This is a genomic window from Dactylosporangium sucinum (assembly GCF_014647515.1).
In the GTDB taxonomy this organism is placed as follows: Bacteria; Actinomycetota; Actinomycetes; order Mycobacteriales; family Micromonosporaceae; genus Dactylosporangium; species Dactylosporangium sucinum.
On the sequence record NZ_BMPI01000084.1, the window covers coordinates 1 to 45,157 of the forward strand.

General features: G+C 74.0%; 42 protein-coding genes and 1 pseudogene. 15 read left to right on the top strand and 28 right to left on the bottom strand.

The features are described from left to right. Positions 1–296 precede the first annotated feature (296 nt). The 3 genes from IEZ31_RS48425 to IEZ31_RS48435 are packed head-to-tail and all read left to right on the top strand — an operon-like array spanning position 297 to position 1,952. Complete coding sequence (locus IEZ31_RS48425; protein ID WP_190256904.1) at positions 297–659, top strand: hypothetical protein; 363 nt, start codon at positions 297–299, stop codon at positions 657–659. Then, a complete protein-coding gene (locus tag IEZ31_RS48430; protein WP_190256905.1) occupies positions 652–1,074 on the top strand; it encodes a hypothetical protein in 423 nt (140 codons plus the stop codon). Before IEZ31_RS48425 ends, IEZ31_RS48430 begins: the two co-directional genes overlap by 8 nt. Positions 1,075–1,109: 35 nt before the next feature. Next, positions 1,110–1,952 (top strand): hypothetical protein, encoded by an 843-nt coding sequence (locus IEZ31_RS48435; RefSeq protein WP_190256906.1) that lies wholly within the window; start codon positions 1,110–1,112, stop codon positions 1,950–1,952. A 257-nt stretch (positions 1,953–2,209) separates the two neighbouring features. On the opposite strand, the gene IEZ31_RS48440 is transcribed toward IEZ31_RS48435, so the two are convergent. From IEZ31_RS48440 to IEZ31_RS48460, 5 genes and pseudogenes are all read right to left on the bottom strand, one after another. Next, a complete protein-coding gene (locus IEZ31_RS48440; RefSeq protein WP_190256907.1) occupies positions 2,210–5,563 on the bottom strand; it encodes an error-prone DNA polymerase in 3,354 nt (1,117 codons plus the stop codon). Position 5,564: 1 nt separating this feature from the next. Further along, positions 5,565–7,082, bottom strand: coding sequence for a DNA polymerase Y family protein (locus tag IEZ31_RS48445; RefSeq protein ID WP_190256941.1), 1,518 nt, complete (start codon positions 7,080–7,082; stop codon positions 5,565–5,567). 11 nt (positions 7,083–7,093) lie between these two features. Beyond that, positions 7,094–7,905 (bottom strand): annotated as a pseudogene (imuA', locus tag IEZ31_RS57760) (DnaE2-dependent mutagenesis accessory factor ImuA'). A 622-nt stretch (positions 7,906–8,527) separates the two neighbouring features. Then, the gene (locus IEZ31_RS48455) at positions 8,528–9,040 is read right to left on the bottom strand and encodes an SAV_6107 family HEPN domain-containing protein (RefSeq protein ID WP_190256909.1); all 513 of its coding nucleotides are present in this window, start codon (positions 9,038–9,040) and stop codon (positions 8,528–8,530) included. A gap of 385 nt (positions 9,041–9,425) precedes the next feature. Continuing rightward, positions 9,426–10,424: a winged helix DNA-binding domain-containing protein gene (locus IEZ31_RS48460; protein WP_190256910.1), complete on the bottom strand. Its 999-nt coding sequence runs from the start codon at positions 10,422–10,424 to the stop codon at positions 9,426–9,428. A gap of 66 nt (positions 10,425–10,490) precedes the next feature. On the opposite strand from IEZ31_RS48460, the gene IEZ31_RS48465 reads away from it, so the two are divergent. The 6 genes from IEZ31_RS48465 to IEZ31_RS48485 are packed head-to-tail and all read left to right on the top strand — an operon-like array spanning position 10,491 to position 15,372. Beyond that, on the top strand, positions 10,491–10,979 hold the full coding sequence (locus IEZ31_RS48465; RefSeq protein WP_190256911.1) for a YbaK/EbsC family protein: 489 nt from the start codon (positions 10,491–10,493) through the stop codon (positions 10,977–10,979). Beyond that, positions 10,976–11,620, top strand: coding sequence for a monooxygenase (locus IEZ31_RS48470; protein WP_229837012.1), 645 nt, complete (start codon positions 10,976–10,978; stop codon positions 11,618–11,620). The genes IEZ31_RS48465 and IEZ31_RS48470 overlap by 4 nt, the downstream gene beginning before the upstream one ends. Then, entirely contained in the window at positions 11,617–12,153 is a 537-nt protein-coding gene (locus IEZ31_RS57765) for a GNAT family N-acetyltransferase (protein WP_229837013.1), read from the top strand. Before IEZ31_RS48470 ends, IEZ31_RS57765 begins: the two co-directional genes overlap by 4 nt. Beyond that, on the top strand, positions 12,150–12,893 hold the full coding sequence (locus IEZ31_RS57770; RefSeq protein WP_229837014.1) for a carotenoid biosynthesis protein: 744 nt from the start codon (positions 12,150–12,152) through the stop codon (positions 12,891–12,893). Before IEZ31_RS57765 ends, IEZ31_RS57770 begins: the two co-directional genes overlap by 4 nt. Beyond that, on the top strand, positions 12,881–13,960 hold the full coding sequence (locus IEZ31_RS48480; RefSeq protein ID WP_373294815.1) for a glycosyltransferase family 2 protein: 1,080 nt from the start codon (positions 12,881–12,883) through the stop codon (positions 13,958–13,960). Before IEZ31_RS57770 ends, IEZ31_RS48480 begins: the two co-directional genes overlap by 13 nt. Further along, positions 13,948–15,372, top strand: coding sequence for a phytoene desaturase family protein (locus IEZ31_RS48485; protein WP_190256912.1), 1,425 nt, complete (start codon positions 13,948–13,950; stop codon positions 15,370–15,372). The genes IEZ31_RS48480 and IEZ31_RS48485 overlap by 13 nt, the downstream gene beginning before the upstream one ends. On the opposite strand, the gene IEZ31_RS48490 is transcribed toward IEZ31_RS48485, so the two are convergent. After that, positions 15,356–16,030 carry a CDP-alcohol phosphatidyltransferase family protein gene (locus IEZ31_RS48490; protein ID WP_229837015.1) on the bottom strand — a complete coding sequence of 225 codons (675 nt, stop codon included), beginning with the start codon at positions 16,028–16,030 and terminating at the stop codon, positions 15,356–15,358. The genes IEZ31_RS48485 and IEZ31_RS48490 overlap by 17 nt on opposite strands. After that, positions 16,017–16,934: a methylenetetrahydrofolate reductase [NAD(P)H] gene (gene metF, locus IEZ31_RS48495; RefSeq protein ID WP_190256913.1), complete on the bottom strand. Its 918-nt coding sequence runs from the start codon at positions 16,932–16,934 to the stop codon at positions 16,017–16,019. The genes IEZ31_RS48490 and metF overlap by 14 nt, the downstream gene beginning before the upstream one ends. A gap of 177 nt (positions 16,935–17,111) precedes the next feature. On the opposite strand from metF, the gene IEZ31_RS48500 reads away from it, so the two are divergent. Further along, complete coding sequence (locus tag IEZ31_RS48500; RefSeq protein ID WP_190256914.1) at positions 17,112–18,602, top strand: NsdA family TPR-like regulatory protein; 1,491 nt, start codon at positions 17,112–17,114, stop codon at positions 18,600–18,602. 256 nt (positions 18,603–18,858) lie between these two features. Further along, a complete protein-coding gene (locus tag IEZ31_RS48505; RefSeq protein ID WP_190256915.1) occupies positions 18,859–19,923 on the top strand; it encodes a polyprenyl synthetase family protein in 1,065 nt (354 codons plus the stop codon). Here IEZ31_RS48505 and IEZ31_RS48510 read toward each other — a convergent pair. Genes IEZ31_RS48510 through IEZ31_RS48520 form a run of 3 tightly spaced genes read right to left on the bottom strand, consistent with a single transcriptional unit; the run spans position 19,883 to position 20,861 of the window. Then, positions 19,883–20,203, bottom strand: a complete 321-nt coding sequence (locus IEZ31_RS48510; RefSeq protein ID WP_190256916.1) for a lycopene cyclase domain-containing protein — start codon at positions 20,201–20,203, stop codon at positions 19,883–19,885. The two genes, IEZ31_RS48505 and IEZ31_RS48510, sit on opposite strands and share 41 nt — an antisense overlap. Then, entirely contained in the window at positions 20,200–20,514 is a 315-nt protein-coding gene (locus IEZ31_RS48515; RefSeq protein ID WP_190256917.1) for a lycopene cyclase domain-containing protein, read from the bottom strand. Before IEZ31_RS48515 ends, IEZ31_RS48510 begins: the two co-directional genes overlap by 4 nt. Then, positions 20,514–20,861 (bottom strand): Rv2175c family DNA-binding protein, encoded by a 348-nt coding sequence (locus tag IEZ31_RS48520; RefSeq protein WP_190256918.1) that lies wholly within the window; start codon positions 20,859–20,861, stop codon positions 20,514–20,516. Before IEZ31_RS48520 ends, IEZ31_RS48515 begins: the two co-directional genes overlap by 1 nt. 54 nt (positions 20,862–20,915) lie before the next feature. Between IEZ31_RS48520 and IEZ31_RS48525 the strand changes: the two genes are divergently transcribed. Genes IEZ31_RS48525 through IEZ31_RS48535 form a run of 3 tightly spaced genes read left to right on the top strand, consistent with a single transcriptional unit; the run spans position 20,916 to position 24,404 of the window. Further along, complete coding sequence (locus IEZ31_RS48525; RefSeq protein ID WP_190256919.1) at positions 20,916–21,539, top strand: hypothetical protein; 624 nt, start codon at positions 20,916–20,918, stop codon at positions 21,537–21,539. Between the two features lie 34 nt (positions 21,540–21,573). Further along, positions 21,574–23,538 carry a Stk1 family PASTA domain-containing Ser/Thr kinase gene (gene pknB, locus IEZ31_RS48530; protein WP_190256920.1) on the top strand — a complete coding sequence of 655 codons (1,965 nt, stop codon included), beginning with the start codon at positions 21,574–21,576 and terminating at the stop codon, positions 23,536–23,538. Further along, complete coding sequence (locus tag IEZ31_RS48535; RefSeq protein ID WP_190256921.1) at positions 23,538–24,404, top strand: deoxyribonuclease IV; 867 nt, start codon at positions 23,538–23,540, stop codon at positions 24,402–24,404. Before pknB ends, IEZ31_RS48535 begins: the two co-directional genes overlap by 1 nt. A gap of 94 nt (positions 24,405–24,498) precedes the next feature. Here IEZ31_RS48535 and IEZ31_RS48540 read toward each other — a convergent pair whose 3' ends face one another. The 4 genes from IEZ31_RS48540 to IEZ31_RS48555 all read right to left on the bottom strand — a co-directional run bounded on the left by IEZ31_RS48540 (position 24,499) and on the right by IEZ31_RS48555 (position 29,708). Beyond that, a complete protein-coding gene (locus IEZ31_RS48540) occupies positions 24,499–25,530 on the bottom strand; it encodes a threonine aldolase family protein (protein ID WP_190256922.1) in 1,032 nt (343 codons plus the stop codon). Further along, positions 25,523–26,917 carry a class II 3-deoxy-7-phosphoheptulonate synthase gene (locus IEZ31_RS48545; protein WP_190256923.1) on the bottom strand — a complete coding sequence of 465 codons (1,395 nt, stop codon included), beginning with the start codon at positions 26,915–26,917 and terminating at the stop codon, positions 25,523–25,525. Before IEZ31_RS48545 ends, IEZ31_RS48540 begins: the two co-directional genes overlap by 8 nt. A 443-nt stretch (positions 26,918–27,360) precedes the next feature. Continuing rightward, positions 27,361–28,740, bottom strand: a complete 1,380-nt coding sequence (gene lpdA, locus IEZ31_RS48550; RefSeq protein WP_190256924.1) for a dihydrolipoyl dehydrogenase — start codon at positions 28,738–28,740, stop codon at positions 27,361–27,363. Beyond that, positions 28,737–29,708: a magnesium transporter CorA family protein gene (locus tag IEZ31_RS48555; protein WP_190256925.1), complete on the bottom strand. Its 972-nt coding sequence runs from the start codon at positions 29,706–29,708 to the stop codon at positions 28,737–28,739. Before IEZ31_RS48555 ends, lpdA begins: the two co-directional genes overlap by 4 nt. Before the next feature lie 28 nt (positions 29,709–29,736). Here IEZ31_RS48555 and IEZ31_RS48560 point away from each other — a divergent pair, with 28 nt between their 5' ends. Further along, positions 29,737–30,513, top strand: coding sequence for a thioesterase family protein (locus tag IEZ31_RS48560; protein ID WP_190256926.1), 777 nt, complete (start codon positions 29,737–29,739; stop codon positions 30,511–30,513). A gap of 50 nt (positions 30,514–30,563) precedes the next feature. Here the strand turns inward: IEZ31_RS48560 and IEZ31_RS48565 are convergent, their stop codons facing one another. The 14 genes from IEZ31_RS48565 to proC all read right to left on the bottom strand — a co-directional run bounded on the left by IEZ31_RS48565 (position 30,564) and on the right by proC (position 44,943). Continuing rightward, complete coding sequence (locus tag IEZ31_RS48565) at positions 30,564–30,860, bottom strand: hypothetical protein (protein WP_190256927.1); 297 nt, start codon at positions 30,858–30,860, stop codon at positions 30,564–30,566. Positions 30,861–30,954: 94 nt separating this feature from the next. Beyond that, positions 30,955–32,814: an endonuclease/exonuclease/phosphatase family protein gene (locus tag IEZ31_RS48570; protein ID WP_190256928.1), complete on the bottom strand. Its 1,860-nt coding sequence runs from the start codon at positions 32,812–32,814 to the stop codon at positions 30,955–30,957. After that, complete coding sequence (locus IEZ31_RS48575; RefSeq protein ID WP_190256929.1) at positions 32,777–33,379, bottom strand: winged helix-turn-helix domain-containing protein; 603 nt, start codon at positions 33,377–33,379, stop codon at positions 32,777–32,779. The genes IEZ31_RS48570 and IEZ31_RS48575 overlap by 38 nt, the downstream gene beginning before the upstream one ends. 373 nt (positions 33,380–33,752) lie before the next feature. Further along, entirely contained in the window at positions 33,753–34,133 is a 381-nt protein-coding gene (locus tag IEZ31_RS48580) for an NYN domain-containing protein (protein ID WP_190256930.1), read from the bottom strand. Positions 34,134–34,239: 106 nt separating this feature from the next. Beyond that, positions 34,240–35,523, bottom strand: coding sequence for an AAA domain-containing protein (locus tag IEZ31_RS48585; protein WP_190256931.1), 1,284 nt, complete (start codon positions 35,521–35,523; stop codon positions 34,240–34,242). Between the two features lie 61 nt (positions 35,524–35,584). After that, a complete protein-coding gene (locus IEZ31_RS48590; RefSeq protein ID WP_190256932.1) occupies positions 35,585–37,060 on the bottom strand; it encodes a hypothetical protein in 1,476 nt (491 codons plus the stop codon). Further along, a complete protein-coding gene (locus IEZ31_RS48595; RefSeq protein WP_190256933.1) occupies positions 37,057–38,184 on the bottom strand; it encodes a hypothetical protein in 1,128 nt (375 codons plus the stop codon). Before IEZ31_RS48595 ends, IEZ31_RS48590 begins: the two co-directional genes overlap by 4 nt. Before the next feature lie 28 nt (positions 38,185–38,212). Beyond that, on the bottom strand, positions 38,213–39,013 hold the full coding sequence (locus IEZ31_RS48600; RefSeq protein WP_229837017.1) for a hypothetical protein: 801 nt from the start codon (positions 39,011–39,013) through the stop codon (positions 38,213–38,215). 78 nt (positions 39,014–39,091) lie between these two features. Beyond that, the gene (locus tag IEZ31_RS48605) at positions 39,092–40,129 is read right to left on the bottom strand and encodes an acyltransferase family protein (RefSeq protein ID WP_190256935.1); all 1,038 of its coding nucleotides are present in this window, start codon (positions 40,127–40,129) and stop codon (positions 39,092–39,094) included. A 119-nt stretch (positions 40,130–40,248) separates the two neighbouring features. Continuing rightward, entirely contained in the window at positions 40,249–40,752 is a 504-nt protein-coding gene (locus IEZ31_RS48610; RefSeq protein WP_190256936.1) for a DsbA family protein, read from the bottom strand. 40 nt (positions 40,753–40,792) lie between these two features. Beyond that, positions 40,793–41,980, bottom strand: a complete 1,188-nt coding sequence (gene tuf / locus IEZ31_RS48615; protein ID WP_190256937.1) for an elongation factor Tu — start codon at positions 41,978–41,980, stop codon at positions 40,793–40,795. Between the two features lie 328 nt (positions 41,981–42,308). Further along, positions 42,309–43,385, bottom strand: a complete 1,077-nt coding sequence (locus IEZ31_RS48620; RefSeq protein ID WP_190256938.1) for an FHA domain-containing protein — start codon at positions 43,383–43,385, stop codon at positions 42,309–42,311. A gap of 242 nt (positions 43,386–43,627) precedes the next feature. Continuing rightward, positions 43,628–44,128: a DUF2199 domain-containing protein gene (locus tag IEZ31_RS48625; protein ID WP_190256939.1), complete on the bottom strand. Its 501-nt coding sequence runs from the start codon at positions 44,126–44,128 to the stop codon at positions 43,628–43,630. Between the two features lie 11 nt (positions 44,129–44,139). Continuing rightward, positions 44,140–44,943, bottom strand: coding sequence for a pyrroline-5-carboxylate reductase (proC, locus tag IEZ31_RS48630; protein ID WP_190256940.1), 804 nt, complete (start codon positions 44,941–44,943; stop codon positions 44,140–44,142). Between the last annotated feature and the right edge of the window lie 214 nt (positions 44,944–45,157).

Genomic DNA, 45,157 nt, shown 5'->3' on the forward strand with positions numbered 1-45,157 from the left:
CGTAGACGTTGAAGTTGCTGTCGTAGTCCGACTCGCTGCCCGAAGCCGACTGCAGGTGCTCCAGCTCGCCGCTCTCGCCGCCGGCCTCGTAGTGGCCGTAGTCCAGGTCCGCGCCGGTGTCGAAGCCGTCACTCATTGGTGTTCCCCCAGGTCTCTGGTCGCTGTCTGCGGTACACAGAACGTTACGTGCTTAGTGGACCATGCGAATCCCCAGAACGTGCCACCGGGATATAGGCAAGTAGGCGACACTTTGCCCGCCCGCGGCCGGCCCGGACCCGCCGGATACGCTGTCCGCCGTGATCGGGCCACTGGCTGTCGCCATCCATGTGCTGTCGCTGGCGCTGGCGGCCTGGGCGTTCGTGGAGTTCTTCCGGCACCGCGCGCCCTCCCGTCCGCTCTTCCTCGGCCTCGCCGTCGTCGGCGTCCTGGTGCTCGTGCAGGTGGTGGCCCTGATCGTCGGGCTTGCCCGGGGCGGCGGGCCGGCCGAGGGCAGCGAGCAGGTGACCCTGGTCGGCTACCTGCTGACCGCCGCGCTGCTCCCGCCGGCGGGTGCGGTGCTGGCCCGGATGGAGCCGACCCGCTGGGGCTCACTGATCATCGGCGCCGCGGCGGTCATCGTGCCGGTGCTCATCCTGCGACTCGGACAGATCTATGGCTGAATCACTGAACAAGGGCCCCGGCCGCGTGCTGGTCGGCATCTACGGGGTCTTCGCCCTGTCCGCGGGCGCCCGCGCGAGCGTCCAGATCGCGTCGAAGTTCCACGAGGCGCCGCTCGCGTACAGCCTCTCCGCCCTGGCCGCGGTCGTCTACATCGTCGCCACCGTCGCCCTGGCCCGCTCCAGCCGCACGTCGCGGCGGGTCGCGTTCGCGGCCGTCGGGTTCGAGCTGGTGGGCGTGCTCGCGGTCGGCACGGTGAGCATCGTCGACCCGGACGCCTTCCCCGACGCCACGGTCTGGTCGGACTTCGGTCAGGGATACGGTTACGTACCCCTGGTGCTCCCGCTCGTCGGCCTGTTCTGGCTCTGGTGGACCGGCCGCTCCCGCCCCGTTCCCGGCGAGCCGTCAGCCACATGACTGCGGACGGTGGTCGATTCCCCGACCATCGCCGCATGACCCTCTCCGCCAGCCGGTTCTCGGCGTACGTGATGTTCTTCGTCGCCGCGGTCGAGTTCGTCGTCGGCGCCGTCCTGCTGACCATGTCGACCGTGGAGTCGCTGTCCTCCGCCGGGACGACCCTGATGATCGTGGGCGGCGCGCTCCTCCTCTCCGGCGTGATCATGGTGCTGGTCGGCGTACGGTTCCTGAAGAAGTACGCCGAGGGCCGCCGCCTGCAGGAGAACGGCGTCGCCGGCACCGCCCAGGTGCTGCAGGCCCGCCAGACCGGGGTCCTCATCAACAACCAGCCCCAGGTGGCGCTCGACCTGCGGGTGACCTGCCCCGGCCACGGCACGTACGACGTGCGCCGCAAGGAGGTCGTCCCGATGCTGCTGCTGTCCCGGGTGACGTCGGGCCTGCCGCTGACGGTGCTGGTCGACCCGCAGGACCGCGAGAAGCTCCTGGTCGACTGGTCGGCCACCCCGTCGATGGCCGCCGACCCGATGGCGGCGCTGCGCGCCCTGGGCGTGCCCGCGAGCCCGCCGCCCGCGCCTGCGCCGGACCCGGCCGCCGCGGAGCTGCTGCAGCAGCAGATCCTGGCCACGGGCGTCCCGGGCGTGGCCCGGGTCCTGTCGGCGACCTTCATCGGCGCGCTGGACCAGCAGGGCCGCCCGGTGTACGACGTCCAGCTCCACGTCCAGATCGACGGCCGGGCGCCCTTCGCCGGCGGGGTCCAGGTGGGCGTACCGCTGGAGCGCGTGTCCGTGATGCAGCAGGGCGGCGAGATCCCGATCAAGGCCGATCCGCACGACCCGTCGAAGTTCGCCGCCGACTGGAACCGCCTCCCGACCTCCTGACCCGCGCTCCCACCGCCCGCCGTCATCCCCCACCCCCGCACCCGCCGCCCACCGCCGCGATCTTGGAGTTGCGGTCCCGGATTTGTCCGTCTTATGCGGATAATGGCACAACCACAACTCCAAGATCGCGGCCGCAATGGGGTGCGAGGCGGGGCGCGAGCGGTGAGGGGGCGGGCGCGGGGCGGGAGTGGGCGCCGTGGCAGAGCACGGCGCGGCAGGGGCAGGGCGGGCGCGGGGCAGAGCGCGCGGCGCGCGGGTCAGCGGAAGTCGCGGGACGGGGAGCGGACCGGGAGCGGCAGCGGGGTCAGGTGGTCGGCGCGCAGGTTGAGCACGCCCTCGGCCTTCTCCAGGATGCCGCGGATGACCAGCGCGTTCGCGGTGCGGGCGACCCGGCGGTACCGGTGCCACAGCCCCGGCGTGCAGGTCACGTTGAGCATGCCCGTCTCGTCCTCCAGGTTGATGAACGTCACCCCGCCGGCCGTCGCCGGGCGCTGCCGGTGGGTGACGATGCCGCCGACCGAGACCCGGCGGCCGTGCGGGACGTCCGGCAGGGCCGCGATGGAGAGGGCGCCGATGCGGTCCAGGTGGTCGCGGGCGAACTGGGCCGGGTGCGCGTCGGGGGCCAGGCCGGTCGCCCACACGTCGGCCACCATGCGCTCCACCGCGTCCATGCCGGGCAGCATCGGGGCCACGACGCCGCCCGTCGTGCCCGGCAGGCGGCCCGCCGTCTCCCGGGCCGCCGCGCCCGCCGACCAGAGGGCCTCGCGGCGGGTCAGGCCCAGGCCGGCGAAGGCGTCCGCGGTCGCCAGGGCCTCCAGGTGCGTGGTCGTCAGGGCGGCGCGTCTCGCCAGGTCGCTCATCGAGGTGTACCGCCCGCCGCTCGCCCGCTCCGCCTCGATGCGCTCGGCCACGGTGTCGCCGAGGGAGCGCACCGCCGACAGTCCGAGCCGGACCACGGGGCCGCCGCGCCCCCACTCGGAGGGTGCGGAGCCGGTCGGCTCCGGAGCAAGCGGAGACGAAAGCGTCGCCTTGGCGTTGCTGGCGTTGATGTCGGGCCGCAGCACGGTGACCCCGTGCCGGCGGGCGTCGTCGACCAGGGACTGCGGCGAGTAGAAGCCCATCGGCTGCGCGTTGAGCAGCGCCGCGCAGAACGCCGCCGGGTGGTAGCGCTTGAGCCAGGCGCTCGCGTACACCAGGTACGCGAAGCTCATCGCGTGGCTCTCCGGGAAGCCGTAGTTCGCGAACGCGGCCAGCTTGTCGAACAGTTCGTCGGCGAGCGCGCCGGTGATCCCGTTGGCGGCCATCCCCTCGTACAGCCGGGCCCGGATCCGCTCCATCCGCTCCATCGAGCGCTTCGACCCCATCGCCCGGCGCAGCTCGTCGGACTCGGCCGGGGTGAACCCGGCGACGTCGATCGCCATCTGCATGAGCTGCTCCTGGAACAGCGGCACCCCCAGCGTCTTCTCCAGCGACGCCTCGAGCAGCGGGTGGGGGTACGTCACCTTCTCCAGCCCGTTCTTGCGCCGGATGTAGGGGTGGACGGAGCCGCCCTGGATCGGCCCGGGGCGGATCAGCGCCACCTCCACGACCAGGTCGTAGAAGGTGCGGGGCCTGAGCCGCGGCAGGGTGGCCATCTGCGCGCGGCTCTCCACCTGGAAGACCCCGACCGAGTCGGCCCGGCACAGCATGTCGTAGACCTCGGGGTCGTCGAGCGGCATGTGCGCGATGTCCAGCGTCGAGTCGATCATCTCGAACGCGTACCGCAACGCCGACAGCATCCCGAGCCCGAGCAGGTCGAACTTGACCAGCCCGACCGAGGCGCAGTCGTCCTTGTCCCACTGCAGGACGGTGCGGTGCTCCATGCGGGCGTGCTCGACGGGGCAGACCTCGATGACCGGCCGGTCGCAGATGACCATGCCGCCGGAGTGGATGCCCAGGTGCCGCGGGAACGAGAGCAGCTCGTTGGCGAAGTCGACGACCGGGCCGGGGATCTCGTCCAGCTCCGCGGTGGTCACGCCGCCCCACCGCTCGACCTGCTTGCTCCAGGCGTCCTGCTGCCCGGGCGAGTGCCCGAAGGCCTTGGCCATGTCGCGGACGGCGGACTTCGGGCGGTACGAGATGACGTTGGCGACCTGGGCCGTGTACGTCCGGCCGTACTTGGCGTAGACGTGCTGGATGACCTTCTCCCGCTGGTCGGACTCGATGTCGATGTCGATGTCCGGCGGGCCGTCGCGCTCGGGCGACAGGAAGCGCTCGAACAGCAGCCCCCACCGCACGGCGTCGACGTTGGTGATGCCGAGCGCGTAGCAGACCGCCGAGTTGGCCGCCGAGCCGCGGCCCTGGCAGTAGATGTCGTGCTGCCGGCAGAACTCCACGATGTCGTGGACGACCAGGAAGTACCCCGGAAAGTTCAGCTCCTCGATCAGCGCCAGCTCGTGCTCCAGCTGCGCGTGGGCCCGGTCGTTGCCGGCGTACCGCACGGCGGCGCCCCGCATCGTCAGGTGCCGCAGCCACGCCATCTCCGACATGCCCGGCTCGGGCACGGGGTAGTCCGGCAGGCTCGGCGCGACCAGCTGGAGGTCGAAGGCCAGCTCGGCGCCGAACGCGGCGGCTCGCGGTACCGCATCGGGAAACGCCGCGAACCGGGCGGCCATCTCGGCGCCGCCGCGCAGGTGCGCCGTGCCGGCGGCGGGCAGCCAGCCGTCGATCTCGTCGAGGCTGCGCCGGGCCCGCACCGCGGCGAGCGCGGTCGCCAGCCGGCGGCGGCCCGGCCCGGCGTAGTGGACGTTGTTCGTGGCGACGACCGGGAGCTTGCACTCCAGCGCCAGGTCCGCGAGCGCGTCGTTGCGCTCGTCGTCGAGCGGGTCGCCGTGCGCGGTGAGCTCGACGGCCACCGACTCCGGCCCGAACAGCGCGACCAGCCGGTCCAGCTCGGCCCGCGCCGCGCCGACCCCGTCGCGCAGCAGGGCGGCCGGCACGTGGCCCTTCCGGCAACCGGTCAGCAGCAGCGCGTGGTCGCGCAGCGCCGCCGCGGTCTCCTCCAGGTCGTAGACGGGCCTCCCCTTCTCCCCGCCGCGCAGGTGCGCCTCGCTGATGATCCGGGAGAGCCGGGCGTACCCCTCGGGCCCCCGCGCGAGCAGCAGAAGGTGCCGGCCGAGCGGGTCGGGCTCGCCGTTGGCGCGCCCCGGCAGGCCCAGCGACAGCTCCGCCCCGAAGACGGTGCGGATCTCCAGCGCGCGGGCGGCCTCGGCGAACCGCACGACGCCGTAGAACCCGTCGTGGTCGGTGATCGCGACGGCCTGCAGTCCCTGCCGTACCGCGGCCTCCGCCAGCTCCTCGGGATGGCTGGCCCCGTCGAGGAAGCTGAAGTTGCTGTGTGCGTGCAGCTCGGCGTACGGCACCGGGTCGGCGGGCCGCTCGACGGCCGGCGCCTCGTACCCCGGCCGCTTGCGCGACCACGCCGGGGAGTCGCCGCCGTCGCCGTGGTCGGCCGAGAGCACGTCGGGGTGGTAGTCCTCGCCGGGGTGCTCCCAGCTCTTGCCGTCTCGTTTCCGTCCCGACAGCCATCGCTCGAGCTCCGACCAGGGGACGTCTGGGTTGTTGAATCCCATGTCAGTCGTACAGCGCTTCCACTCGCCAGACTCCGTTCTCCAGGACGGCCAGGACCGCCCGCTCGTCGGCCAGCCGCAGCTGGAACCGCGCGCACCGGCGGGCCTCGTCCTCGTCCCACCACCGCTCGTCGACCGGCCACGGCCCGGCCCAGGCCACGATCTCGACCGCCTGTGGCTCCTTGTCCATCCGGATTCGCGCCGGTACCGCACTGAGCACGAGCCGGCCGCTCACCGTGACGACGCCCCCGTCGGCGTCGACGACCTCGGCGGGCAGGGGCTCGACGTGGACGGTGGCCGGCGACGGCGCCGGCAGCCGCCCGGGCCACGGCGCGTCGACGCCCTGCGCGACCCGCTCGTCGCCGAACGCCACCAGCCGGATCCGGCGCTGGTCGGCCCGCCCGCCGTCGAGCATCGCGGTGAGCACCGCGTCCGGCCCGAGCAGGCCCTGCACCCGGGTCAGCGCCCGGTGCGCCCGGTCGCGCTCCTCGCCGGCCTCGCCCCAGAGCCCCGGTTGCAGCCCGAGGTGCTCGACCACGCCCTCGGGCACCAGCCGCAGCCGGACGATCCCGGCCGTCGGCCGGTGGTTGCGCCCCCGCAGCCAGCCGTCGAGCTGCCAGCGGAGCCGGTCGGCGATCTGCCCGACGCCGAGCAGCCCGTCGTGCCGCCAGGTGCGCACGAGCTCCTCGCCGCGCTCGGTGGTCGCCTCGATCGCCAGCCGCGTGCAGGCCAGCCCGTGCGAGGCCAGCCGGTCGTGGAGCCGCTCGGCGAGCGCCCGCGCGGCGAACGCGGCGGCGTCGACCCGGTCGACCGGCTCGTCGAACGTCTCGGCCACGTCGAGGTCGGCCGGCGGCTTCCGCGGTGCGAGCGGCCGCTCGTCCCGCCCTCCGGCGAGCCGGTGGGCGAGCGCCGCGTCGAACCCGAACCGCGCCAGCACGTCCCCGCCGGGCAGGGCCGCGAACTCCGCGAGCGTGTGGATCCCGAGCCGGCGCAGCAGGTCGGCCAGCGCCGGCCGCCCGAGCGCGCTGACGCTCAGGTCGGCGAGGAACCCGGCCGTCTCCCCGGCCGGCACGATGACCCCGGCCCGCGCCGCGAGCCCCGCCGCGAACGTCCCCTCGGCGATCCCGGCCTGCGCCTCCACCCCGCACTGCTGCGCCACGTGCTCGACGAGCCGCTCGGCGGCCGCCTCCTCGCCGCCGTAGTACCGCGCGGGCCCGCGCGCCGCCAGCGCACACGCCCCCGGCCGCAGCGTCTCGACCCCCGGCGCGAGCGCCTCGACGGCCATCAGCACGGGCTCGAACGCCCGCATGTCCCGCGCGGGATCGTGCTCCAGCACGATGAGGTGCGGGCACCGCCCCTGCGCCTCCCGCTTCCGCAGCCCCCGCCGCACCCCTTCCTCCCGCGCCGCCGGCGACGTGGCCAGCACCCGGTTGGCGTGCATGACGGCGACGGGCTCCTGCGCCGGATACCCGTCCACGATCTCGGCCGCGATCACCGGCCAGTCGGGACACCAGATCACCATCGTCCGCACGCTCACGTCACCCCACCCGCCGCAACGCCACGACCTCGTCCGCCCGCCCGTCCTCGCCCGCCGCGTCCTCGCCGCCCACCGCGGCCGGCGGCCGCCCACCGCGACCGGCGCCGTCCCCGCCCACCGCGACCAGGGGGCGTTCCCCCGGGCGGTCGGCGAACGGGCGGCTGACCGGCGGCAGGACGCCCTCCAGCGCGGGCAGCCAGAGCGTGACCTCGCGCGGCGCGGCCGCCGCGCCCCGCCCCCGGGCCTGGATGGTCATCTCCCGGCACCGCAGCCGGCCCCGCCCGGCCCCGAGCCCGTCCCACGCCCCCCGGACCGGCGCGACGGTGAGATCGGCCCCGGCCCACGGCCCGGCCGGCATGAGCACGCTCCCCCGCTGCCGGGCCCGCGCCGCCAGCCGCCCGGCGACGGCCGGCGCGATCGGCCCCGGCGGCGCCGCGACGACGATGTCGAGCCCGTCGAGCAGCGCGGCGACGGCGGTGGTCCACTCGGTCCCCGGATACGGCACCAGCGCCAGCCGATCCAGCGCGATCCCCATCTCGGCCGCCGCGACCGGGCTGAGCGCCGGCAGCCCCACGACCGCACACCACGACCCCGCCTGCGACGCCGCGGCGAGCAGCGCCAGCAGCACCGACGAGGTGTGCACCGCGATCGTGGCCCCCCGCCGCAGCCCACCGCCCGGCAGGAGGGCCCGCAGCCCGGAGAGCACGGGCAGGGTCCGCGTCGCGGTGCCCACCTCGGCCGCATGCTCACTGGCCGGCCGCACGACGCCGCTCAGCCCCGCGGCGCGCACCACCGCCAGCCGATCGATCCGCCGCGGCGTCCGCGGCTGCCCGCCCTCGGCCCGATCCTGCCGGTGATATGCGGATAAATCAGACAGGAGCGGCTCGACAACGTCCGCCCCGGAGGCGGACCCGGCGACGGCCCCCGGCTCGACGGAAGGGCCCGGCCGAGCCGAGCCGAGCACCGAGACCTCGGCCATGGAACCGGAGCGCGACGAGGCGGAACCCCGCCCGGAACCCCGCCCGGCCGGGTCGAGGCGGGTGACGGAGCGCGACGAGGCGGCATCCGCCGGCGGGGAGTCGGCGGGCGGGCTGCCGATGACGCGACCATACGAGCCGTCATGCGGGTCGTCATGCCACCCGTCATGCGGATCGTCGTAGGCGTCGTCGTAGAACTCGGCGGCCGCCGAAGCCGACATGCCAGCCACGGCACCTGCTCCCCCACTGTCGTGCTGTTCGTTCTGTCGCCGCCGTCCCCGGCGATGCCTGGATCACCCGACCGCCCCCGCGACCACCCGGGTCACCGGGCGACGGCCGAGCCGGGCTGGGCCGGCGCACACCCCCCGCGGCGCGATGGCCCGGCGCCGCGGGGCCGTCCGGCCCGCCCGGGGTGGAGCGGCAGATCTCCCCCCGGGGCCGGGCCGGACCGGTTCAGCTGGCCAGGCCTTCCAGGCGCGGCTGGTAGGACAGGCCCAGGCCCACCTCGACGACGGCGATGAACTGCTCCGCGGCGCGCATGAGGTCGTCGGCCTCGCGGGCGGAGACCACCCGCGGGATGCCGGCCTCCGCGGCCGAACGCTTGCTGGCGCCGGCGGCGAAGAACGCCGCCCACTCGGTCAGCTCCGGTGCCACGAGCACCAGCAGCGACCAGACGCTCGTCACCCGGCTGCGCCGGCCGGGTGCGGCGGGAACGGCCCGGGCCGCGAGCACCGCGGCCGCCGCGCGCAGCGCCGCCAGGTGCGCGGTCGCATAGCGCATGCCGTCGGTGCGGATCTCGGCCGCCTCCTCGAGCCCGTGCCGGGCGAGGGTCAGCAGCTCCCGCGGGGTGCGATGGGGAAGCGCGTGGGCGGGCACCGGAAGCTGCTGCCGGGACGTGCCACCGGCCGGCACGGCAGCCGGGAATCGACTGACGTTGGACGAGCTGGTCGAACGGTTCGTCGGCATCGGTGCTCTCCCTCGGTGGTGCGTCGGCGGGTCGGTGCCCTGGTGGTGCCGTGCCGCCGCGGGGGGAGTCGCAGCGACACGCGGATCGTTCCTCGAACAGTGGCGACGGCGTCGCCGGCCGGGCGTGGAGCTTCCCCACACCACACCCGGCCGGCTGGGTCGCTGCCCGCCGCCCGGGGGTCGTGGGCGGCGGGCAACGACCCCGCCTGAGGCCAGACCCGCGAAAATCCGGCCTCCGCGGTGTCGCGGACCGCGCTCGGGATCGGCGCCGCGAATCGCCTCCCCGAAGCAGTTCGAACATCCGTTCGATACACCTAACACTACACCCGCGGACCCCGGGAACCGCAACGGTGACGCGAGATTTTTCGTACACGCGTTCGCACGATCACTCCAGCCGCTCCCCCAGGAACCGCCCGAGGTCCGCGACCTCGGCCGGCACCGCCTCGCGCACCCGCGCCGCGAGCGGCCCGAACGGCTCGAGCTCCACCCGGCGCCCGACGCGCCGCCACAGCCCGGCCACCCGCCCCTCGGCCAGGACCGTGGCCCCGACCATGCCCCCGCCCGCGTTGACCAGCCGGGCGTGCTCCGGTGCCACGACGAACGCGCGGTCGCGATGGCCGAGCAGCACCGGGTCGAACGGCCCGAGCAGGCGGACCGGCGGCACCTCGGGCGGCGTCCCCGGCTCCGGCACCCGGGCGCCGAGCACCTCGAACGCCCGCCGCGCGGCGGCGGCCGGCAGCCCGGACCAGGCCGCCAGGTCGGCGGGCCCGGCCGGGCCGTGGCCCAGCAGGTAGCGCCGGGCGAGCTCGCCCAGCGCCTCGTCCCCCACCAACGCCGGCGTCATCGCCGGCGCCGCGACGACCGACGGCTCGCCGCGCGCCAGGTCGGGGCCGCGCGTGACCAGCCCCGACATCGCCGCATAGGCGACCAGGTGGGCCGGCGCCTGCCCGGCCGGGTCGATCCGCGCGCCGCGATCGGCGATCCGCCGCACCAGCTCGGCCCGGCCCACCGGCCCGTCCGCCGCGGCGAGCACCGCCTCGACCGCGGCGAGGGCCCGCGCACAGGTCGCCTCGTCCAGTCCCAGCTGCTCCCGCCGGCGCCGGCCGGCGGCCCGGTTGAGCGGCGCGAAGAGCGCGTGCAGCCAGCCGTGGTCGGCCGCGGTGACCAGGTGCAGCGTGTTGCGCATCAGCCAGGTGCGGACCGTCTCGCCGGTCGCCAGGGACCGGTCGACGTCGGCCGCGACCAGCCCGGCCGTGCGGGCGCGCACGGCGAGGCGGGCGGCCGGCATCGACTGGGCCTGCACCCCGACGACCCGCTCGGCCACGCCGGGGACCGTCGTGGCGGGCGGCCCGGCGAGGAGCTGGGCACCCAACCTGAGGGACATACCCGGGACCATAGCCAGGGGGTACGACAAAAACGGCCGCGACCAGGACCGGGCAAGATAGGGGGCATGCAGTCGCATCCCAACGTCCAGGCGGTCCAGGACGCGCTCGACGCGGCCGGCGCCCGCAACGCGGCCGGCGCGCCCGGCCGGGTCAAGGTCCTCGACGAGCCCGTGCACACCGCGGCCGCGGCCGCCGCGGCGCTCGGCATCGAGGTCGGCCAGATCGCCAACTCCCTGATCTTCGACGCCGACGGCGAGCCGCTGCTCGTGCTGACCTCGGGCGCGCACCGGGTCGACACCGCCCGGGTCGCCGCCCTGCTGGGCATCGGCAAGGTCAAGCGGGCCGGCGCCGACTTCGTGCGCGACCACACCGGCCAGGTCATCGGCGGGGTGTCCCCGCTGGGCCACCCCAAGCCGCTGCGGACCCTGGTCGACGAGGACCTGGGGCAGTATGACGAGATCTGGGCGGCGGGCGGCGTCCCCCAGGCGGTCTTCCCGATCACGTTCGCGGAGCTCGTGCGCGTCACCAGCGGTACCGTCGCATCCGTCGCGTGACCGTCAGGCTCTTCGTCTGGCGGGTGCGGCCCGCCGCTGTCCCGCTCGCGTTCTGGTCGATGGCGGTGGACCGCCGCGCGCTGCGCCGGCAGGCGGGCTTCGCCAAGCTGCTCGGCACCGGCCGGGGCAGCGAGTTCGGCGTGGGCGCGGCGGACCTGACCCGCTGGGCGGCGGTGGTCGTCGACGGCCCGGCGCCCCCGATGCGGGGCGCCGTCAGCACGAGCGTCCTCACGCTGGAGCCGATCGCGAGCCGCGGCACCTGGTCGAAGCAGGAGCCGTTCACACCCGCCGCAGCGGGTCAGCACGGGCCGATCGCCGTCCTGACCAGGGCGCGCCTGCGTCCCGCGAAGGCCGTCCAGTTCTGGCGGGCCGTCGATGCGGTGTCGAGGAACCTGCAGCAGGCCGACGGCCTGCTCTGCGCACTGGGCGTCGGCGAGGCCCCCGTAGGATTCCAGGGCACGGTGAGCGTGTGGCGCTCAGCGGCGGATATCGTGCGTTTCGCGTACCGTCAGCCGGAGCACGCCGAGGTCGTGCAGCGCACGGCCCGGCTCGGGTGGTATGCGGAGGAGTTGTTCGCCCGGTTCCGGGTGCTCGGCGTCGACGGCGATCGGGAGGTGCTCGGTTGGAGGGACGGCCCGTGAGGCTGGTGCGCTGGCGCGGCGAGGACCTGCTCCAGCGCCTCGACGACGTCATCGCGGTCTACGGCGAGGCGATGGGCTATTCCGTGCAGCTGCTGCAGACCCGCCGCGGCTACGTCGCCGGCCACACCCGCCGGGAGGCGTTCCAGGCGGTGGCGACGCTGGACGACGACGACAACCTGCTCGGCTTCGGCTACGGCTACCGCGGCGCGTCCGGCCAGTGGTGGCACGACCAGGTGCGCAACGCGCTGCGCCGCGACCACCGCAAGTTCTGGCTCGGCAACTGCTTCGAGCTGGTCGAGCTGCACGTCCGCCCGCACGCGCAGGGGCACGGCATCGGCGCGCGCCAGCTGCACGAGCTGCTGACCAACGCGCACCACCAGACCGTGCTGCTGTCGACGCCGGAGGCGCCCGAGGCGACCTCGCGGGCCTGGCGGCTGTACCGCCGGTTCGGCTTCGTCGACGTGCTGCGCCACTTCAACTTCCCGGGCGACGACCGCCCGTTCGCCGTGCTGGGCCGGCAACTGCCCCTGTGAACCCGATCAAGGGGCTCTGGATCCTGTTCGGAGCCCTCGTCCTGGCCGAGATCGGCTACCCGCTGGCCGGCGGCCGCACCCGGGCCGCGCTCGTGGTGGCGACCGTCGTCGCCGGCTACCTCCTCTCCGTGACCCACGCCTGGACCACCCGCGGCCCCCGCACCGCCGCCGCCCTCATCGCCGTGACGACCGGCGGCGGCCTGCTCGTCGAGGCGGTCGGCCGGGCCACCGGCGTCCCGTTCGGCGACTACGACTACACCGGCGCCCTGGGCCCCCGCCTGCTCGGCGTGCCGCTGGTCGTCCCGCTCGCCTGGACCTGGATGGCCTGGCCGGCCTGGCTGGCGGCGGGGCGCCTGACGGGACGCGCGTGGACCCGCGTCGGCCTGGCCGGGCTGGGCCTGGCGAGCTGGGACCTGTTCCTCGATCCGCAGATGGTCTCCGAGGGGTACTGGCAGTGGTCGAGCGCGGCGGCCGCGCTCCCCGGCGTGCCCGGGATCCCCGTCACCAACTACCTGGGGTGGCTGGTCGTGGCGACGGCGATGACGGCCCTGCTGCGGCTCGGCGCCGGCCCCGACCGCCCGGGCGCCGACGCGCCGATGCACGCCCTCTACCTGTGGACGTACACCTCGAGCATCCTGGCCCACGCGGTCTTCCTCGGGCTGCCCGCCTCGGCGGCCTGGGGGGCCGTGGGCATGGGGCTGGTGGCGGTGCCGCTGGCGGTGCGACTGTGGCGATCCTGACCGCTGTCGCTGTCGCTGTCCTGGCCGCGCTCACGCTGCACACGGTCGTGAACGCGCTGCTGCTGCGGCGGCCCGCTTCGCAACGGCGCCCGGCGAGCCGCGTCGCCGTGCTGCTGCCGCTGCGCGACGAGGCGCACCGCGTGGAGCCCTGCCTGCGGGCGCTGCTGGCGCTGCGCGGCGGCCCGGCGATCGTCGTGCTCGACGACGGCTCGACGGACGGCACCGCCGAGCTGGTCCGGCGCGTCGGCGGCGACCGGTTCACGCTGCTGTCGGGGAGGCCGCTGCCGGAGGGCTGGCTGGGCAAGCCGCACGCGTGCCAGCAGCTGGCCGATGCGGCGGATGCCGATGTCCTGGCGTTCATCGATGCGGATGTGGTACTGGCCGAGGACGCGATCGAGCGCGCCACCGCCCTGCTGGAACAGTCGGGCGTCGATCTCCTCAGCCCCTATCCGCGCATCGAGGCGGGCACGATCGGCGAGCGCCTCGTGCAGCCGCTGCTGCAGTGGTCGTGGCTCACGTTCCTGCCGCTGCGGGCGATGGAGCGCTCCCCCCGCCCGTCGCTCGCCGCCGCCGGCGGGCAGTTCCTGCTGGTCCGGCGGGCGGCCTACGACCGGGCCGGCGGGCACGCGGCCGTGCGGGACAGGGTGCTGGAGGACGTCGAGCTGGCCCGTTCCGTCAAGCGCGCCGGCGGGCGGATCGCGCTCGCGGACGGCTCGGGGCTGGCCCGCTGCCGGATGTACACGTCGTGGCGGGAGCTCGCCGACGGCTACGGCAAGTCGCTGTGGGCGTCGTTCGGCTCGCCGGCCGGCGCCGCGGGGGTGGTCGGGCTGCTGCTCGCGCTGTACGTGGCGCTGCCGCTGACCGTGCTGCTCGGGCAGTGGGCGGGCCTGCTCGCCTACGGGCTGGGCGTCGCCGGCCGGCTGGTCAGCGCCCGGGCGACCGGCGGCCGGGCGCTCGACGCGCTGGCCCACCCGGTGTCGGTGGTGCTGTTCGCGTGGCTGGTGGTGCGCTCGTTCGCCCGCCGGCGGCGGGTCACCTGGAAGGGGCGGCCGGCATGGCGTCCGTGATCGTCGTCGGGGCGGGCGTCGGCGGGCTCGCGGCCGCAGTCCGCCTGAAGGCCGCGGGTCATGCGGTGACCGTCTTCGAGCAGGCCCCGGTCGCCGGCGGCAAGCTCGGCCGGCACGAGCGGGACGGGTTCCGCTTCGACACCGGCCCGAGCCTGTTCACGCTGCCGCAGGTCGCCGCGGAGCTGTTCGCGGCCACCGGCGGGCCGTCGCCGCTCGACCTGGTCCCCCTCGACCCGCTCGTGCGCCACCACTTCCCCGACGGCACGGTCCTCGACTCCGGTGCCGGCTTCACGGAACGCGTCGCGTCGGCCTTCGGCGCCGAGGCGGCCGCCGACTGGGACCGGCTGTGGCGGCGCGCCGAGCGGGTCTGGGAGGCGTCGTGGCGGCACGTGCTGACGTCCCCTGTGGACAGTCCGCTGCGGATGGCCGGGCTGGCCTGGCGGCTGCGCGACCTGGCCGCGATCGCGCCCGGCCGGACACTGGCCGGGCTGGCCCGCACGCACCTGCGGGACCCGCGGCTGCGGACGCTGCTGGCGCGGTACGCCACCTACACCGGCGCCGACCCGCGCCGCGCCCCGGCCGCGCTGCTCGCGATCCCCTACGCCGAGCTGGCGTTCGGCGGCTGGTACCTGCGCGGCGGCCTGCGGACGCTCGCCGACGCGCTGCTGGAGCGCTGCGCCGGCCTCGGCGTGCGGGTCCACACCGGCACGCCGGTCGAGCGGATCCTGACCACCGGCGCCGCCGCGTCCGGGGTGCGGCTGGCCGGCGGCGCGACCGTCGCCGCCGACGTGGTGGTCGCCAACGCCGACGCGCTGCACGTGTACCGCGACCTGCTCCCCGCGCCGGCCCGCGCCCGCCGGCTGGAGGCCCGCAGCCTGGGCGGGTTCGTTCTGCTGCTCGGGCTGCGCGGCCGCACCCCCGGCCTGGCCCACCACACGGTGTGGTTCCCGCGCGACTACGACGCCGAGTTCGACGCGATCTTCGGCCGGCCGGCAGCGCCGGTCGACGACCCGGCCGTGTTCGTGACGTGCGCCGACGACCCGGCGGTGCGGCCGGAGGGGCACGAGGGCTGGTTCGTGCTCGTCAACGCGGCGCCGCAGGGCGCGGTCGACTGGGCCGCGCACCGCGAGGCCTACGCCGACCGGATCCTCGGCGTGCTCGCGGCGCGGGGCGTGGACGTGCGGGACCGGCTGCTCTTCCGGGAGGTGCTGACGCCGGCCGATCTGGAGGCGGCGACGCGCTCCCCGGGCGGGGCGATCTACGGCACGGCGAGCCACGGGCTGCTGCGGCCGCCGAACGTGGGGCCGGTGCGGGGCCTGTACCTGGTCGGGGGCTCGGTCCACCCGGGCGGCGGGCTGCCGCTGGTCATGCTGTCGGCGAAGATCGTCGCCGGCCTCATCGGTCCGGCGTGAGGGCCTTCCGGACGGCGATCACGAGCTGGACCAGGCCGGTGATGCCGAGGACGGCCGTGACGACCAGCGCCGCGGTGGCTCCGGCCGGGACGGCCGCCGCCGCGAGCAGTCCGAAGATCGCCAGCAGGACCCGCGTGGGGCGCTCGGCGACCGTGACGGTGCCGATGCCGGACATGCCGGCGACGGTGGCGCGGGCCCTGAGGTACTCGTGCAGCCACATCAGGCCCGTGCCGCCCACGGCCAGCCAGGCGGGCGCGCCCAGCAGCCAGAACGCCGTCATCCAGGCGGCCTCCGACAACCGGTCGGCGGCCGAGTCCCAGACCTGACCGAGCCGGCTGGCCCGGCCGGTGACCACGGCGAGCACCCCGTCGACGCTGTCGGCCACGGCGGAGAGCAGCACGAGCACCGCCCCGGCGACGGCTGCCCGGCGCCCGCCCAGCGCGGTCATCGGCACGGCGGCGGCGAGCAGCAGGCCGGCCGCCGTGACGGCGTTCGGGCTGCGGACGCCGGCTCGGATCAGCGCCGACCCGATGCGGAACGACAGGCGCAGCCAGCCCCGCACCACCGGCGACGCGGTGCGCGGGTCGTAGCCGCCGTGGGACCTTGACCAGCGCTCCGCGTAGCCGTCCCAGTCCAGGCTCGGGCTAGGTGCGGGCACCGACGCCGAGCTGCTGCCAGACCTCGCGGGTGGCCGTGGAGCGGTTGAAGGTGATGAAGTGGATGCCCGGCACGCCCTCGTCGAGCAGCCGCTGGCACATCCCGCTGAGGTGGTCGATGCCGAGCCGCCGCACGGCCTGCGGGTCGTCGGCGACCCGCTCGAACCGGGCCGCGAGCTCGGGTGGGAACGGCGCGCCGGACAGCTGCTGCGACCGCGCGATCGTGCCGATGTTGGTGACCGGCATCACGCCCGCGACGATCGGCGTCGAGCACCCGGCCGCCGCGACCCGGTCGCGCAGCCGCAGGTAGTCGTCGGCGTCGAAGAACATCTGGGTGATCGCGAAGTCGGCGCCGGCCCGGCACTTGCGCACGAAGTTGGCGGTGTCGGACTCGACGTCGGCCGAGCGGGGATGCTTGTAGGGAAACGCGGCCACCCCGATGCTGAAGTCGCCCGCGTCGCGGACCAGCCGCACGAGGTCCTCGGCGTAGAGCACGCCCTGCGGGTGGCGCACCCACTCCGCGTTGGGGTCGCCCGGCGGGTCGCCGCGCACCAGCAGGAAGTTGCGGATCCCGGCCCCGGCGAGCTGCCCGATCACGTTGCGCAGCTCGGCGACCGAGTGGTTGACCGCCGTCAGGTGCGCCATCGGCAGCAGCGTGGTCTCGGCGGCGACCCGCTCGGTCACCGACACCGTGGTGTCCCGCGTGGTCCCGCCCGCGCCGTAGGTGATCGACACGAACGACGGCTGGAGCGGCTCGAGCTCCCGGATCGTCTGCCAGAGCTGCCGGTCCGCCTCCGGCGTCTTCGGCGGCGAGAACTCAAACGAGAAGGTCGGCCCCTGCTCGGCGATCAGCTGACCGATCGCGGCGGGGCCGCCGCCCATGACGGAAGGAAGTCCGAGAGCCACGCTCCGACTGTAGTGCCCGCCGCCCCCGCGCCGGCACCTCCGGTGCGCCGAATCCTGTCGTACCTCGGCGGTAGAACTGTGGCCGGACGCTCATCGGCGCGGGGTTGCCGCCGCGATGCCTCGCCGCACCGACGGGCCGCCCGGGGGTCGCTGCCTTCCAGGAAAGGAGCGTGTCTCATGGTGCCCGATCCCATGGTGCCCGACGAGGGCGAGCCGCTGGGTCTCCTGCTGACCCGGCGCCGGCTGGAGCTGGGCCGCTCCCAGCTCCGCCTGGCCGAGCAACTCTGCGCCGCCTCCGGCGTCGCGACCATCACCCGTCACGAGGTCTCGCGCTGGGAGCGCGAGGACCGGGTGCCGACCGGCACCTGGCTGGCCTGGCTCGCGCTGGTCCTGGAGACGCCGCTCGGCGCCCTGGAGCGGGCGGCCGCCCGCTCCCGGTCCCGCCGCGCCGGACCGGCGGCGCCGCGCTCCCCCGCACCGCCCGCCCCCACATCCGCCCCGGCGGCGGCCCCGGCCCCGGCCACGACCCTGGCGGCGGCCCCGGCAGCGGCTACAGCCCCGGCTACAGCGGCGGCGACCTCGAGCCCGGCGGCGGCCCGGGCGGCGGCTCCGGCAGCGGCGGCGGCCGCGCGCCCGGCCCCGGCCCTGGCTGCGGGCGGCGCGGTCCGCATCGCCGAGCTGCGCCGGATGGACGACCTGCTGAGCGGGCCCGAGCTGGCCGCGGCGGTCGGCACCGCCCTCCGCGCGGCGATCCGGGAGGCGACCGCCCGGCGCAGCGACGACCGGCACCCGCGCGATGCCCTCACCCACGTCGCCGAGCTGCTGCAGCTCTCCGCCTGGGTCACCGCCGACCACACGCTCGCCGAGGGCACCGCGCTGCTCCACCGCGGCGTCCGGCTGGCCTTGGCCGCCGGGCACCGCACGCTCGCCGGCCACCTGCTCGGCTGCCTGGCCCAGCTCCGCGCCGAGGCCGCCCTCCGGCCGGCCGGCACCGCCAGCCATCCCCGCCCTCCCGGAGCCGCCGGCCTTCCCGGAGCCGCCGGCCTTCCCGGAGCCGCCGGCCTTCCCGGAGCGGCGCGGTCGGCGCTGCGGCTGGCGCGGGCCGGGCGGCGGATCGCGGCGCCGGCCGACGCGGGGACGTCGGCGGTGCTGTGGCTGCGGGAGGGGTATGCGGCGGCCGTGGCCGGCGAGCGCCGCGCCTGCGACGAGGCCCTGGCCGCGGCCGAGCGCGCCCACGCCCGGCGCGACCCGGCGCTGGACGCCCCCTGGGCGTACTGGCTGGACGACGCCCACCTCGCCGCCGCCTCCGGCCGCTGCCTCGCCGTCCTCGGCCGGGGCCGCCCGGCCGTGCCGTTCCTCGAACGGGCGCTGGCGGCCAGGTCCGTGCGCTTCCGCGCGGCCGGTCTCACCGCGGCGGCGCTGGCCCGGGCCCACGTCGCCGCCGGCGACCTGGACGCGGCCTGCGCCGCGGCCCGCACGGCCCTGCTCGCCTGCGTGCGATCCGGCTCCGCCCGCGCCCTGCACGACCTGCGCGCCATCGAACCGGCGCTGCGCCGCGCGACCGCGTACGGCGACTACGCCGAGCTGGCCGGGTCCGCCCGCCCCTGCCTCCCGCAACCACCGCCACCAGCACGCCCGCCCCGCCCCGCAACCCGTGCCACCGCCTGACACACCCACGACCCCGGCCCGCCCGACCGAATGCCCGCCGGGCCGCCTTCGGCTGGGGGCCGGGCACTGATCCCGGACGTTCCTGGGTCGTATGTGACTGGAAACGTCCACGATCATGAACGCCCCCCAGCCGACGGCAAGGAGTCCGGCCGGAAGCGCCGACATGTCGCATTCGTCCACGGCACCGCCGGCGAGGTGAGCGGGGGCCAAACCGGCGAGTCGGCAATCGGTCCGGGTTGGGGCTAGCGTCATCGCCGTGACGCACCCCTTTCTTGACCGGGTCGACCTCCGCGGCCGGGTGCAGGACGCCCTGCGGCGGTTCCTGGAGCGGCGGCGGGCCCGGCTGACCGAGATCGAGACCGTCGCGCTCGCGCCGGTCGCCGACGCCATCGACGCGCTGGTGCTCGGGGGTGGCAAGCGGCTGCGGCCGGCGTTCGCCTACTGGGGGCACCGCGGGGCCGGCGGGGCCGACTGCGACGAGGTCGTCGCGGCCGCTGCGGCGCTCGAGCTGGTGCAGGCCAGCGCCCTCATCCACGACGACGTGATGGACGGGTCGGAGACCCGGCGCGGGGAGCCCGCCGTGCACCGGCGGTTCGCGAAGCTGCACGCGGAGGCCGGCTGGCGCGGCGACGCCACCGGGTTCGGGACGGCGGCGGCGATCCTGCTCGGCGACCTGTGCCTCGTGTGGTCCGACGAGATGCTGCACACGAGCGGGGTCGACCCGCTGGTGGTCGCGCGGGCCCGGCCCGTGTTCGACGAGATGCGCACCGAGGTGACCATCGGGCAGTACCTCGACGTGCAGACCCAGGCCACCGGCGACACGTCGGTCGAGCGGGCGAGCCTGGTGGCGCGGTTCAAGTCGGCGAAGTACACGATCGAGCAGCCGCTGCTCTTCGGCGCGGCGCTGGCGGGGGCGCCGGCCGGGCTGGTCAAGGCCTACTCGGCGTTCGGGCTGCCGCTCGGCGAGGCCTTCCAGCTGCGCGACGACGTGCTCGGCGTGTTCGGCGACCCGCAGGTGACCGGCAAGCCGGCCGGCGACGACCTGCGGGAGGGCAAGCGGACCTACCTGGTGGCCGCCGCGCTGGAGCGGCCGGAGGGGAAGGTCCTCGGCGCGCGGCTCGGCGACCCCGCCCTCGACGCCGCCGGCGTGGCCGAGCTGCGGGAGGTGATCGTGCGGACCGGGGCGCTGGAGCGCACCGAGCAGCGGATCGCCGCGCTCACCGGCACCGCGCTGGCGGCGCTCGCGAGCGCCGAGGTGACCGACGAGGCGCGCGAGGTGCTCACCGGTCTCGCCCAGGCCGCCACCCAGCGGACCGGGTAGGCAGCCACGTCCAGACCGACAGCGTCGCCAGGATCAGCGCGAAGCCGAAGGCGAGGTCCTCGACGGGGGCGTGCACCAGGCGTACCCCCAGAATCGCCCCGGGATCGTAGCGCACCACGCCCCGCCCGGTGAGGATCCCGTTCGAGAGCAGCTGGAAGCCCAGGATGATCGGGTACGCGCACCAGAACACCCGCCCGAGGACCAGGCGGGTGCGCAGGACGAGGACGTCGAGCAGGACGGCCGCCACCACCCCGGCGGCGGCCGCCATCGTGTAGGTCATCGGCGCGACCAGCGCAGCAGCGTCTGCCGCGTCGCCTCGAAGCCCAGGATCGCGCACAGCGGCACCACGACGAAGAACAGGACCTCCTCCAGCGGCAGCCCGCCCGGGAACACCACGCCGACGAGCTGGCGGGGGTCGAAGGTCCAGTGCCCGGCGCGGATGGCGAGCAGGTCCCAGACCACGAAGACGGCGGCGACCGGCGCGATGGTGAGCACGAGCCGCCGAACCTGGCGCAGGACGCCGACCTTGAGCAGCGGCTCCAGCCACAGCGCGCCGGCCAGGCAGCCGCCCAGCACCAGCAGGTAGGTCATCAGAAGCCCAGCGCCTGCGCGCGCCGCTTGACCTCGGTCGCCCGGTTGCCGCGCAGCGCCTCGGCCGGGGTACCGGGCAGGGACTCGTCGGCGGTGTACAGCCACCGCAGCGCCTCATCGTCGTTGTACCCAGCGTCCAACAACAGCGTGAGCACGCCCGGAAGGTGCTTCACCACGGCGCCTTCCATGATGAAGTCCGCCGGGACGCGCAGCACGCCCCGCTCCCGGACGGCGATCAGTGCGTGGTCGCGGACCAGCTGATGCACCCGGTTCACCGGGATGCCGAGGCGTTCGGCGACGTCGGGGACGGTCAGCCACTCGGCGGGCCCTACAGGTAGTTCGGTCACCCCAACACAGTGCCATGTCCACGGACGTGACACGAAGACAGGAAGGCAACGGCTGTGGCGCTCTGGCACAAGGTCCGCCGGGAGCTCGCGGGGGCCTGGCGTTCCGCGCGGTACGACGTGACCCGACACCGCCGGCGGCGCCTCATGGTGCGGCTCGCGGGCGCGGAGACGGCCGAGTTCGGCCCGCGCGGCCACCGCGGGCTGCACGTCGCGAAGCGCCCGCCACGGCGGATCGCGGCCGGCGCCGGGGTCGCCCTGCTGGTGGCCGGCGGCGCGGCCGGCACGTACCTGGCGGTGGCCGGCAGCCTGACGGCGCTCAGGCCCGGCCCGGCGCAGCCGCCGGCGGCGCAACCGGCGGCGCCCGCTCCGGCGACGGCCACGGTGCCGGTACCGCGGACGAACCCGCTGCCCAACCCGACGCAGCCCCGGCCGCAGGTGCGGCGCACGACCCCGAAGCAGGTCATCGCGTTGCCGCCGATCGGCCAGCCGCAGCCGGTGCCCACCACGAACGAGCCGGAGAGCACCCTGACCCCGTCGCCGAGCCCGAGCGAGTCCAGCCCGTCTCCGTCACCTTCCGTGCGCGACGTATCGCCCAGTAGTAGCGCCTCAAAGCACCCGAAATGGGGACAACAAGGTGACGAGGGCGCCGCGTCGGGCCAATCCGGCGCTGGGCGCTGAGGTTTCGGCCTCACCAGCCGTACACTCGCAGCCGATGGATACCACGGTCGCCGATCCACTGCTCGGTGCGCTTCTCGACGGGCGCTACCGCGTTCGCTCGCGTGTCGCCAAGGGCGGCATGGCGACGGTCTACACAGCGCTCGACGAGCGCCTGGAGCGCACGGTCGCGCTGAAGATCATCCATCCCGCGCACTCGCGGGACCCGCAGTTCGTCGACCGCTTCACCGACGAGGCGAAGACGATCGCGCGGCTGACCCACCCGAACGTGGTCGCCGTCTACGACCAGGGCAACCACCAGGGCCTGCCCTATCTCGTGATGGAGTACGTGCGCGGCCGCACGCTGCGCGAGGTGCTGGCCGAGCGGCGCCGCCTGCAGCCGCAGGAGGCCCTCGCGATCATGGAGCAGATGCTCGCCGCGATCGCCGCCGCGCACCGGGCCGGGCTCGTGCACCGCGACGTCAAGCCGGAGAACGTGCTGGTCGCGGAGGCGCCGGGCGACACGCACAACCTCATCGACGGCGTGGTCAAGGTCGCCGACTTCGGGCTGGCCCGGGCCGTCGAGGCGAGCGCCGACGAGACCGGGTCGCACCTCATGGCCACCGTCGCCTACGTGGCGCCCGAGCTGGTCACCGACGGGCACGCCGACCCGCGCACCGACGTCTACTCGGCCGGCATCGTGCTGTTCGAGATGCTCACCGGGCGGGTGCCCTACGAGGCCGACCGCCCCGTCGAGGTGGCCTGGCAGCACGTCGACCGCGACGTGCCGTTCCCCTCGCGGTACGTGCCGGGGCTCCCGACCGCCGTCGACGACCTCGTCGCGCGGGCCACCCGCCGCGACCCCGGCGCCCGGCCGACCGACGCGGGCGCGCTGCTCGCCGAGGTGCAGGCGTGCCGGGACGACATCGGCGTCGAGCTCGCCACCCGGTCGCGGCCGCTGGCCCAGCCGACCGTGGTCGTGCCCCGGGTCGAGTCGGTCCCGCAGACGTACCAGTCGCAGCCGCAGCAGCGGCCCTCGTGGGCCCGCCTCCCCGGCGGCGGCCCGGCCCAGCCGCCGGCCCGGCGCCGCCGCGCGCCCGAGCCCAGCGGCCCGGGCGGCAAGCTCAACGAGCTCATGGCGCAGATCAACGCCAACCCGCGGACCCGCCTGACGGTGATCGCGGCGATGCTGACGGTCGGCCTGCTCGTGGCCATCGGTGGATACTGGCTCGGCGTCGGCCGCTACACCGACGCGCCCGACCTCCGGCAGTACAACCGCGACCAGATCGTCGAGATGGCCCGCGCCAACGGCTTCAAGGTCCAGTTCGCCGAGCCGAAGTTCGACGCATCGGTACCCAAGGACAAGGTGCTCGTCCAGGACCCCGGCCCCGGCGGGCGCATCCTCGACGGCGGCACCATCACGATCACGCTCTCGCTCGGCCCCGAGGTCTACAAGGTGCCGGACATCGCCGGCAAGGAGTACGACCTGGCGCTGGTCGACCTGCAGGCCATGAAGCTCACCGGCACCCGCGCCGACAAGTATGACGACGCCGTGCCGCCCGGCTACGTGGTCGACACCGAGCCGAAGATCGGCACGCAGGTCAACCCCGGCTCGGCCGTCAAGGTTTTCGTCAGCGTGGGCCCCAACCCGGTCAAGGTGCCGCTGCTCATCGGCAAGCAGCTGGAGGCGGCCAAGCAGGAGCTGTCGAAGGTCCACATCCAGCTCGGCCGGGTCGAGGAGGTCGAGAGCGACAAGCCCAAGAACGAGGTCGTCTCGCAGAGCATCGGCGACGGCAACAGCGTCACCGACGGCATGGTCATGGACGTGCAGATCTCGAAGGGCCCGGCGATGGTCACCGTGCCGCGGGTCATCGACATGCAGCTCCAGGACGCGCGCAAGACGCTCGAGGACATGGGCTTCAAGGTCGACTCGCAGGGCTTCGGCACGGTCCGCCAGCAGGACCCGCAACCGGGCACGGCGGTGCCCCCCGGCACCACGATCCGCCTGTTCGCGTTCTTCTGATGACGGCGGCGCCGATCGGCGGGCACGCGCCCGCCGCCGGCGGCCTGGCCAAGGCCGCGCTCCGCTACGTCGACCGCACCGGCGCCACGGCGGTCCAGGTCTACGTCAGCAACCCGCGCGGCTGGGCCCGCACGGCCGGCGACCCGAAGCAGGACGAGGCGTTCCTCAAGGGCTGCGCCGAGCAGGGTGTGACCGCCTACGTCCACGCGGCCCTGCTGGTCAACCTGGGCTCCCCCACCGAGGCCACGGTGGCGAACTCGCTCGCGACCCTGGAGCACGCCCTGCGCCGCGGCAAGGAGATCGGCGCCCGCGGCGTGGTCTTCCACGCGGGCTCGGCGGTCGACGCCGCGCACACCGCCACGGCATTCGCGACGGTACGGGCCGAGCTCGTCCCCCTGCTGGACCGCGCCGAGCGGGAGGGCTGGCCGCCCCTCCTGGTCGAACCGAGCGCGGGCGGCGGCCGCGCCCTGGCCTCGCGGGTGGAGCACCTGGCCGACTACCTGGCGGCGGCGGACCACCACCCGCACCTGGGCGTCTGCTTCGACACCTGCCACGCGTGGGCGGCCGGCCACGACCTGGCCACCCCCGGCGGCATGACGGCGACGCTGGACGCCCTGGTGGAGGCGGTCGGCGAGCGCCGCCTGCGCCTGATCCACGCCAACGACTCGAAGGACGCGTGCGGCTCGACCCGCGACCGCCACGAGTCCCTGGGCAAGGGCACGATCGGCGCCGCGGCGTTCGCGGAGCTGCTGGGCCACCCGGCGGCGCGGGGTGTCCCGCTGATCGTGGAGACTCCGAGCGGCGCTGACGCCGCCGAGCACGCGGCGGACATGGCGCTGCTCCGCGCCTCCGCCCCTACTGCCTAGCGCGGGGCCCGCTCATGATCGTTGGAAGCATCTGGCTGTCGGGGCAGCCAAATGCTTCCCTTGATCATGGAACGCCCGGGCGGCGCGGGGCGCGTCAGGCCAGCAGCGTCGGCAGGACCGCTTCCGCGTGCGCGATGCCCTCGCCGGTCTGGTCCAGGTGCGTCACCAGACGGACCAGGCGCGGTCCCAGCACCGACGTCAGGATCCCCCGCTCCCGGGCCGCCGCGGCGAACGCCGGCCCGTCCAGGGAAGCCTTCGTCAGGTCCAGCGGCACGATGTTCGTACGGATCTGGGCCGGGTCCACCACACCGGCCGGGGCCAGGGCCTCGGCCAGGCGGCGGGCCCGCGCGTGGTCGTCGGCCAGGCGGGCGATGTTGTTGCGGAGTGCGTACAGGCCGGCGGCGGCCAGGATGCCCGCCTGGCGCATGCCGCCGCCGAGCCGCTTGCGCAGCTTGCGGGCCGCGGCGATGTGCGAGGCCGAGCCCACCACGAGCGAGCCGACCGGCGCGCCGAGGCCCTTCGAGAGGCACACCGACAGGGTGTCGAAGAGCGCGCCGTACTCCGCCAGGGACACCCCGTCGGCCACGTGCGCGTGCCAGATGCGCGCGCCGTCGCAGTGCAGGTGGACGCCGTAGCGGTCGGCCACCGAGCGCAGGTCCTGCAGCGTGGACAGCGGGATGACCCCGCCGCCGCCGCGGTTGTGGGTCTGCTCGACGGCGACCGCGCGGGTGGGGACGGCGACGAAGCCCTCCGGGCGGATCATCGACTCGACCGCGGCCACGTCGACAGCCGCGCCGACGGCCGGCCAGGTGCGGGTGGAGATCCCGCTCAGGGCGGCCGCGGCGCCGATCTCGTCGCTCACGATGTGCGCGGCGGCGTCGCAGAGCAGCTCGTCGCCGCGCGGGACGGCGAGCTGCAGCGCGATCTGGTTGGCCATCGTGCCGCTCGGGGCGAACAGCGCGGCCTCGTGCCCGAAGAGCGCCGCGACCTCGGCCTGCAGCTCGTGGATCGTCGGGTCCTCGTCGAAGACGTCGTCCCCGACGAGCGCCGACGCCATCGCCTCCCGCATCGCGGGCGACGGCTTGGTGAGCGTGTCCGACCGGAAGTCGACGACCGGGTCAGCCACGCAGCATCTCCGCCACGAGGAAGGCCAGCTCCAGCGACTGCTGGGTGTTGAGGCGCGGGTCGCACGCGGTCTCGTACCGGCCCGGGAGGTCCTCGTCGACGATGGCCTGGGCGCCGCCGAGGCACTCGGTGACGTCCTCGCCGGTCAGCTCGACGTGCAGGCCGCCGGGGTGGGTCTGCAGCGCGCGGTGCACCTCGAAGTACCCGAGCACCTCGTCGACGATCCGGTCGAAGTGCCGGGTCTTGTACCCGTTCGACGACTCGTGCGTGTTGCCGTGCATCGGGTCGCACTGCCACACGACCCGGCAGCCGGCGGCGGTGACCTTCTCGACGATCGGCGGAAGCGTGTCGCGGACCTTGGTGCTGCCCATGCGGGCGACGAACGTGAGCCGGCCCGGGACGTTGTTCGGGTTGAGCTTCTCGAACAGCTCGATGGCCTGCTCCGGCGTCGTGGTCGGGCCGAGCTTCACGCCGATCGGGTTGGCGATGCGCGACATGAAGTCGACGTGCGCGCCGTCGATCTGCCGGGTGCGCTCGCCGATCCACAGGAAGTGCCCGGACAGGCCGTAGGGCTTGCCGCCGGCGATACGCGCGAGCGGCCGTTCGTACTCCAGGGCGAGCGCCTCGTGCGAGCAGTACAGGGTCACCGTGCGCAGCGCCTCGTCGTCGTTGACCCCGCAGGCCTGCATGAACCGCAGCGCCCGGTCGATCTCACGGGCGATCGCCTCGTACCGCTGCCCCGCCGGCGAGGTCACCACAAAGCCTTTGTTCCAGTCGTGTACCGCATGCAGGTCGGCCATCCCGCCGCCGAGATACGCCCGCAGCATGTTCATCGCGCTGGACGAGTTGGCGTAGGCGCGGACCATCCGCTGCGGATCGGCCACGCGGGCCTGCGGGTCCTGGTCCAGCGAGTTGATCATGTCGCCGCGGTACGCCGGGAGACCCAGCGAATCGAGGGGCGCGGAACGCGGCTTGGTGAACTGGCCGGCCACCCGGCCGATCTTGATGACCGGCAGCGAGGCACCGTACGTGAGCACGACGGCCATCTGCAGGAGCGTCCGCGCGTTGGCGAGCACGTGCGCCTCGGTGTTGTCGGCGAACGTCTCGGCGCAGTCGCCGCCCTGCAGCATGAACGCCTTGCCGTCGGCGACGAGGGCGAGCCGCTCGCGCAGCTGATCAACCTCGTACGGCGCGACGATCGGCGGCACCGACGACAGCAGCGAGCCGACCTCGTCGACGGCCGCCTGGTCGGGCCACGGCGGCACCTGCGCGCGGGGCATGGTGCGCCACCGGTCGAGGCCGAACTCGTCGTCGTCCTGGTTGCCCGGGACGGCCGCGCGGGAGATCTCCGGACCGGGGTAAGTGAAGTGGTGCCACTCCTGCCGCATGAGCCAAAGCGTAGCGACTGTGCGGCCGGGGGTGACCGTCGCCATCCCGCCCTTCTCACGCCCCGGGACCACCCACCTCCCACCCACCCCTCCCCCGCGATCTTGGAGTTGTGGTCCCGAAATGTCGGGCATGGTCGCACAAAACAGGCACCACAACTCCAAGATCGACGCAGCCCGGACGGCGCGAGCACGGCGCGGCGCGGGAAGGGCGGCGCGGGAGGGGCGGCGCGGGAGGGGCAGGCGCGGAGCGGCGCGAGGCGCGGCGCGGGAGGGGCAGGCGCGGAGCGGCGCGGCGCGGGAGGCCGGCGCGGTGCCGGCGGGCAGGGCGCAGGCGCGCCCAGGCGGGCGGCGCGGCGCGAGGCTGGCGGGCGGCGCGAAGCGGACGGCGCGGCGCAAAGCGGACGGCGCGGCACCAAGCGCGCCGCCCGCGTGGGCTCGCCGGGTCACATGTTGATCATGTGGCCGCTGAGGCCGTGGATCGCCTCCTTGACCGCCTCGCCGAGGGTCGGGTGGGCGTGGACGTTGCGGGCCACCTCGTGCACCGTCAGGTCCCACTGCTGGGCCAGGGTCAGCTCCGGCAGCAGCTCGGTGACCTCGGGCCCGATCAGGTGGCCGCCGAGCAGCTCGCCGTACTTCTGGTCGCTGATCAGCTTCACGAAGCCGGTCGTGTCGCCCAGGCCGTGGGCCTTGCCGTTGGCCGTGAACGGGAACTTGGCCACCTTGACGTCGTAACCGCGATCGCGGGCCTGCGCCTCCGTGTACCCGAAGCTGGCGATCTGCGGCTGGCAGTACGTCGCGCGCGGGATCATCACGTAGTCCAGCTCCATCGTCTCGGCGCCCGCGATGGTCTCGGCCGCGATGATGCCCATCGACTCGGCGGCGTGCGCGAGCATCAGCTTCGCCGTCACGTCACCGATCGCGTAGATGTGCGGCACGTTGGTGCGCAGCCGGCCGTCGACCGCGATCGCGCCCCGGTCGGTGAGCGCCACGCCGGTCTTCTCCAGCCCGTAGCCCTCGACGCGCGGCTGGAAGCCGATCGCCTGCAGGAGCTTGTCCGCCTCCAGCACCCGCGTCGACCCGCCCGACGACACCGTGACCCGCACGCCCGAGCCGCTCTCGGCGACCGACTCGACGCGGGTCGAGGTGAGCACGGTGATGCCGAGGCGCTTGTACCGCTTGGCGAGCTCGGCCGACACGTCCTCGTCCTCGAGCGGCACCACCCGGTCGAGGAACTCGACGACGGTGACCTTCACGCCGTAGTTGTGCAGCACGTACGCGAACTCGACGCCGATCGCGCCGGCGCCGGCGATGATGATCGAGGACGGCAGGTCCTCGGTCATGATCTGCTCCTCGTACGTCACCACCCGGTCGGACAGCGTGGTGCCGGGGAGCAGCCGCGTGGTCGCCCCGGTGGCGATGATGCAGTTGGCGAACGTGATGGTCTCGTCACCGACCCGCATCGTGTGGTCGTCCAGGAAGGTGCCGCGCACGCTGTACTGCTTGATCTCGTTCTTCTTCATCAGGTAGTGGACGCCCTTGACCCGGCCGTCGGCCACCTTGCGGCTGCGCTGGAACGCGGCGGAGTAGTCGAACGTGACGTCGCCCTGGATGCCGAAGGTCTTGGCCTCGGCGGTGAAGATGTGCGCCAGCTCCGCGTTGCGCAGCAGCGCCTTCGACGGGATGCAGCCGACGTTGAGACAGACCCCGCCCCAGTACTTCTCCTCGACGATGGCGGTGCGCAGGCCGAGCTGGGCGGCGCGTACGGCGGCGGTGTACCCGCCCGGCCCCGCGCCGAGGACGACGACGTCGAAGTGTTCAGTCATAGCCAATCCTTGCGTCTGAAGGCGATATACAGTCCGACGGACAAGATCACGATCAACACCGCCGATGTGACGAACCCCGCCTGCTTCTCGTACCCCGGGAAGGGCAGATTCTGCCCGTAGTAACCGGTAACAGCCGTGGGCACCGCGATGATGGCGGCCCAGCTGGTGACCTTCTTCATGATGTTGTTCATCCGGTTGCCCTGCACCGCCAGGTTGGACTCCAGGATGGTCGCGACGAAGTCGCGCAGGGACTCGGTGAACTCCGTCACGCGCAGCACGTGGTCGTAGAGATCGTGGAAGTACGGCATCATCTCGTCGCCGACGATGCCCTCGCGCGCCCGCATGAGGCCGTTGACCAGCTCGCGCATCGGCAGGACCACCTTGCGCATCCGGCCCAGGCTCTTGCGCAGCCGGAAGCTGCGCTGCTGCACCTGCCGGATCGCCTGCGGGGTCTCCTCGAACAGCCGGTCCTCCAGCGACTCGAGGGCCTCGTCGAGCGCCTGCACCGCGTCGTACTGCCCGTCGACGACGACGTCGAGCAGCCCGTGCACGAGCCAGGGGACGCCGTTGCCGGCCAGCTCGGCGGTGTCGTCCCAGCGCCGCACGACGGTGTCGATGTCGAACTCCGCCGCGTGCACGGTGATGAGCGCCTGCTTGGTCAGGAACGCGGACACCTCGTGGACGGCCAGGTCGCCCGACTCCGGGTCGAAGTCGATCGCGTACGCGTTGCAGTACAGATGCTGCGCGTAGTGCATGAGCTTGGGCCGTTCGTGCGGGGACAGCGCGTCCTCGATCGCGAGCTGGTGCAGGCCGAACTCCTCCTGCACCCGGTCGTAGTCGGCCTGCTTGGGATCGGTGAGATCGAGCCAGACCACCGAGTCGGCGGAGCGGAGATGCTCGGATATATCGTCGAGCGGGAAGTCCTCCGCTTCCAGCTCACCGTTGCGGTAGAGCCGCGTGCGCGCCATACCGCCATCAAACCAGAAGGAGGCCCGGGTGGCGGGATTCGCCGAGGCCACGACGATTCGCGACGGCGAGGTCGACCTGGATCCACAGTGGACCGTGGGCCCGCGCCCGCACGGTGGCTACCTGCTGGCTGTCCTGGCCCGCGCCGCCGGCTCCGAGCAGCACCCCGACCCCCTCTCGGCCAGCGCGGTCTACCTCTCCCCGCCCGACGTCGGCCCGGCCGCGGTGACCGTCGAGCGGCTGCGCGACGGCCGCTCCGCCAGCCAGGTGCGGGCCCGCCTGACCCAGAAGGACCGCACCTGCGTCGAGGCCCTCTTCACGCTCGGCCACCTCACGGACGGCCAGCGTGAGCAGCGCTGGGTGGAGAGCCCGCCGCCGGACGTCGCGCCGAGGCACCAGTTGTACCGAACGCCGGTGCGACCCCCGGGCTCGGAGGTGACCGTCAACATGCTCGACCTCGTCGACCAGCGCGTCGACTGGGACGGCGCCGGCGAGCACCCGGGCGACCTGCGCGGCTGGCTCAGCCTGCCGGAGGGCGAGGACTGGGACCCGATCTCGCTGCTCTACGCCGCCGACGCGTTCCCGCCGGCCACGTTCTCACTGGGCAGCACGGGGTGGGTGCCGACGCTGGAGCTCACGGCGTACATCCGCGGCGTTCCCGCCCCGGGCCCGCTGCGCGTCCGGCAGCGCGCCCGCCTGCTCTCCGACAGCCTGGTCGACCAGGTCTGCGAGATCTGGGACGCCGAGGGCCGGGTGGTCGTGCAGGCCACGCAGCTGGCCGCCTACCGCATTCCCGGCCGGTCGTGAAGGTGCCCCCCTGCGCAGCCGCGCAGGGGGGCACCCCTTCGGAGAGGAGGTTACCGCTTGACTCGTTGCTTCACGCTCTTGCTGGTCCTCCGCCACGCGTTGACGGCTCGCTGACGCGGCGTCGGGTGGGCCCGACGACGGCGTACGACCGTCACGACCGCCACCACGACGGTGGCGAGGCCGGCGGCGGCGGTGGCCAGCGTGACGGGTCGGCGCCGCGCCGTGGCCTTGGCCTGCTCGGCCAGCTCGGCCGACGTCTCCTTGGCGCTGGCGGCCCACTCACCGGCTGCGTCGCGCAGCCCGGTACGGGTGTCGGTCTGACTACCGTTCGCATGCGTCACGCTCATCGCTGCCCCTTTCTCTCTACGGTGGTGCATGCCCAATCCCGCCGTTCCCGAATCCCCGCGGCGGCACCCGGGTTCACGGATCGATGGGGCGGACCTACGTGAGGGTTGCGGCGATCAGGGCGTGGTCCGAGGTCACGGCGGTGCCCACCGTCACGGCGGTGCAGGTCAGGCCGTTCACCAGCATGTGGTCGATCTCCTTGGCCGGGGCGTCGGCCGGGAAGGTGCGCACCGGGCGGAACCGGGCGAAGCCGTCCGCCCAGCCCGCGTCCGCGAACGCGCGCAGCGCCGGGCCGCCGGGTTCGATGTTGAGGTCGCCGGCGATCACGGCCGGGTTGCCCTCCGCGAACCGCGTGGCGAACTCCGCGATCTCCCCCACCTGGACCAGCGGCTCGGCGTCGGGCGGGGGCTGGATGTGGGTCGACACCACGGCGAGCCGGCGGTCGCCGTACTCCACCAGGACGCCCAGCGCCTGGGCGCCCGTCGGAGCGCCGGCCCGGGAGAGGCGGATCGACTCCGAACGGACCACGGGGAGGTTGGTCATGACGGCGTCGCCCCAGTACTGGTCGGCGGCGGGAGCGAAGAGATAGCGCAGGCCCAGGCGGCGGGACAGCGCCTGCAGGTCGTCGTGGCCGCCGTTGAGCAGCCAGGCCCGGTCCACCTCCGACAGGACCACGACGTCCGGGTGCTGCTCGGCGATCGCCTTCGCCGCGGTGTCCGGGCGGAAGGTGCCGTCGAGGCCGAAGCCCATCCGGATGTTGTACGCGACCAGGCGCAGGCCGCCGGCCGAAGCGGCGCCGGCCGGGGCGGGGCGGAACGACACGCCGGCGAGGGGTACCGCCAGGCAGACGACGGCGGCGATCGCGGCGACGCGGAACGACAGCGCCGGGGAGTCGGCGGGCGCGGCGGAAGTCTCGGCCGGGCCGCGGATGAGGAACCAGGCCGGCACCGACGCGACCGCGACCGGGACCCAGAAGTTGGGGTAACCGATGTCGAACGCCGCGTAGTAACCGATCGCGCCCACCGCGAAGATCAGCATGCCGGTCAGCACCGGATAGCCGGACGGGCGCGGTGCCGGACGGCGGGCGGCGGCCAGCGCCGAGCCCAGGATCGAGGCGAGGAAGATCGGGACGACGGCGGTGGCGGCCCAGGAGCCCGTCGCCGGCTCGGGCCACGCCGCGAGCAGCGTCCCGAGCAGCAGGAACCCCGCCCGGCCCCAGCGCTCGACGGCCGACCAGTTGCTCCGCACGCTGAGCGACGAGATCAGGAAGGCCAGGACGGCGAGGCCGAACACCACCTGCGGCACGAACGGCGGCGGCTGGCCGACGACGCGGTCGTGCAGGCCGCCGAAGCCCATGGCGACGACCGGCGGGGAGAGGACGAACATCCCGGTCAGCAGCATCGCCGGACCGGCCAACAGCCAGCCGCCGCCGTGGGAGGGGTCGGGCGCGGGCTTCCAGCAGTACCAGAGGAATATCAGCGCCTCGATCAGCACCACCGGGGCGGCCCACCACCACGCCCGCCACGAGAGGTCGACCGTGTCCAGCGCCGCGTGCTGCAGCGCGGCGGCGGCGAGGCCGAGCGGCACGCCCGGGACCGCCGAACCGCCCCGCGCGGCCGTGGCCGCGAGCCACACGAGGCCGCAGAACAGGCCGGCGGAGGCGACGTACAGCTGCGGCTGCCCGCCGTGGACGAAGACCAGCGCGAGCCGGGCGGTCGCGAGCCCGGCGGCGGCGACGAACGAGACCCGCCGGGCGAACCGCACGAGCGCGAACGGCACCGCGAACCAGGCGAACGCGAACGCGCCCATCAGCTCGGCGGGGGTCGATGCCGCCTGACCGAAGATCGTGATGATCGACGGTAACCAGACCCGTAACAGGTCGACCAGCAGCAGGATCCCCGCGGCGAGCGCGAGGGTGTCAGTCCTCGCGAACGACGACCTGGACGGCGGCGTCATCGTCGAGACGATAGCCGACGCCGCGCACCGTGGCGATGATCCGTGCGGCGTCGCCGAGCTTGACCCGCAGCCGGCGCACGTGGACGTCGACCGTGCGCTCGGTGCCGACCATGTCGTAGCCCCACACCTGGCGCAGCAGCTGGGCGCGGCTGAACACGCGGCGCGGGTGCTCGCAGAGGAAGAGGAACAGATCGTACTCGCGGCGGGTCAGCGGGACCGGCGTGCCGTCCTGCAGGACCAGCCGGGAGCCGGTGCACAGGTACAGCGAGGGCGCGTCGGCCGTGGCCCGCCCGATCCGCTTGACCTTGGTGTCGTCGGCCGCCTCGGGCGCCGCCGCCGACTCGACCAGCCGCAGGTTGCGAGCCGGTGGCGCGGCGGACGGGGTGCGCTGCAGCGGGGCGTTGCGCTGGATCTGCTGGGTGGCCTGGGTGGCCGCCAGCGCTTCGAGGTCGTTGAGCAGCCGCGACGCCTCCGGTGGGAGCTCGTCGCCGGTGAGGGTGATGTGGACGGTGATGGTGACCACGGACTGGGCGGCCTCGGGCGCGCCGACAACTGATACAGGCATTTCGCTTTCCTCTCGATGACCTTTGAATGCACGCCGATTCAGCGGATCGTCACTCGACAAAGGCCGTCGAAATGGTGCTCTCGGCGGGATACCCACATGGGGTCTAGCAGCACCTCAGGGCACATGGCACCGACCTTACCAGCATCATCACTCGACGCGACAGACGTGTAACGTGCCGCACATAATAGATCGGCACAAATTAGTCTGACGTTTTCGCGGGCTATTCACCGGCAATTCACGAGACCGGTACCCATCCAGCTTTGCCGGACCGTCGAAGCGGGTCAACTAGCTCCCATATTGTGGGACATAGCCCGTTGACACTTTCTTGACACCCGTGCCTACATGCGCATACGTAGACGGCAAATCCTATCCGCTAGGTAGATTCACGTCGTCCACCATATGAGATCATGGTCCGCAGGCGACCCGGGCTGAGAATACTCGCACCCAACTCCTCGACACGCCGCCGGAGCCCCCGGTCCGATGTCACGACGGTGACCGGACGATGAACGACATTGTCGCCGACCAGCGCAACAATGTGGTCGTCGCCCGATTGCCGCGCCGCTTCCACGGCCACCCCGGGCACCGGGGAGACCCCGCGGGCGGCGCCCTCCACGACCAGCGTGACGTCACCCGGAAGCGGGGCCGCGGCGAGGGCGTCGCGCAGCCGGGCGGCCGCGCCGGCCCGGTCCCGCCACCAGCCGTCGGGCACCGACCCGACCACGTTGGCGCCGTCGACGATGATGAGTGGTCGCATGTGGTGAGTGTTACCGCACGGGGGTGGGCGCGAACCCTCGGCACTCCGCCGCCACGCCGGTGACCCCGGCTTGAGGCGCCCGGCGCCCGGGTTCGAGGCGGTCGAGCTACGACCGGCTCAGGTGCGCGAGGACCGCCTGGTTGGCCTCCCACCCGTCCGGGAAGCGGACCGGCACGTTGAGGTGCACCGGCTCGGCCGACGGATGGTTGTCCAGGAGCTCGGCGATCCCGGCCCGGGCGACCACGATGCACGCGTGGCGGTGCCGGGACGCGAGCACGCACAGGCGGCCCGCCTCCAGGTGGAACGCGCCGGCGTCGCGCCGGCCGGACAGCGGGTGCAGCACGACCGTGACGTCGTACTCGCGGCCCTGCAGCCGGTTCGCCGTGTCGACCGTGACGTCCGCGCCGACCGTTTCGGCGAGCGCCTGGCGGATGGCGGCCACCTGGTCGCGGTGAGCGGCGCCCACGGCCACCCGGTCGGCGGTCACGGGGCGGCCCTCCGGAGCATGCTCCGAGTACGCCACCGGCCCGCGCTGCAGCAGCCGGGCGACCAGGCCGGCGATGGCGGCGACGGCCTCCCGGTCGGTGCGCACGGTGTGTTGGGCCGGCAGCTCGTGCAGCGCCCAGCCGGTGCGCCGCGCGGTCTCCAGGGTGGCGTCCAGGGTTCGGTCGCCGCCGATCGCCCGGGTGGAGAACTCCAGGCGCCGGTCCCCGTCGGACGTGCCGGCCCGGAACGGGGTGAACGGATAGAACGCCGCCGACACCAGTTCGGCCGCCGACGGGGGGAGCCGCCAGGACACGGGCAGGCGATGGACGGGCAGGTCGGGATTGTGTCGCAGCAGTACCGCGACCGCGCTCTGCATCGGGTCCCACGACAGGCCGGCCCAGCGCTCGCCGCCCACGACGGAGAACGGGTCGAGCTGGCCGGGGTCGCCCACGAACAGGCCCCGCGAGAACCGGCCGGCGACCCGCAGCAGCATGTCGGAGCGCATCTGGTAGGCCTCGTCGACGATCGCGCGCTCCCACGTGCCGTCGGTGACGGTCGCCCACTTGGCGGCGGTGCCGATGACGACCGCGCTGTGCTGCACGTCGGAGACCGCGCCACTGACCTTGACCGAGCCGTGCTTCACGACCCGCTGGGCCGGCACGTAGGTCGACGCGGAGAGCCGGCCGATGTCGAGCTGCGGCGCGGCCGAGGCCAGCCGGTCGATGAGGTCGTCGACCTGCTCGTTGGTCTGCGCGACGACCATCAGGCGTTCGCCGGACTCGGCCATCGTGCGGGCGGCGCGGACGACGAGCGTCGACTTCCCGGCGCCCGGCGGCGAGTCCACGACCACGCCCCGCCCGGCGGCCGACCCGAAGTCGCGCAGGATGTCCTCGATGACGGTCATGCGTCCTCCGCTCCGCTCCGGCCGCATGCGTGAAGGCTGAGCCGATGATGACCGGAACCGGTCATGACCAGTCCTCCTGCGCGTCGAGGTCGGACGGCTGGACCTCCGGCGGCGGGCCGCCGTGCGTCCAGGGTGTGTCCTCGCGGCTCGGGAACCTGCCCGGCGGCTGGTACGCGTCGGTGACCGGGCCGTAGGTGACCCGCTCCCCCACCGCCGGCACCGACCCGGGCGCCGGGTTCTTCACCGACCGGCCCATGCCCTTGCTGAGCTCCAGCACCACGTCGACCGAGGACACCGAGACGACGACGGCCTGCTGGGCCAGCCGGGCCGGGGAGACCAGCTGCGCGCCCGGCTCCAGGCGCACCGGGTCGTCGGTCTGCACGGTGATGTGCGGGCGCAGGGCCGCCTTCTTGCCCGACGTGTCGACCCGGTTGGGCGAGGCGGCGACGACGGTGCCGGTGAACGCCTCGCCCGAGAGCCGGAACTCGGCCATCACGAGCGGGTCGTCGAGCGCGCGCTGGGCGTCGTAGCGCGCCTGCTCCCGCTCCAGCCGGTCGAGGCGGCCCGCGGCGGCGACCGCGCTGTCGCGCCGCGGCTGGGGTAACGCGGTCCCCTCGGCGAGCGACATGTGGTACATCGTGAAGACATCGCGGTCGACGCCCCAGCGCGCCTCGACGGACGCGCCCGCCGGCCGCCGGCGCAGCAGGCGCACGGCCTGCCACATGAGGTCCCAGGTCGGCTGCAGCTGCTCGGACAGCGCCGCCTCCAGCGCGGCGACCGCCCGGTCGCGGGCGTGCTCGTCGCCGGCCCGCGACACCGTCGCGAGCGCCGGGGCCAGGATCTCGTTGTCGAACGTCGGGTCGGTGCTCGGGCCGGCCGGCGGCGAGCGCAGCGGGTCCTCGGCCAGGGCGGCGGCCGCGGGGCCGTCGAGGCCGTCGGGCGGGTCGATCCAGGCGAGCAGCGCGGCGAGGTTGGCGTCCTCCAGGCCGCTCTGGCCGGTGGCCCAGTGCGCGCCGAGCACCTCGGTCATCGCGAGCAGCGTGGCCGAGCCGGGGTGGTCGGCCCGCTCGCGCAGGAAGGTCAGCCACTGGCCGAGCAGCGGCACGGTGCGGTGCACCGGGTACGGGCCGAACGGGCGGCGGAAGCGCGTCGAGCGGCCGAGCAGCCGCACGAACTCGACGCCGCCGCGGTTGGGCACGAGGACCTGGGGCGCCTCGGCGTACCGCACCTTCGTCGTCTGCCCGGGGTCGACGCTGCGCGCGCAGCTGTCCACATAGGACAGCACGACCCGGGCCAGCTGGGCGACGAACTCGAAGCGCTGCGTGCGGTCGCGCGGGTTCGCCACCACCAGCAGCCGGGGCGCGGCCGGGTCGGTGCCGGCCATGGCGGCCAGCGGGGCGGCGGCCTCGCCGGCCAGGGTGAGCGGCACGAGCACCAGCGGCCGGTCGGCGACGTGGGTGTGCCGCACGGTGGTCAGCGGCTGGGCCCGCCCGGACTCGGCCGCCTCCGCCCGGGCCAGTGCGGTGAGGATGCTCACGCGATCCCTTCGAGGCACTCGGTGCGCAGGCGGTGCGCGAACCGGAGCAGGCCGGCGATCTCCTCCTGGCCGGCGCCGGGGGTGAGCGTGCCCCGGGCCAGCCCGAGCACGGTGCCGATGCTCTCCACCCCGCCGAGGTCGTCGCGGACCGTGCGGCCCAGCGCCGCCGTCGAGCCGGCCGACTCGTCGCGGCAGAAGAAGGCCATCTCGCAGGTGCCGAGACAGTCCGGGCTGTACCGCGCGTCGATCGCGCTCACCGCCTTGCGCAGCTCGTCGGCCGGGCGGCTGGGCAGGTGGTCGGCGTCGTAGGCGAGGTCGAACGACAGCCCCGGGGGCAGCGCGTCGATGATCTCGTCGAGCCGGGTGAGCCTGGACAGCTGCCGCTGCAGGACCGACAGCTGCTTGCGCACGTCGACGAGGGTGGCGGTCGGCCGGTTGGCGAAGTTCTCGGGGCAGACGAGCACCACGTCGTGCGACACCGTCTCCGGCGGGTACCCCAGCTCGCCGAGCAGCTCGCGCATCGCCATGACGTAGACCGCCGACTGGCGGGCGGCCGCGGCGGCCTTGCCGGCGTCGGCCTGCCCGTCGATGACGGCGAACGACTTGATCTCCACGACGTGGAACCGGCCGCCGGCCCGGAACGCGATGAGGTCGGGCTCGAGGTAGGCGTAGTAGCCGGCGATGTCGAGGCGCAGCATCGGGTGGTCGAACAGCGTGCCGGCGTCGTCGCGCTCGCCCGCGGCGCGGGCCAGCAGGCTCTTCGTCCGCGCGTAGCGCACCTCGCGGCTGGCGTTGCCGCCGACGTTGGACAGGTCGTCGTAGGCCACCTCGGGGATGGCCAGCCCGAGCCGCTCCCGCAGCAGCTGCAGCAGCTCGGCGGCGCCGTCGGCCTTGACCTGCGCCTCGAACGCGTTGCCGCGGGCGATCGCGAACCGGGACTGGCCGAAGCCGGACGGGAACCCGAGGTGCCCGGCGACGGCGCCCTTGTTCACCCCGGCCGCGTCCATCAGCCCCCGGCGGCCGCAGCCCGGGTTGCTGGTGAGGGCCGCGATCGTCCGCGCGTTGTGGTTGCGCGGCGCCACGGTGCCGCGGATGCGGTCCAGCCGGTCGACCAGTGCGTCCATGGGCGTCTCATTTCGGGGAAGGCGTGCATCAGTTCGCGGTCCTGCTGCGCAGTTTGTGCAGCCGGGCGCCGAAGAGCGCCTCGGCGCCGTCGAGCCGGTCGCGCGCCCGGCCGGCCGCCGCGGCGCGGTCCGCGGCGTCGGCGTCGAGGTGCACGTCCAGCTCGGCCTGGGCCTGTTCGGCCACGGTCTTCGGGTCGACCTCGCCGGCCGCCCCCGGGATGCTCGCCGCGAACCGCCACAGCAGGCGGCGGGCGTCGTGGGCGTCGTCGGGCAGCTGGGCCACCCGCTGGGCGATCCGGATCGCGCCGATCAGGAAGTCGACGCGGGCGCTGAGCGGCCCGACCACCCGGGACTCCAGCGGCCAGGTGGAGATGGCCAGGAGGCCGCGGGCCGGGGAGAGGAGGTCGGCGGTCAGCGCGGGACACAGGTAGTACGGCCGGCCGAACGGGGCGACCTTGAAGGAGCGCTCCTCGTCGCGGCGCAGGCTGGTGAGCCGGGCCGCGACGAGCTCGCCGGGGAAGAACGCGTCGTGGACCGCGATGATGAGCTTCGGCGCGGCCGGGACGCCGAGCAGGGTGAGCGCGTGGTGCACCTGCTCGCGGATGGACAGCATCGGTGGCGCCTTGCGGTCGGGCGCCGGCGCCGGCGTGGAGCGCTCCTCCAGGTCGGCGAGGGCGTCGTCCCAGGCGTGCTCCGCGCGGCGCAGCTCCGCCCGCAGGGCACGGGCGTGTGTCCGGTCGCCGGCCGTGGCGGCCCGCCGCAGCTCGCCGCGCAGCCGGTCGATCCGCCGTTCGAGGGCCTCTATCGCGGCCGAATTCGATTCGGACACGAACGGCACGGTAGCTGGTTCCAGCAATCTCCAGCAAAGACCAGTGTCGGCGTGTCGCCTTGCGTTTTGCGCCGGGTGCTAGGCAGGCACGGGTGCGGGGCGTTCCTCCAGGACCCGCGCCCGGTTCCGCGCCGGGACGGGGATGACCTGCGGCTTGCGTTTGGCGGCCAGGTCCTCGACCCAGCCGAGGGTCAGCACCACCGCCGCCACCAGCAGGAACACCGACGACAGCTGGATGAACCCGCCCATCGCGCCGAGCAGCGACACGCCGAGCACGAGCGCGACGTCCCGCACCGTGATGATCGCGGCCTCGTGCCACAGGTAGATGGTCAGCGCGCGGCGGTTGACCGCCTCGGTGACCGGTTCGGCGGCGCCGAGCGACATCATCGCGGGCGCGGCGTTGAGCAGCACCAGCAGGAACGCGGTCGACCACAGCGTGTCGGCGACCGGCGCGTCGTTGAGGTCGTACCCGCGGGGGCCCGGGTTGCTGTACAGGAGCGTGAGGCCGATGCCGCCCATGACGGCGCACAGCGGCCAGAGGATCTTCTTGGAGATCCGCTGCAGGGTGCCGTCGTGGTGGGCGAAGCCCAGCATCCAGGCCGGCGCGTACATGAAGAAGTCACGGACGATGCCGCCGGTGCCGTGGCCGGTCTCCCACAGCACGACCAGCACCGTGAAGGGCACCAGCAGCGACGGGATCGGCCACTTGCGGAACGCCCAGAGCAGGGCCGGCGAGAGGACGATGAACCAGAGGTACGAGCGGATGTACCAGATCTGCCCGAACATCGGCGCGCCCCACTCGGAGGCGGGCGGATCGTGGAACGGCAGGAACCACAGCACGACGCGCCACGTCTGCTCCAGGCCGCCCACGAGCGACATGGTCACGACGGCGAACGTGCCGAGGACCCAGAAGGGCGGGAGGATGCGACGCATCCGCCGGCCGAGAGAGCGGAGGCCGGACCGGTCGAGCGAGGCGGCCATGAGCGACCCGCCGAGCGCGAACATGAGGCCCATCGCCGGGAACGCCACGGTCAGCCACGCGAATCCGAGGGTGTGGTACGTGACCACGCGGATGATCGCGACGGCTCGCAGGAGGTCTACGTACCGGTTCCGCATCCCCTACAGGTTGCCCTGCGCGCCTTAGGAGCAACCTTCCTCAAGCTCAAAATTGCCTGTGTTTCTTCTCAAAGATCCTAGAGACGTCGACCCGTAACCATTTGGGCAATCGAAGGGGTTCACCCGTTTCTCACCTTGCCGAGCGTGGCGGTCAGCGTGTCGGCCTCCTGCCGCAGGCCGTTGAGGAAGAACGTGGGGGTGTCGGTCACCCCGCTCGCCCGGCCGCTGGCCAGGTCGCGGTCGATCCGCTGGTAGTGCACCCGGTTCCCGCCGGTGTCCGGCAGGCCGAACTGCTGCGCGTACCGCTGCAGGTCCTCGTCCTCGAGCCGGTCCTGGTGCGCGAGCAGCAGCGCGTGCATGCTCCAGAACGCGCCCGCGTCGGCGGCCGCCTCGGCGAGCAGCGCGGCCGGCATGGCCCGCGGGTGCGCGTCGACGAGCGGGAAGTGCCGGAAGGCGAACCGCAACCGGTCGCCGAGGTGCAGCTGCAGCCGCTCGACGACCTCGAACGCGCGGCCCGTGTCGGGGTCCGCGTAGTCGCCATACTCCACCAGGGTGATCGGCGCGCCGGAGGATCCCTGCACGTGGTCGTCACCGTTGGGGGGCCGGCTCAGGGAGTTCGACATGGGCGTCATCCTGCCCCGTGCGGGCAGGATGACGCCTGTGCTAGTCGAGCAGTTCGGTCACCGTGCCGGCGCCGACCGTGCGGCCGCCCTCGCGGATGGCGAAGCCGAGCCCGACGTCCATCGCGATCGGCTTGCCGAGCTCGACGACGAGGTCGACGGTGTCACCCGGCATCACCATCGTCACCTCGCCCAGGTCCACCGACCCCACCACGTCCGTCGTGCGGAAGTAGAACTGCGGCCGGTAGTTGGCGAAGAACGGCGTGTGCCGGCCGCCCTCCTTCGTGGTCAGCGCGTAGACGTGCGCCCGGAAGCGCCGGTGCGGCGCGACCGAACCGGGCAGCGCGACCACCTGGCCGCGCTGCACCTCGCCGCGCTTGACCCCGCGCAGCAGCAGCGCCGCGTTGTCGCCCGCCTCGGCCCGGTCGAGCTGCTTGCCGAACATCTCCAGGCCGGTGACGACGGTCGGCTGGGTGGGTCCCAGCCCGACGACCTCGACCGGCGTGTTCAGCACGAGCGTGCCGCGCTCGACGGCGCCGGTGACGACGGTGCCCCGGCCGGTGATGGTGAGCACGTTCTCGATCGGCATCAGGAACGGCTCGGCCAGCACCCGGTCCGGCAGCGGCACGTACGTGTCCACGGCGTCGAGCAGCCCGGCGATCGAGTCCACCCACGCCGGGTCGCCTTCGAGCGCCTTGAGCGCCGACACCCGGACGACGGGAACCTCGTCACCCGGGAAGCCGTACTCGCTCAGCAGCTCCCGGATCTCGAGCTCCACGAGGTCGAGCAGCTCGCCGTCGTCGACCGCGTCGGCCTTGTTCATCGCCACGACGAGGTGCGGCACGCCGATCCGCCGCGCGAGCAGCACGTGCTCGCGCGTCTGCGGCATGACGCTGTCGACCGCGCTGACCACCAGAATCGCGCCGTCGACCTGGGCCGCGCCCGTGATCATGTTCTTCACGTAGTCGGCGTGGCCGGGCATGTCGACGTGCGCGTAGTGGCGCGTGGCCGTCTCGTACTCGACGTGGGCGATGTTGATGGTGATGCCCCGGAGCTGCTCCTCGGGCGCCCGGTCGATCCCCTCGAACGAGGTGTACTGGTTGACCGACGGGTACCGCTCGGCGAGCACCTTGGTGATGGCGGCGGTCAGGGTCGTCTTGCCGTGGTCGACGTGACCCATCGTGCCGATGTTGAGATGCGGTTTGGTCCGCGTGTACGCCTGCTTGGCCATCTGACACTCCACAGTGGATTTGTGGTCGGGTGTGCAGAACCCTGGGCCGAGCCTTGTCCTGAGTCGTGTGCGCAGGGCGTCCGGCTCGGCCGGCTCACCCTCCTCCGTCGGTTCCGCAGGACAACTGCGGGAGGAGGGTCAGCGTCGGAGGCCGGCCTCTAGCGCCGCGGCTAGCGCTGAAGACGCCCACGCGACCGCCGAGCCGGCCGGCTGGCCGAGCTCCAGAAAGGCGGTCGTCACGATCACGACGCGAACAGTAGCGCGCCGCCGCATCGGCGGCAACGGATTTACCTATGGCGTTGGACACATACCCCCATGGGGTATGTGATCACTTGTTGGGCAGGCGGATGGCGATCGTCGGGGCGTCGGCCATCACCGAGTTGGGTGCGCCGCCCTTGGCCACGTCCGCCGGCGGGCGATCGGCGCGGCCGACGGTGACCTCGGGATACAGCTCGACCTCGTCCCACTCCCCCATCACCTTGGGCTCGTGGCGGCCGAGCTCGATCTCGCGCGGCGCCATCGTGGGCGCGGTGCGGGCCAGGACGGCGGCGCCGTTGGTGCTGACGTCGGTCACCAGGACCATGCCGTCGCGCAGCTCCAGGCGGATGTGGTTGCGGCTGACCCGGCGGGCGCCCTCGTCGTCGAGCCACTTGCCGATCGTCACGCCCTCCTCGGGCGCGCGGCCGACGATGACCGGCCGGGCCGCGGTGACCGCGAACCGGGTGCGCACCGTGCCGTCGATCCGCACCACCATCGGCACGGCCGGCGCGCGGACCCCGGCGTCGATGAGCCGCTCGCCGTGCCGCGGGCAGATCGGCGCGCCGCTGGGCAGGGCCGGCGGCGCCTGGCCGGCACCGGGGGCCGGCGCACGGCCGAACATGGGGCAGTCGCCGGCCGGGCACCGCCAGTAACGACTCAGCACCGGGTGCGGCCGGGGCGTCGACCCGGTGACGGGCGCCAGCGCCAGCTCCATGCTGGTCGAGCCGCCGGTCGTGACGTAGACGGGGCCGGGGTGGCCGGGCAGCGGCACCCGGCTGACCACCGGCAGGCCGGTGAGCGCGGCGACCTCCCGCACGCGGGCGCCCGGCCGGGCGCCGGGCGGCAGCATCTCGATGAGGCCGTCGTCGGACCAGCGGCGCAGCACCATCCGCTCGTTGGAGGTGAAGTCGGTGTCGGACATCGCGCCGCGCTCGGCGACCGCGTAGAGCCCGACGCCACCGTCCCCGAGCTGGCGGCTCAGCGCATCGACGAAGAGCCCGAGGCGCAGCAGGGCGGCCGGCCGGCCCCCGTCGAGGTCGACGCTGCGGGCCCCCTCCACCAGGTCGATGACGCCGCCCGCGAGCAGCGGGTCGACGCTGAGTCGTCGCTCGATGGCGTCGAGTGCACGGCTGGTTTCGAATCGCACCCCGCTATCATGCATCAGCCGTCGACCGGAGCCGGGGCACGGCTCCGGACACGCCTTCACAAAGCCGCCGCCGGCCACCTCTGCGGCCGACGGCGGGCCTTGCGCCGCGCTCCCGGCGGGCACCCTTGGGGGGAGAGGGTGGGGGAAGGGGCCGGGCGCGGTATCCATGTCGTGACTGGTAGTGATGACGATAGATCACCGCGGCGTGGAGCAACAGCGGTGAATGTTTGAATGAAACCGGCTCAGCCGCCGCAGACCTTCGCCACCTCGACGAGGCGGTGCGGGGCAATGCCCTCGCGCTGCTCGACGGCGAGGGGATGGTCGGTCGGCTCCAGCTCGACGTACGGCCGGCGCCCCGGCTCCCGAGTATGCACCTGGGTCTTCAGCTGGAGCGTCTCGGGGTAGCCCGGGATGTTGTTCGACAGCCAGCCGAAGTACGGCGGCTCGGCCGTGCGCTCCGGGTCGTCCCACCGCTCGACGGCCCGCGCGAAGTTGGCCGGGCTGAGGCTGACCCAGACGTTGTAGGTCAGGTGGTCGGCGAACCCGTGCACCGGGATCTCGACCAGGCCGCGGATGAAGAAGTGCCGCTCCTCGAGCTCCGGAGCGTCGATGCAGCAGAGCTCCTCCTCCAGGAACGACTCGTCCCCGGCTCCGGGAGCGCCCCAGTAGTCGGGCGCGGAGAACGCCCACACGCTCGGCACGTCGCCGAGGTCGGTGCCACAACACGCACAGAGGAATGCCACGGCGTCGGATACTAGCCCTGCTGGGCGATCTCCCTCGCGCGGTCACGGGCCGCCTCGAGCGCGGCCAGGAACGCGGCGCGCACGCCGTGGTTCTCCAGCTCGCGGATGGCGTTGATCGTCGTGCCGGCCGGCGAGGTGACCGCCTCGCGGAGCTTCACCGGGTGCTCGCCGGACTCGCGGAGCATCACCGCCGAGCCGATCGCCGACTGCACGATGAGATCGTGGGCCACCTGGCGGGGCAGGCCGAGCAGGATGCCGGCATCGGTCATCGCCTCGACCAGGAAGTAGAAGTACGCGGGGCCGGAGCCGGACAGCGCGGTGACCGCGTCCTGCTGCGACTCGGGGACGCGGATCGTCCGCCCGAGCGGCCGGAACATCTCCTCGGTCTGGGCGAGGTGCCCGGCGGTGGCGTGCGAGCCGGCCGAGATGGCCGTCATGGCCTCGTCGACGAGCGCGGGGGTGTTCGTCATGACCCGGACGACCGGGGTGCCCTCCGGCAGATGCTTGGCGAAGAACGCCGTGGGCAGGCCGGCGCACAGAGAGACGACGAGCTTGCCCTCCGGCACCTTCGGCCCGATCTCGGCGAGCAGGGTGCCCGCGTCCTGCGGCTTGACCGCGATGGTGAGCACGTCGGCCTCGGTGAGCGCGGTCTCGTTGTCGACCACACGAATCCCGTACCGCTCGGCCAGCTCGCGGGCGCGCTCCGGCCGCCGCGCGGTGGCGATGAGCCGGTCCGCTGCCCAGCCGGCCCGGAGCAGCCCGGACAGCAGCACTTCGCCTAGCTTGCCGGCTCCGAGCACCGCGATGACGTGCACGTCCCTCTCCCCTCCGATGTCGCCGCCCACACGATCTCACGCCCACCCGGCCCGCCACGTCCGCACCCCCACCCGCCGCTCGACACCCCCGGCACCCCGCTCCACCCGCCCGGCCCGCCACGTCCGCACCCCACTCGCCGCTCGGCACCCCGCTCCGCCCACCGGCCCGCCACGTTCGCCACCCCACCCGCCCGCTCGACACCCCGGCACCCCG

Coding starts and splice junctions, on each gene's coding strand:
- IEZ31_RS48430 (WP_190256905.1), top strand. CDS start 652: ATGGCTGAATCACTGAACAAGGGCCCCGGCCGCGTGCTGGTCGGCATC.
- IEZ31_RS48435 (WP_190256906.1), top strand. CDS start 1,110: ATGACCCTCTCCGCCAGCCGGTTCTCGGCGTACGTGATGTTCTTCGTC.
- IEZ31_RS48440 (WP_190256907.1), bottom strand. CDS start 5,563: ATGGGATTCAACAACCCAGACGTCCCCTGGTCGGAGCTCGAGCGATGG.
- IEZ31_RS48445 (WP_190256941.1), bottom strand. CDS start 7,082: ATGGTGATCTGGTGTCCCGACTGGCCGGTGATCGCGGCCGAGATCGTG.
- IEZ31_RS48455 (WP_190256909.1), bottom strand. CDS start 9,040: ATGCCGACGAACCGTTCGACCAGCTCGTCCAACGTCAGTCGATTCCCG.
- IEZ31_RS48460 (WP_190256910.1), bottom strand. CDS start 10,424: ATGTCCCTCAGGTTGGGTGCCCAGCTCCTCGCCGGGCCGCCCGCCACG.
- IEZ31_RS48465 (WP_190256911.1), top strand. CDS start 10,491: ATGCAGTCGCATCCCAACGTCCAGGCGGTCCAGGACGCGCTCGACGCG.
- IEZ31_RS48485 (WP_190256912.1), top strand. CDS start 13,948: ATGGCGTCCGTGATCGTCGTCGGGGCGGGCGTCGGCGGGCTCGCGGCC.
- IEZ31_RS48500 (WP_190256914.1), top strand. CDS start 17,112: ATGGTGCCCGATCCCATGGTGCCCGACGAGGGCGAGCCGCTGGGTCTC.
- IEZ31_RS48510 (WP_190256916.1), bottom strand. CDS start 20,203: ATGACCTACACGATGGCGGCCGCCGCCGGGGTGGTGGCGGCCGTCCTG.
- IEZ31_RS48515 (WP_190256917.1), bottom strand. CDS start 20,514: ATGACCTACCTGCTGGTGCTGGGCGGCTGCCTGGCCGGCGCGCTGTGG.
- pknB (WP_190256920.1), top strand. CDS start 21,574: ATGGATACCACGGTCGCCGATCCACTGCTCGGTGCGCTTCTCGACGGG.
- IEZ31_RS48535 (WP_190256921.1), top strand. CDS start 23,538: ATGACGGCGGCGCCGATCGGCGGGCACGCGCCCGCCGCCGGCGGCCTG.
- IEZ31_RS48545 (WP_190256923.1), bottom strand. CDS start 26,917: ATGCGGCAGGAGTGGCACCACTTCACTTACCCCGGTCCGGAGATCTCC.
- lpdA (WP_190256924.1), bottom strand. CDS start 28,740: ATGACTGAACACTTCGACGTCGTCGTCCTCGGCGCGGGGCCGGGCGGG.
- IEZ31_RS48555 (WP_190256925.1), bottom strand. CDS start 29,708: ATGGCGCGCACGCGGCTCTACCGCAACGGTGAGCTGGAAGCGGAGGAC.
- IEZ31_RS48565 (WP_190256927.1), bottom strand. CDS start 30,860: ATGAGCGTGACGCATGCGAACGGTAGTCAGACCGACACCCGTACCGGG.
- IEZ31_RS48570 (WP_190256928.1), bottom strand. CDS start 32,814: ATGACGCCGCCGTCCAGGTCGTCGTTCGCGAGGACTGACACCCTCGCG.
- IEZ31_RS48575 (WP_190256929.1), bottom strand. CDS start 33,379: ATGCCTGTATCAGTTGTCGGCGCGCCCGAGGCCGCCCAGTCCGTGGTC.
- IEZ31_RS48580 (WP_190256930.1), bottom strand. CDS start 34,133: ATGCGACCACTCATCATCGTCGACGGCGCCAACGTGGTCGGGTCGGTG.
- IEZ31_RS48585 (WP_190256931.1), bottom strand. CDS start 35,523: ATGACCGTCATCGAGGACATCCTGCGCGACTTCGGGTCGGCCGCCGGG.
- IEZ31_RS48595 (WP_190256933.1), bottom strand. CDS start 38,184: ATGGACGCACTGGTCGACCGGCTGGACCGCATCCGCGGCACCGTGGCG.
- IEZ31_RS48605 (WP_190256935.1), bottom strand. CDS start 40,129: ATGCGGAACCGGTACGTAGACCTCCTGCGAGCCGTCGCGATCATCCGC.
- IEZ31_RS48610 (WP_190256936.1), bottom strand. CDS start 40,752: ATGTCGAACTCCCTGAGCCGGCCCCCCAACGGTGACGACCACGTGCAG.
- tuf (WP_190256937.1), bottom strand. CDS start 41,980: ATGGCCAAGCAGGCGTACACGCGGACCAAACCGCATCTCAACATCGGC.